This window comes from Pseudomonas sp. rhizo66, assembly GCF_031931925.1.
Lineage (GTDB): Bacteria > Pseudomonadota > Gammaproteobacteria > Pseudomonadales > Pseudomonadaceae > Aquipseudomonas.
Window position 1 is genome coordinate 1 of sequence record NZ_JAUJWZ010000025.1, and the last position, 57119, is coordinate 57119.

At 60.6% G+C, this 57119-nt stretch carries 54 protein-coding genes and 1 pseudogene; 23 read left to right on the forward strand and 32 right to left on the reverse strand.

Annotation, left to right across the window (positions count from 1 at the left end):
• Positions 1 to 83 precede the first annotated feature (83 nt).
• From QZR14_RS28155 to QZR14_RS24780, 4 genes and pseudogenes are all read right to left on the reverse strand, one after another.
• Positions 84 to 965 (reverse strand): methyl-accepting chemotaxis protein, encoded by an 882-nt coding sequence (locus QZR14_RS28155; protein ID WP_442967425.1) that lies wholly within the window; start codon positions 963 to 965, stop codon positions 84 to 86.
• Positions 945 to 2102 (reverse strand): annotated as a pseudogene (locus QZR14_RS28160) (HAMP domain-containing protein); the annotation flags it as partial. The gene QZR14_RS28155 and the pseudogene QZR14_RS28160, both read right to left, overlap by 21 nt.
• A 58-nt stretch (positions 2103 to 2160) precedes the next feature.
• Positions 2161 to 3561, reverse strand: coding sequence for an aminotransferase-like domain-containing protein (locus QZR14_RS24775; RefSeq protein WP_250605955.1), 1401 nt, complete (start codon positions 3559 to 3561; stop codon positions 2161 to 2163).
• Positions 3562 to 3752: 191 nt separating this feature from the next.
• A complete protein-coding gene (locus QZR14_RS24780) occupies positions 3753 to 4514 on the reverse strand; it encodes an SDR family oxidoreductase (protein WP_250605954.1) in 762 nt (253 codons plus the stop codon).
• 95 nt (positions 4515 to 4609) lie between these two features.
• Here QZR14_RS24780 and QZR14_RS24785 point away from each other — a divergent pair, with 95 nt between their 5' ends.
• Together QZR14_RS24785 and QZR14_RS24790 are read left to right on the forward strand one after the other, a co-directional pair.
• Entirely contained in the window at positions 4610 to 4747 is a 138-nt protein-coding gene (locus tag QZR14_RS24785) for a hypothetical protein (protein WP_250605953.1), read from the forward strand.
• Positions 4744 to 5748, forward strand: coding sequence for an NADP-dependent oxidoreductase (locus QZR14_RS24790; protein WP_311997998.1), 1005 nt, complete (start codon positions 4744 to 4746; stop codon positions 5746 to 5748). The genes QZR14_RS24785 and QZR14_RS24790 overlap by 4 nt, the downstream gene beginning before the upstream one ends.
• Positions 5749 to 5833: 85 nt before the next feature.
• On the opposite strand, the gene pyrF is transcribed toward QZR14_RS24790, so the two are convergent.
• Positions 5834 to 6532 (reverse strand): orotidine-5'-phosphate decarboxylase, encoded by a 699-nt coding sequence (gene pyrF / locus QZR14_RS24795; RefSeq protein ID WP_250605951.1) that lies wholly within the window; start codon positions 6530 to 6532, stop codon positions 5834 to 5836.
• A gap of 296 nt (positions 6533 to 6828) precedes the next feature.
• Here pyrF and QZR14_RS24800 point away from each other — a divergent pair, with 296 nt between their 5' ends.
• The 3 genes from QZR14_RS24800 (at position 6829) to xopAW (ending at position 9423) form a co-directional block, all read left to right on the forward strand.
• A complete protein-coding gene (locus tag QZR14_RS24800) occupies positions 6829 to 7578 on the forward strand; it encodes a response regulator (RefSeq protein ID WP_442967424.1) in 750 nt (249 codons plus the stop codon).
• Positions 7578 to 8627 (forward strand): sensor histidine kinase, encoded by a 1050-nt coding sequence (locus QZR14_RS24805; protein ID WP_250605950.1) that lies wholly within the window; start codon positions 7578 to 7580, stop codon positions 8625 to 8627. The genes QZR14_RS24800 and QZR14_RS24805 overlap by 1 nt, the downstream gene beginning before the upstream one ends.
• A gap of 145 nt (positions 8628 to 8772) precedes the next feature.
• Entirely contained in the window at positions 8773 to 9423 is a 651-nt protein-coding gene (gene xopAW, locus QZR14_RS24810; protein WP_311998000.1) for a XopAW family type III secretion system calcium-binding effector, read from the forward strand.
• 545 nt (positions 9424 to 9968) lie between these two features.
• On the opposite strand, the gene QZR14_RS24815 is transcribed toward xopAW, so the two are convergent.
• The 9 genes from QZR14_RS24815 to QZR14_RS24855 all read right to left on the reverse strand — a co-directional run bounded on the left by QZR14_RS24815 (position 9969) and on the right by QZR14_RS24855 (position 18137).
• Complete coding sequence (locus QZR14_RS24815) at positions 9969 to 11021, reverse strand: AI-2E family transporter (protein ID WP_250605948.1); 1053 nt, start codon at positions 11019 to 11021, stop codon at positions 9969 to 9971.
• A gap of 69 nt (positions 11022 to 11090) precedes the next feature.
• Positions 11091 to 11897, reverse strand: a complete 807-nt coding sequence (locus QZR14_RS24820) for a DUF4892 domain-containing protein (protein WP_250605947.1) — start codon at positions 11895 to 11897, stop codon at positions 11091 to 11093.
• Between the two features lie 115 nt (positions 11898 to 12012).
• Positions 12013 to 12867, reverse strand: a complete 855-nt coding sequence (locus QZR14_RS24825; RefSeq protein WP_110718714.1) for an alpha/beta hydrolase — start codon at positions 12865 to 12867, stop codon at positions 12013 to 12015.
• Complete coding sequence (locus QZR14_RS24830) at positions 12864 to 13670, reverse strand: alpha/beta fold hydrolase (protein ID WP_250605945.1); 807 nt, start codon at positions 13668 to 13670, stop codon at positions 12864 to 12866. The genes QZR14_RS24825 and QZR14_RS24830 overlap by 4 nt, the downstream gene beginning before the upstream one ends.
• A 313-nt stretch (positions 13671 to 13983) precedes the next feature.
• Positions 13984 to 14427 carry a hotdog fold thioesterase gene (locus tag QZR14_RS24835; RefSeq protein ID WP_042560476.1) on the reverse strand — a complete coding sequence of 148 codons (444 nt, stop codon included), beginning with the start codon at positions 14425 to 14427 and terminating at the stop codon, positions 13984 to 13986.
• A 31-nt stretch (positions 14428 to 14458) separates the two neighbouring features.
• Positions 14459 to 16114, reverse strand: a complete 1656-nt coding sequence (locus QZR14_RS24840) for an AMP-binding protein (RefSeq protein WP_250605944.1) — start codon at positions 16112 to 16114, stop codon at positions 14459 to 14461.
• A gap of 181 nt (positions 16115 to 16295) precedes the next feature.
• Positions 16296 to 16748, reverse strand: a complete 453-nt coding sequence (gene sixA, locus QZR14_RS24845) for a phosphohistidine phosphatase SixA (protein WP_250605943.1) — start codon at positions 16746 to 16748, stop codon at positions 16296 to 16298.
• Positions 16745 to 17092 carry a DUF4389 domain-containing protein gene (locus QZR14_RS24850; protein ID WP_160059050.1) on the reverse strand — a complete coding sequence of 116 codons (348 nt, stop codon included), beginning with the start codon at positions 17090 to 17092 and terminating at the stop codon, positions 16745 to 16747. The genes sixA and QZR14_RS24850 overlap by 4 nt, the downstream gene beginning before the upstream one ends.
• 19 nt (positions 17093 to 17111) lie before the next feature.
• Complete coding sequence (locus QZR14_RS24855; protein WP_311998001.1) at positions 17112 to 18137, reverse strand: NAD(P)H-dependent glycerol-3-phosphate dehydrogenase; 1026 nt, start codon at positions 18135 to 18137, stop codon at positions 17112 to 17114.
• Between the two features lie 196 nt (positions 18138 to 18333).
• Between QZR14_RS24855 and QZR14_RS24860 the strand changes: the two genes are divergently transcribed.
• The 6 genes from QZR14_RS24860 to QZR14_RS24885 all read left to right on the forward strand — a co-directional run bounded on the left by QZR14_RS24860 (position 18334) and on the right by QZR14_RS24885 (position 25868).
• Positions 18334 to 20457 carry a TonB-dependent receptor plug domain-containing protein gene (locus QZR14_RS24860; RefSeq protein WP_311998002.1) on the forward strand — a complete coding sequence of 708 codons (2124 nt, stop codon included), beginning with the start codon at positions 18334 to 18336 and terminating at the stop codon, positions 20455 to 20457.
• Position 20458: 1 nt separating this feature from the next.
• Complete coding sequence (locus tag QZR14_RS24865; protein ID WP_311998003.1) at positions 20459 to 21391, forward strand: ABC transporter substrate-binding protein; 933 nt, start codon at positions 20459 to 20461, stop codon at positions 21389 to 21391.
• Positions 21388 to 23292 (forward strand): ATP-binding protein, encoded by a 1905-nt coding sequence (locus QZR14_RS24870; RefSeq protein ID WP_311998004.1) that lies wholly within the window; start codon positions 21388 to 21390, stop codon positions 23290 to 23292. Before QZR14_RS24865 ends, QZR14_RS24870 begins: the two co-directional genes overlap by 4 nt.
• 247 nt (positions 23293 to 23539) lie before the next feature.
• Positions 23540 to 24055 carry a 3-hydroxyacyl-[acyl-carrier-protein] dehydratase FabA gene (fabA, locus tag QZR14_RS24875; RefSeq protein ID WP_003227150.1) on the forward strand — a complete coding sequence of 172 codons (516 nt, stop codon included), beginning with the start codon at positions 23540 to 23542 and terminating at the stop codon, positions 24053 to 24055.
• 11 nt (positions 24056 to 24066) lie between these two features.
• Positions 24067 to 25287: a beta-ketoacyl-ACP synthase I gene (gene fabB, locus QZR14_RS24880; protein WP_007968959.1), complete on the forward strand. Its 1221-nt coding sequence runs from the start codon at positions 24067 to 24069 to the stop codon at positions 25285 to 25287.
• A gap of 392 nt (positions 25288 to 25679) precedes the next feature.
• Positions 25680 to 25868, forward strand: coding sequence for a hypothetical protein (locus tag QZR14_RS24885; protein ID WP_007917473.1), 189 nt, complete (start codon positions 25680 to 25682; stop codon positions 25866 to 25868).
• A 70-nt stretch (positions 25869 to 25938) separates the two neighbouring features.
• On the opposite strand, the gene QZR14_RS24890 is transcribed toward QZR14_RS24885, so the two are convergent.
• The 7 genes from QZR14_RS24890 to QZR14_RS24920 form a co-directional block, all read right to left on the reverse strand.
• Entirely contained in the window at positions 25939 to 26481 is a 543-nt protein-coding gene (locus tag QZR14_RS24890) for a DUF2058 domain-containing protein (protein ID WP_016987455.1), read from the reverse strand.
• Between the two features lie 25 nt (positions 26482 to 26506).
• Positions 26507 to 27340 carry a nucleoside triphosphate pyrophosphohydrolase gene (mazG, locus tag QZR14_RS24895; protein WP_311998019.1) on the reverse strand — a complete coding sequence of 278 codons (834 nt, stop codon included), beginning with the start codon at positions 27338 to 27340 and terminating at the stop codon, positions 26507 to 26509.
• Between the two features lie 132 nt (positions 27341 to 27472).
• Positions 27473 to 29716 carry a GTP diphosphokinase gene (relA, locus tag QZR14_RS24900; RefSeq protein ID WP_250605937.1) on the reverse strand — a complete coding sequence of 748 codons (2244 nt, stop codon included), beginning with the start codon at positions 29714 to 29716 and terminating at the stop codon, positions 27473 to 27475.
• Positions 29717 to 29817: 101 nt separating this feature from the next.
• The gene (gene rlmD, locus QZR14_RS24905) at positions 29818 to 31194 is read right to left on the reverse strand and encodes a 23S rRNA (uracil(1939)-C(5))-methyltransferase RlmD (protein WP_311998005.1); all 1377 of its coding nucleotides are present in this window, start codon (positions 31192 to 31194) and stop codon (positions 29818 to 29820) included.
• A complete protein-coding gene (gene cysM, locus QZR14_RS24910; RefSeq protein WP_026000780.1) occupies positions 31194 to 32096 on the reverse strand; it encodes a cysteine synthase CysM in 903 nt (300 codons plus the stop codon). The genes rlmD and cysM overlap by 1 nt, the downstream gene beginning before the upstream one ends.
• 252 nt (positions 32097 to 32348) lie before the next feature.
• Positions 32349 to 33773: a sensor histidine kinase gene (locus QZR14_RS24915; RefSeq protein WP_311998006.1), complete on the reverse strand. Its 1425-nt coding sequence runs from the start codon at positions 33771 to 33773 to the stop codon at positions 32349 to 32351.
• Positions 33760 to 34482, reverse strand: a complete 723-nt coding sequence (locus QZR14_RS24920; protein ID WP_311998007.1) for a response regulator transcription factor — start codon at positions 34480 to 34482, stop codon at positions 33760 to 33762. The genes QZR14_RS24915 and QZR14_RS24920 overlap by 14 nt, the downstream gene beginning before the upstream one ends.
• Before the next feature lie 219 nt (positions 34483 to 34701).
• On the opposite strand from QZR14_RS24920, the gene QZR14_RS24925 reads away from it, so the two are divergent.
• Together QZR14_RS24925 and QZR14_RS24930 are read left to right on the forward strand one after the other, a co-directional pair.
• Entirely contained in the window at positions 34702 to 37455 is a 2754-nt protein-coding gene (locus tag QZR14_RS24925; protein WP_311998020.1) for a response regulator, read from the forward strand.
• A gap of 81 nt (positions 37456 to 37536) precedes the next feature.
• Complete coding sequence (locus QZR14_RS24930; RefSeq protein ID WP_250605933.1) at positions 37537 to 38526, forward strand: 2-hydroxyacid dehydrogenase; 990 nt, start codon at positions 37537 to 37539, stop codon at positions 38524 to 38526.
• Between the two features lie 12 nt (positions 38527 to 38538).
• On the opposite strand, the gene QZR14_RS24935 is transcribed toward QZR14_RS24930, so the two are convergent.
• On the reverse strand, positions 38539 to 38997 hold the full coding sequence (locus tag QZR14_RS24935; protein WP_311998008.1) for a hypothetical protein: 459 nt from the start codon (positions 38995 to 38997) through the stop codon (positions 38539 to 38541).
• Between the two features lie 133 nt (positions 38998 to 39130).
• On the opposite strand from QZR14_RS24935, the gene QZR14_RS24940 reads away from it, so the two are divergent.
• Entirely contained in the window at positions 39131 to 39565 is a 435-nt protein-coding gene (locus tag QZR14_RS24940) for a hypothetical protein (protein WP_093442198.1), read from the forward strand.
• A complete protein-coding gene (locus QZR14_RS24945; RefSeq protein WP_311998009.1) occupies positions 39565 to 39978 on the forward strand; it encodes an META domain-containing protein in 414 nt (137 codons plus the stop codon). Before QZR14_RS24940 ends, QZR14_RS24945 begins: the two co-directional genes overlap by 1 nt.
• Before the next feature lie 246 nt (positions 39979 to 40224).
• On the opposite strand, the gene QZR14_RS24950 is transcribed toward QZR14_RS24945, so the two are convergent.
• The gene (locus tag QZR14_RS24950) at positions 40225 to 40692 is read right to left on the reverse strand and encodes a TlpA disulfide reductase family protein (protein WP_102901697.1); all 468 of its coding nucleotides are present in this window, start codon (positions 40690 to 40692) and stop codon (positions 40225 to 40227) included.
• A gap of 113 nt (positions 40693 to 40805) precedes the next feature.
• On the opposite strand from QZR14_RS24950, the gene arsC reads away from it, so the two are divergent.
• Genes arsC through QZR14_RS24965 form a run of 3 tightly spaced genes read left to right on the forward strand, consistent with a single transcriptional unit; the run spans position 40806 to position 42179 of the window.
• Positions 40806 to 41159 (forward strand): arsenate reductase (glutaredoxin), encoded by a 354-nt coding sequence (arsC, locus tag QZR14_RS24955; protein ID WP_007968707.1) that lies wholly within the window; start codon positions 40806 to 40808, stop codon positions 41157 to 41159.
• Entirely contained in the window at positions 41156 to 41752 is a 597-nt protein-coding gene (wrbA, locus tag QZR14_RS24960; RefSeq protein ID WP_250605928.1) for an NAD(P)H:quinone oxidoreductase, read from the forward strand. The genes arsC and wrbA overlap by 4 nt, the downstream gene beginning before the upstream one ends.
• Before the next feature lies 1 nt (position 41753).
• Positions 41754 to 42179: a DUF2069 domain-containing protein gene (locus tag QZR14_RS24965; RefSeq protein WP_250605927.1), complete on the forward strand. Its 426-nt coding sequence runs from the start codon at positions 41754 to 41756 to the stop codon at positions 42177 to 42179.
• Between the two features lie 114 nt (positions 42180 to 42293).
• On the opposite strand, the gene QZR14_RS24970 is transcribed toward QZR14_RS24965, so the two are convergent.
• Positions 42294 to 42968 (reverse strand): DNA-3-methyladenine glycosylase I, encoded by a 675-nt coding sequence (locus QZR14_RS24970; protein WP_250605926.1) that lies wholly within the window; start codon positions 42966 to 42968, stop codon positions 42294 to 42296.
• Between the two features lie 134 nt (positions 42969 to 43102).
• On the reverse strand, positions 43103 to 43927 hold the full coding sequence (gene ttcA, locus QZR14_RS24975) for a tRNA 2-thiocytidine(32) synthetase TtcA (RefSeq protein ID WP_123453360.1): 825 nt from the start codon (positions 43925 to 43927) through the stop codon (positions 43103 to 43105).
• A 397-nt stretch (positions 43928 to 44324) separates the two neighbouring features.
• Between ttcA and QZR14_RS24980 the strand changes: the two genes are divergently transcribed.
• Positions 44325 to 44927, forward strand: coding sequence for a Yip1 family protein (locus tag QZR14_RS24980; RefSeq protein ID WP_016773629.1), 603 nt, complete (start codon positions 44325 to 44327; stop codon positions 44925 to 44927).
• 140 nt (positions 44928 to 45067) lie between these two features.
• A complete protein-coding gene (locus QZR14_RS24985) occupies positions 45068 to 45562 on the forward strand; it encodes a SprT family zinc-dependent metalloprotease (protein WP_250605925.1) in 495 nt (164 codons plus the stop codon).
• A 110-nt stretch (positions 45563 to 45672) separates the two neighbouring features.
• Here the strand turns inward: QZR14_RS24985 and QZR14_RS24990 are convergent, their stop codons facing one another.
• Positions 45673 to 46854, reverse strand: a complete 1182-nt coding sequence (locus tag QZR14_RS24990) for a CaiB/BaiF CoA transferase family protein (RefSeq protein WP_311998010.1) — start codon at positions 46852 to 46854, stop codon at positions 45673 to 45675.
• A 145-nt stretch (positions 46855 to 46999) separates the two neighbouring features.
• On the reverse strand, positions 47000 to 48334 hold the full coding sequence (locus QZR14_RS24995; RefSeq protein WP_130929328.1) for a dicarboxylate/amino acid:cation symporter: 1335 nt from the start codon (positions 48332 to 48334) through the stop codon (positions 47000 to 47002).
• Between the two features lie 351 nt (positions 48335 to 48685).
• Here QZR14_RS24995 and QZR14_RS25000 point away from each other — a divergent pair, with 351 nt between their 5' ends.
• Positions 48686 to 49684, forward strand: a complete 999-nt coding sequence (locus tag QZR14_RS25000) for an AraC family transcriptional regulator (protein ID WP_311998011.1) — start codon at positions 48686 to 48688, stop codon at positions 49682 to 49684.
• A gap of 336 nt (positions 49685 to 50020) precedes the next feature.
• On the opposite strand, the gene QZR14_RS25005 is transcribed toward QZR14_RS25000, so the two are convergent.
• The 3 genes from QZR14_RS25005 to QZR14_RS25015 all read right to left on the reverse strand — a co-directional run bounded on the left by QZR14_RS25005 (position 50021) and on the right by QZR14_RS25015 (position 52793).
• A complete protein-coding gene (locus tag QZR14_RS25005) occupies positions 50021 to 51367 on the reverse strand; it encodes an ATP-binding protein (RefSeq protein WP_311998012.1) in 1347 nt (448 codons plus the stop codon).
• On the reverse strand, positions 51364 to 52041 hold the full coding sequence (locus tag QZR14_RS25010) for a response regulator transcription factor (protein WP_093442145.1): 678 nt from the start codon (positions 52039 to 52041) through the stop codon (positions 51364 to 51366). The genes QZR14_RS25005 and QZR14_RS25010 overlap by 4 nt, the downstream gene beginning before the upstream one ends.
• Before the next feature lie 149 nt (positions 52042 to 52190).
• Entirely contained in the window at positions 52191 to 52793 is a 603-nt protein-coding gene (locus QZR14_RS25015) for a porin family protein (RefSeq protein WP_250605922.1), read from the reverse strand.
• 143 nt (positions 52794 to 52936) lie between these two features.
• On the opposite strand from QZR14_RS25015, the gene QZR14_RS25020 reads away from it, so the two are divergent.
• Both QZR14_RS25020 and QZR14_RS25025 read left to right on the forward strand, forming a co-directional pair.
• A complete protein-coding gene (locus QZR14_RS25020) occupies positions 52937 to 53728 on the forward strand; it encodes a dienelactone hydrolase family protein (protein WP_311998013.1) in 792 nt (263 codons plus the stop codon).
• Positions 53729 to 53874: 146 nt separating this feature from the next.
• On the forward strand, positions 53875 to 54600 hold the full coding sequence (locus QZR14_RS25025; protein WP_311998014.1) for a 4'-phosphopantetheinyl transferase family protein: 726 nt from the start codon (positions 53875 to 53877) through the stop codon (positions 54598 to 54600).
• A 140-nt stretch (positions 54601 to 54740) separates the two neighbouring features.
• Here the strand turns inward: QZR14_RS25025 and QZR14_RS25030 are convergent, their stop codons facing one another.
• Positions 54741 to 56351, reverse strand: a complete 1611-nt coding sequence (locus QZR14_RS25030; protein ID WP_123453378.1) for an ATP-binding protein — start codon at positions 56349 to 56351, stop codon at positions 54741 to 54743.
• Positions 56348 to 57070, reverse strand: coding sequence for a response regulator (locus QZR14_RS25035; protein WP_311998015.1), 723 nt, complete (start codon positions 57068 to 57070; stop codon positions 56348 to 56350). Before QZR14_RS25035 ends, QZR14_RS25030 begins: the two co-directional genes overlap by 4 nt.
• Positions 57071 to 57119 lie beyond the last annotated feature (49 nt).

Below are 57119 nucleotides of genomic sequence, written 5' to 3' on the forward strand. Positions count from 1 at the left end.
GCCAGCGGCAGCACCCAAAGCAAAGGATATACACCCAAAACCCCAAGAGCCTGGTCGGCCCAAAGGCCGCCAAGCCCAAAGCGTCAAAGCCGAAAATGCCCAACCATCCCGCGCAACTCACTCCCCAACTGCGCCAGCTCAACACTCGAAGCCGCATTCCCGCGCATCGCGATCGACGACTGATCCGCACTCGCACGAATACTCGTCACACTGCGATTGATCTCCTCCGCCACCGAACTCTGCTCCTCGGCCGCAGCCGCAATCTGCTGATTCATCTGCTGAATCAACGACACCGCCGCCGCAATACTCCCCAGCGCACTCTCGGTCTGCAAGGCATCACTGACCGCCAGCTTCACCAACTCGCCGCTGCTCTGAATCTGCTGCACCGACGAATTCGCCGCCGATCGTAACGCACTCACCAGCCGTTCAATTTCCTCGGTCGATTGCTGCGTGCGCCGCGCCAGCGCGCGCACCTCATCGGCCACCACCGCAAAGCCCCTGCCCTGCTCACCGGCCCGCGCCGCCTCGATCGCGGCGTTCAACGCCAATAGATTGGTCTGCTCGGCGACGCTCTTGATCACCCCCAACACCGTGCCGATATTCTGGATTTCCGCACTGAGGCTTTCGATGCTGGAACTGGCCGACGTCGCCGAATCGGCCAATTGTTCAATACGCGCCATGCTCTGGCGCACCACCTGCTGACCGCTCTCGACCTTGTCATCCGCCGTTTGCGCGGCCAGCGCCGCCTCTTCGGCGTTGCGTGCAACGTCATGCACGGTGGCGGTCATCTGGTTCATTGCCGTGGCGACCTGCTCGGTTTCTTCCTTCTGGCTGCTGACCTCAAGGTTGGTCTGCTCGGTGACCGCCGACAACGATTGCGCCGAGCTGGCCAGTTGTTCGATCCCGGCCTGCAACCCGCTGACAATCGTGCTCAGGCCCGCGCCCATCTGCTGCATCGCCAGCATCAACTGGCCGATCTCGTCACGACGGGTCACCTCCACAGTCGCACTCAAGTCGCCGGCGGCAATCTGCTGGGCGACCTGAATCACACTGCGCAGCGGCGCGACGATAAGTCGAGTGATCAGCCACGCAGCGAGCAATCCGACCAACAATGCCAGCGCCGATGAGCCAATGATCAGCAGCGAGTTTTTCTTCAGTTCTGCCTGCATCGCGCCGTCTTCAGCGACATACGCCTGATTCACCCGCTCGACCACTTCGTTGGCGCGCTGGTGCAATTGTTCGTAGACGGTTTTTTCCTGCGCAAGCAATCCGATGTACTCGGCCAGCTTGTCGTTGAAGCCGGCGATATGCCCGGAGACTTCGTTGAGCACGGTCAGGTAGCCCTCGTCCTTGACCGTGGTTTTCAGTTCTTCGGCCTGTGCCTGAGCCTGCGCGGCCTGTTCGATATTGCCCTTGCCGGCACTGTCGGCATCGCCCTTGCGGCTTTGATCCAGGCGAATCCGTGCTTCATTCATCGCTTGCAGCATCAACCGCGACACCTGGCTGACCTGACTGGCCTGCTCGATGAACTGCGCGCCGTCCTTGCCCTCGGTGTCTTTCAAGGTATAGGCGCCGTCGTCGGCAAGCCCGGCCTGCAACACATCAAGGTTGTTGGCCACACTGGACACCGACCAACTGGCCATTTCCAGCGCGAGGTCCTTGGCCTGAGTCAGCGACACAAACTCATCGAACGCCTTGCGATAAGCGCCGAGCGACTGCTGCACATCATTCATGACCGGTACATTGGCCATCGACTGCGCCTTGAGCTGATCAGCCAGAGCAACCAGTTCATCGACGCCCTTGCGCAGGGCATCGGCGGTCTTCGGATTGCCATGCAGGGCATATTCCTGTTCGAGCAGGCGCACCTTGAGCAAGCCGCTGTTGAGCGAGGACATCTGCTTCAGCCCGTCGAAGCGCTGACTGATGGTTTGCAGAGACCAGACGCCAATGGCCGCCACCAAGGCGGTCAGGAGCAAAACCAGCAAAAAACCGATACCCAGTTTTTTCGCCATACCGAGGTTGGCAAAACGTCTTTGCATGGCCGAAATCATTGCGCGTAGTCCCCTGCCATTGTCAGTAGAGCGAAGAGTCGCAACGGCCATTCACCGGCACAAGTCTCTGGCGTCGGAATAATGGCAAAAAGCTACGCCCGCGTCGTTTTCAGAACGCTTGAGGTCGATCCGAACCGGTGTGACGGAAAAACTGCCGGGCACGTGGATCACAAGCATAGGCGACATTGATGCGCAGCCAGTCGCCCGACTCGCCACTGGGGCTGAACGCGTCAGGCGCTGAGAGCAATACGCCGCAGCGTTGAGCCTGCCGACGCACCCGAACCTGATCGGCCATGCGCGAGCGCGCCCAGATGAACAAGCCACCCGCAGGCTTGCCGAAAACCTCCCAGTCGGCGTCCTCTAACGCCTGCAATGCGGCTGCGCGATCGGCATTCAAGCGTTGACGCTGGCGCTGCACCAGTTTGCGATAAGCGCCGCTGACCATCAGGCTGGCCAGCACCGCTTCGGTAAACCGCGACGCCCCCAGACCGCTGATCATCTTGACCTGCGCCAGCCGTCGGACAATGTCGCTGTCGGCGAAGACGAAGCCGACCCGCAACGAGCTGCTCAGCGTCTTGGAAAAACTGCCCACGTAGATGACTCGCCCCTCATCATCCAGAGCCGCCAGGCGCGTGCCGTTACCGGTGTGCAAGTCTGCGTAGACATCGTCTTCGATCACGCGCAGATCGTACATCTTGCTAAGTTGCAGGAGACGTTGCGCCACACTCGGCGAGAGGCAACTGCCGGTGGGGTTGTGATGATGGCTGTTGATGAACAGTGCGCCGGGGCGAAACTGTTGCAGCAAAGCTTCCAGCGCGTCGATATCCGGACCGTTCGGGGTGCGACGCACCTCGAGCATGCGCACGCCGTGCATCCGCAGGAGATCGAACAGCGGCGCGTACCCGGGCGTTTCGACCACCACGCAGTCTCCGGCCTTGAACAACGTGCGCACGATCAGATCCAGCGCGTGGCTGGCGCCGCAAGTACTGAGCAATTGCGCACTGCGGGCTTCGATACCGACCAGCCTCAGACGTTTGGCGATCTGCTCGCGCAACGCCGGAAGCCCCAAGGGCGTGCTGTAGTTGAACAGGCTGGCCATGTCAGTGCGCGCCACCTCGCGCAGCGCATAGCTGAGGTCGTCGGGCTCGCGCCAGCTTTGCGGCAGACCACCCGCGCCAAGCTTCAAGCCACCGGCGGCTTCGCACACGGCATCGCACCAGGCAAACCGGCCCTCGAATGGCGCCAGTTCATCTTCTGCGCCGAGTGTCGACGGCGAGGCGGCGACAATGAACCCGGCGCCCTGGCATGACCTCAGAACGCCCTGCGACACCAGCCGTTCACACGCCTCGACTACACACGACTGGCTGAGCAGATTGCCCCGGGCGATCTGCCGCACGGAAGGCAAACGGGTGGCCGGCGGTACGCCACTTTGCAGGATCCACTCGGTCAGTCCGTCAACAATCTGCTGCACGACCGGCACCATTGCCTGTCGATCAATTCTCAATTCCATGAGCAAGCAAACTCCTGTCCGTTTTGCTGGCGGCAGTAAATCACAGCCGCGCCGGACAGGCTGTGCGACAACGCCGCTAAAAGCGACCGTTCTAACCCTTTGATACACATTGTTTAAGGGGCTTCACGGAACTGGCCGTTGCCCACATAAAAAACCCGCAACGAATGCGGGCTGTTTTTACTGGGTGTTATTCAGAAAGCCGTGACGCCGCCATCCACTGCCAGCGAGTGGCCGGTGGTGAATGCCGCACCGTCGCTGCACAGGTACAACACGGCACTGGCGATTTCTTCGACCTTGCCAATGCGCCCGACCGGGTGCATGGCGTTGGCGAACTCGCCCTTCTTCGGATCGGCCTCATAGGCGCGGCGGAACATGTCGGTATCGATCACCGCCGGACACACAGCGTTGACGCGGATTTTCTTCTTCGCGTATTCGATAGCCGCCGATTTGGTCAACCCGATCACCGCGTGCTTCGACGCCGCATAGATGCTCATCTTCGGCGCCGCACCCAGCCCTGCCACCGAGGCGGTATTGACGATCGCCCCGCCGCCCTGCGCCAGCAGCAGCGGCAGTTGATACTTCATGCACAGCCAGACGCCTTTGACGTTGACGCCCATGATCGCGTCGAACTCATCCATCGAGCCGTCGGCCAGTTTGCCTTTTTCGATTTCGATGCCGGCATTGTTGAAGGCGTAGTCGAGACGGCCGTAGGTATTGATGACCTCGTCCATCAGATTTTTTACTTCGCTTTCGACGGTGACGTTGCAGCGCACGAAGGTCGCTTCGCCGCCGGCTGTACGAATCAGCGCTACCGTGCCCTCGCCCCCTGCCGCGTCCAGGTCGGCGACCACCACTTTCAGGCCTTCGGCGGCGAACGCCTGCGCGGTCGCACGGCCAATGCCGTTGGCTGCGCCAGTGATTACGGCAACTTGACCGGAAAACGTCATGCTCATTGTTATGTCCTCAAAGGGATAGCTGCAGGTGATTGGCAGCATAGCCATTGGGGTCCGAAGAGCGTCAGCACTATCCAAAGGCTGTTTATGTACCCATGCGTCGCAGTGATAAAACCATCCCGGTGATCATCACTGCACTGGATCGGCGTGCATTCGCCGCATCAGCCAACCTTGCGCCAATGCCGGCGAAGGTCTATCAACAAGGCTTCATTCCGTTCGAGTGCCTGCCATGACCAACCAGACCAATCGCCAGTTCCTGCTCGCCAAACGCCCGGTGGGAGCGGCCAACCGCGAGACCTTCACCTATCAGGAAGTACCGGTCGGCGAACCGGTGGCGGGCCAGATTCTGGTCAAGAACGAATACCTGTCCCTCGACCCGGCGATGCGCGGCTGGATGAACGAAGGCAAGTCCTACATCCCGCCGGTGGGTATCGGTGAAGTCATGCGTGCGCTGGGGGTCGGCAAAGTCATTGCTTCGAACAATCCGGGCTTTGCGGTTGGGGACTACGTCAACGGCGCCATTGGCGTGCAGGATTACTTCCTCGGCGAGCCAAGAGGTTTCTACAAAGTCGATCCGAAACTGGCACCGCTGCCGGTGTATCTGTCAGCGCTCGGCATGACCGGCATGACCGCCTACTTCGCCCTGCTGGATGTCGGCGCACCAAAGTCCGGCGACACCGTTGTGTTGTCCGGTGCGGCGGGCGCGGTGGGCAGCATTGCCGGGCAGATCGCCAAGATCAAAGGCTGCCGCGTGGTTGGCATTGCCGGTGGCGCCGACAAGTGCAAATTCCTCATCGATGAGTTGGGCTTTGACGGTGCCATCGACTACAAATCCGAAGATGTCGTGGCCGGGCTTAAACGCGAGTGCCCGAAAGGCGTCGATGTGTATTTCGACAACGTCGGCGGCGACATCCTCGATGCGGTGCTGAGCCGGTTGAACATGAAGGCGCGTGTGGTGATCTGCGGCGCGATCAGCCAGTACAACAATAAGGAAGCGGTCAAAGGCCCGGCCAACTACCTGTCGCTGTTGGTCAATCGTGCGCGGATGGAAGGCTTTGTAGTGATGGATTACGCCGCGCAATACGCGAGCGCCGCGCAGGAAATGGCCGGCTGGATGGCCAAGGGGCAGCTCAAGAGCAAGGAAGATATCGTCGAAGGCCTGGAAACCTTCCCGGAAACGCTGATGAAATTGTTCAGCGGCGAGAACTTTGGCAAGTTGGTACTGAAAATCTAAAGCAAGATCAAGAGATCGCAGGCTGCGCCAGCTCCTACAGGTGTTCAAATAACCCCTGTAGGAAGCTGCCGAAGGCTGCGATCTTTTAGGCGATTTCGGCTACTACCGACGCCAGCGCCTTGGCCGGATCTGCTGCCTGGCTGATCGGACGGCCAATCACCAGATAATCGGAACCGGCATCCAGCGCCTGACGCGGGGTCAGGATGCGACGCTGATCGTCCTGCGCGCTGCCGGCCGGACGAATGCCCGGGGTCACCAGTTGCAGCGACGGGTGCGCGGTTTTCAGTGCCGTGGCTTCCAGCGCCGAGCACACCAGACCGTCCATGCCAGCCTTGTCGGCGAGTGCAGCCAGACGCAGAACCTGCTCTTGTGGCTCGATATCCAGACCGATACCGGCCAGATCTTCACGTTCCATCGAAGTCAGCACGGTCACGCCGATCAGCAACGGCTGCGGGCCGCTGCGCTTGTCCAGCTCTTCACGGCAGGCGGCCATCATGCGCAGGCCACCGGAGCAATGCACGTTGACCATCCACACGCCCATCTCGGCAGCAGCTTTCACGGCCATCGCGGTGGTGTTGGGAATGTCGTGGAATTTCAGGTCGAGGAATACTTCAAAACCCTTGTCACGCAGGGTGCCGACAATTTCCGCAGCGCAACTGGTGAACAGCTCTTTGCCCACTTTGACCCGGCACAGTTTCGGGTCCAACTGGTCGGCCAGCTTCAGTGCGGCGTCACGGGTAGGGAAATCCAGGGCGACGATGATAGGAGTCTGGCAGGCGGACATGAATGGGCTCTCAGGCAGGTCGAAATCGGCGCGCATTGTAGCGGAACCGGCGGCGGCGCGGCACCCGATGATCGGTAAATCGTCGCCTCGGCCGTGATCAGCATAGCGCTCGCTGCTATTGTGTCGACTCCGATACACAGCCGACACGCCAGCAACAAGCACCCGCGCTAGCCTCGCCAGCCGCAACACGTTCTTACATCAGCACTTCCCGCCTCACGGCCGGACGCCTATGCTGAAACCACCACCTCGCAGCCCATCTTTTGTGGTTGGCGGCCTACTGGCAGATGAACAGCCCCATGCACAACACCCAAATGACCGCGACGGATGAGCCTAAAGACGACAAGCGCTGGAGCATTCGTGCGCTGATCGTCGACGATGACGTGCCGATCCGCGAGCTGATGATCGATTACCTCGCCCGCTTCAACATCCACGCCAGCGGCGTCACCGACGGTGCGGCGATGCGGCAGGCAATGCAGGCCGAACATTTCGACGTCGTCGTGCTGGACCTGATGCTGCCCGGCGAAGACGGCCTGTCGCTGTGTCGCTGGCTGCGCGCCGAATCGGACATCCCGATCCTGATGCTCACCGCCCGCTGCGAACCGACCGATCGCATCATCGGCCTGGAACTGGGTGCCGATGACTACATGGCCAAACCGTTCGAACCGCGCGAACTGGTCGCGCGAATCCAGACCATCCTGCGCCGGGTACGTGATGACCGTACTGAACAGCGGGCCAACATTCGTTTCGACAACTGGCGCCTGAACAGCGTCCTGCGCCAGTTGATCGCCGACGATGGCTTGGTGGTGCCGCTGTCCAACGCCGAATTCCGCTTGCTGTGGGTGTTTATCGAGCGTCCGCGCCGGGTGCTCAGCCGCGAGCAATTGCTCGACGCGGCCCGGGGTCGATCGATCGAAGCGTTCGACCGCAGCATCGACTTGCTGGTCTCGCGTCTGCGGCAGAAACTCGGTGACGACCCGAAAGCCCCACAGTTGATCAAAACCGTGCGCGGTGAGGGTTACCTGTTCGACGCGCGAGACATCGGCTGATGCGGGCGCGCTTCGACACGCTGTTCGGGCGCCTGTTTGGCGTGCTGTTCGTGGCGATCGTCCTGGCGCATCTGCTGGCTTTTGCCTGGTTCCGCCTCTACGGTCCGCCCCCGCCCCCGCCGCCCCCGGAGTTCTCCCAAGGCGCCGAGGGGCAACCGATGGCGCACGATCCGCGTTACCCGCCACGGCCACCGCGCCCATGGTTCGGTGGCCCGGTGGTGCCGCTGACCTTTCAGTTCATCACGTTGATGATCGCCGCGTGGTACGGCGCCAAACTGCTCAGTCGCCCGATCCAGCGCCTGAGCGACGCCGCCGAACGCCTCAGCGAAGACCTCGACAGCCCGCCACTCGACGAGTCCGGCCCACGGGAAGCGCGTCAAGCCGCCTACACCTTCAACCTGATGCAGCAACGCATTCGCGAACAGGTGCAGCAGCGCGCGCGGATGCTCGGTGCCGTGTCCCACGACCTGCGCACACCGTTGTCACGCCTGAAACTGCGTCTGGAAAACATCAGCGATGAAAAGCTGCAAGGCCAGATGCGTCAGGACCTGGACGACATGATCGGCATGCTCGACGCCACCCTCACCTACCTGCACGAACAGCGCACCAGCGAAGCGTTGCAGTTGATGGACGTTCAGGCGTTAGTCGAGTCGCTCTGTGAAAATGCTCAGGATCAAGGCGCCGACGTACAGGTCAGCGGCCATTGCGCACCGTTGCCGGTACAGCCGATGGCGCTGCGTTCGTGCATCAACAACCTCATGGACAATGCCTTGCGTTATGCCGGGCAGGCACGCATCGAATTGCAGGATCAACGCGAGCAACTGCTGATCCGCGTGATCGACCACGGCCCGGGGATTGCCGAGGACAAGCGGGAAGCGGTGTTTGAACCGTTTTATCGTCTGGAAGGCTCGCGCAATCGCAACTCCGGCGGTGTTGGCCTGGGCATGACCATTGCCCGCGAGGCGGCGCAGCGATTGGGTGGCCAGCTCAATCTTGAAGAAACCCCCGGCGGCGGCCTCACCGCCATCATTCGCCTTCCCCGCCTCTGAGAAACACACACTCCTACAAGGTATTTGGTGTTCATTGCATCGTGTGTACCCACCGGTACAAATCCCACATACCCCCGACAACTTGCGCCCTGAGGCTGCATAAGCCGGTGCACCCACCGGCTTTCCATTCCAGGGAGTGAGTCCGATGATCGGTAGCGTCAGCAACTACACGAGCTATACCAGCACCAGCAGTACCTCCACGCAAAACGCCCGCAGCCAGCAACTGCAAAAAGAACTGTTCGCCAAACTCGACAGCAACGGCGACAGCGCGGTGGATCAGGACGAACTGCAAAGCGCCCTGTCGCAGAAGTCCGACGACGGCCTGCTGGTCAACCTGAGTAAACAATTCGGCGATCTGGACAGCGACGCCAGCGGCAGCCTCAGCGCCGAAGAAATGACCGCCATGGCGCCCCCTCCGCCACCGCCACGCGATCAAGCTCCGGACACCGAACTCGCCGACGCCCTGATCAGCGCACTCGACACCGATGGCGACGGCAGCGTAACCGCGACAGAACTCGACAGCGCACTGCAAACCAGCAACAACAGCACCGCAACGACCAGCACCGACACCAGTGCCGCGCTGCTCAAGGTGCTAGACAGCGACAGCAGTGGCGGCGTGAGCAGTGACGAGTTGAAAGCGGCGCTACAGGCAGGCCGGGAACGACCTGACGAAGAACAGACCGCTTCGACCCAGAGCACGACTGAAGCGCTGAACCGCATGATCGCCAATTTGAGCAAACAGTACTCGCTGGAAAAAACTGCGTCAGTGGGCAAATACCTCAACGTCGCCACATAAGTTGCCCTCCTGTAGGAGCTGCCGAAGGCTGCGATCTTTTGATTGTAAAAAATCAACGGCAAAAGATCGCAGCCTTCGGCAGCTCCTACAGAGGATTGTGCAAGGTCAAAGAGCCTGGTCGGCTGTCAGGTCGCCATCGCTGGCAAGCCAACTCCCACAGAAGAGCAAAAGCAAAAACCGCACACACCTCGAATCGCTTTTGCTTCTCACCACTTAACAGGATGAGCGTTAGCTCGGCTGCCGCTCTTGATCTGTACGGCGACGTCGGAAGGCTTCGTTCCGGGATTGATCCGGGCGTGGGAGCGCAGCGACCGTTTGGCGCAGCCAAACACAGCGGGAGTAGGTGCAGCGAAGCAAACCGGAGACGCTGCGCCCGGATCGATCCCGGAGCGAAGGAATCCCGAGCCCCAGCGAGCGGGCCGCACGCAGGAGCAAGCGTTTTTGGTTACTTTTGAGGCGTTCGCGTTTGTCAAAAGTGACCCGTAAGGGCGGAACCTTAAGCAGCCGTTACCGCAGCAATGGATATACACCCAAAACCCAAAAAGCTACCGCCGATCCTCAACCCGAGACTGACTCTTGCTCCAATCCGTCAACAAACTGTAAGCCACCGCCAACAACGTAGGCCCGATAAACAACCCGATAAACCCAAACGCAATCAACCCGCCAAACACCCCAAGCAACACAATCACCAACGGCAAATTCCCCCCGCGACTGATCAGATACGGCTTGAGCACATTGTCCACGCCACTGATGATGAACGTCCCCCAGATCCCGAGAAACACCGCCATCCCGTACTCGCCCTTCCACGCCAGCCAGGCCGTGGCCGGAACCCACACCAACGGCGGCCCCATCGGAATCAGACTCAACAGGAAGGTGACAATCCCGAGCACCAGCGCCCCCGGCACCCCGGCAATCAAAAACCCGATCAACGCCAGAACCGCCTGCGCCGCAGCCGTGCCGATCACGCCGTTGACCACCCGCTGCACCGTGCCGGCCACCAACTCGATGTAATACCCCGCCCGATCACCGATCAGCCGCTCCAGCAGACCGTGCACAAACGCCGCCAGCCGCGGCCCGTCGCGATAGAAAAAGAACACAAAGACGATGCTCAGGGTCAGCTCGAGAATCCCGCCGCCAATCTGCGCGCTGCGCGCCAGCAGCCAGTTACCGACCTGCCCCAGATAGGGCTTGATCGACACCATCAGTGCGGCGCCCTGCTGATCGATGCTGTTCCACAGCCCGACCAGGCGTTCTCCCACAAACGGCAAAGTCCCCAGCCACACCGGCGCCTCCGGCAGACCGTCGACCTGCACATCCTTGATAAACGCCGTGGCATCGCGCACGTGATCCGCCAGGTTGAACCCCAGCCACACCAGCGGCGCTGCCACCAGCAGCATCCAGCCCAACGTCAGAATCGCGGCAGCCAGGGATTCGCGACCATTGAGCCAACGGGTCAACAAACGCATCAGCGGCCAACTGGCAAACGCCAGCACCGCGCCCCAGAACAGCGCCGACCAGAACGGAGCCATCACCCACAGGCTGGCACCAAACAACACCAGCAGCAGGATCTGCACCAGCAGGCGATCGTTATTGAGCATGTAAGGTCTCGAAAAAGTCAGTCAGGCAAAGAGTAGGCGAACACGCGATTCGTGCTCGCCCGAAACAGCTTAACGCAACAGATCGATGCGCAGGCCAGAGCCTTCGACACTGCCGGTTTCCAGGCGTGCCGCGCGCACCCCCTGATTGATCAGCGCCTGTCGCCAGGCCTCGGCTTTCGGCCCGGACACGGTCACACGCAATGTCGTATCGAGGTTAAGGCCACGGGAAATCAGGCGTAGCCAGGTGTCATCCGGGTCATTCACGCGATCTGGGAAATCCAGTTCACCGGTGCTTTTCAACTGCCGCAACAGGGTCGCTGAGGTCGGCAGCAGCTCACCCAACGGTGCAGTCGCCTCGAACTGTTCGACATGCAGGTAGGCTTTGCGATTGCCGCGCGTGATGCTGTAAAGCGCCACCAGCGTGTTGTCGCGCGGTGCGGCCAGCCTCAACAACAGATATGCCTGTTGCTCGTCAGCACCGTACAACTTGGAGTTACCGAACACCTCGTTGGCCCACAGGCTGCTTTCGCCGCAATCACGCGCCTGACACCAGAACAGCAATTGCGCATCCTGCTTTTGCAGCGCTTCGCGAGCGGCGGTAAAGGCTTCGGTGGCGGAGTGTTCGGGCGGCAACTCGTAGGTCACCGAAGTGGTCTGGCCACGGGCGGTGACCTGGCCGTCGAAACGCAACTGTCCGCTGATCTTGCGGATCGAGCCCAGTGGATAGATCCGTTCAAGCTCCACGGGCGGACGGTAATCGACGATTTGCGCATCGGCCAGGCGCGGCACGATCTGCAGATCCTGACTGCCCGGCACGTCGGCGGCGAACGAAACGGTACTGAAACAGCACAGTGCCAACAGACTGAGTGAGCGCATAGTCAGGCTCATCGGATCGGCAATGCTGGATGATTCGAGGTCGCAGCGGTATAGAAATCCATCGTGGTTGTCTCCCATTTCAACCCGCCCAGCCTCGACAGTTGCCCGCAGCAAGTCAAGGAATGGCGAAGAACCGATTGAAACAGTCTGCGACAAGGTCGGCACCGGCCTCGTCGTTCAGGTGCAAATGGTGCCCGCCTGCCAGCTGTTCCCGGCTAAAGGGTAGACGCTCCAGCAGTTCGGGATGTTTGGCCAGCATGCCGTCAGCCGCGACCACCAGGTGCGCCGGGCAACTGACCCGCAGCGCGAACGCCATTGCCTGTTCCTGGGTCAGGCGCAGCGGCGATGGCAGGGTCAGGCGATTGTCAGTGCGCCATGTGTAACCGCCGGGCACCGGCATCAGACCGCGCTGGGCCAACAATTCAGCTGCCTCACGACTGACCGCCACCAACCCCTTCATGCGCGCTTCGATGGCGCGGTCGAGAGTGTTGTAGACCGGTTTGCGCTTTTCGCGTAGATCCAGTTGCGCTTGCAGTGCCATGCCCATGCGCTCGGCCGCGTTTTCGCCTTTGTCTGTAGGCGGAATCACACCGTCGATCAACGCCAGATGGCTGATGCGCTCCGGCAACGACCCCGCCAGCACCAGCGAAACAATCGCGCCCATCGAGTGCCCGAGCAGACCGAAACGCTTCCAGCCCAGCTGTTCGGCAACTTGCAGCACATCATGGGCGTAATCCCACAGCGCATAGCCGGCGCCGTTCGGCCGGTGCCCGGAATGCCCGTGCCCGGCCATGTCCAAAGCGATGATGCGCAGGCCTTTGAGCTTCGGCGCCAATCGGGCAAAGCTGTTGGCGTTGTCGAGCCAGCCATGCAGGGCGATCACCGGCAGACCGTCCTCGGGACCGAACAAATGCGCCGCCAGTTCGATATGCGGCAGGCTCAGGCGCACTTCTTCGAAAGTCGGACTCATGCGCAATCCTTGTCCTGACGGTTTTCCCACCGGGTAAACAGATTCTTCAACAACCGCGCGGTGTCCTGCGGCCGCTCAAGCGGGAACATGTGGCCGCCGGGCATGCTCAGTGCCTCGCCCTGGGCCAGACGCGAAACGAACCGGGTGTGATGGCGCATGACCACGCGACTCTTGTGCCCGCGCACCACCGCCAGCGGCACCTGCAATTTCCGGGTGTGGCCAGGGCTGGTGTGCGGCACGCCGCGATAGATGCTGATCTCGGTGGCCGGGTCGAAACGCAGGCGCAGTTTGTCGCCGACCTGGTGCAAACCGTGCTGCAGGTAGGCATCGAAACATTCCGGATCAAAACCACGGAACAGCGTCTTGCCGGCAAAATAGCGGCGCGCGCTGTCGAGGTCGGCGAACTCTTCACGGCGGCCAAGGGTGCGGCCGGCCGGGGTCAGTTTGTCGATGAAACCAAAACGCTTGGCGGCGCGGATGACCCACTGATCGGTGCGGGTCAGCACTGGCGAATCGAGCATCACCACGCCGCGATACAGCTCAGGGCAACGCAGCGCCGCGTGCAAATGCAGTACGCCGCCGAAGGAATGGCCGACGCCCCACACCGGCTGATCCTGCTGCTGCAAATGGTGGATCAACTCGTCGACGAGGTTGTACCAATTGTCATCCGCCGGGAAGCGCGGGTCATGGGCATGCTGCTCCAGATGCGCGACCCGGTACTCGGGCGCCAGGGCCGCGAACAACTTGCCATAGGTGCCCGAAGGGAAACCGTTGGCGTGGGCGAAAAAGATCGGTTGCGACATGCTGGGCAAATCCATGAGCGGGAAACGTGGCGTTGATTGTCCGCAAGACCGCGTCTTACAGCAATGACCGTAACTGCCAGGAATGATGACAGTCCGGTCAGCGTGATGGTGTGTCAGGGAGATCGCTTGCCCCCCTCACCCCAACCCTCTCCCCCAAAGGGGCGAGGGGGAAAGGGAGCCGTTCTTCATGCTATTCCGAATCTGTATTCGACTCGGTATCTCAGGTCGATGAAGCACGTGAAAACAACCAGGTCGGCCCCCTCTCCCTCTGGGAGAGGGTTGGGGTGAGGGGCTGATCACTGAAGAAACCCACTCAACGCGCCGGCGGCTGTTCACCCAAAGGCACCACCGCCATGGTCAGGCGCGACACACAACTGGCCTTGCCTTCATCGCTGGTCAAGCGAATGTCCCACACATGGGTGGTGCGACCGATATGAATCGGCTTGGCCACCGCCGTCACCCGTCCACTGCGCAAGCCGCGCAAATGGTTGGCGTTGATCTCAAGCCCCACGCAATAAAACTTGCTGGCATCGATGCACAGGTAACTGGCCATCGAACCAACGGTTTCCGCCAGCACCACCGAGGCGCCACCGTGCAGTAAGCCGTAGGGCTGATGGGTGCGATGGTCGATGACCATGCTCGCGGTCAGCGATTCTTCGTCGAACGCTTCGAAGCGGATGTCCAGCACTTCGCCGATGGTGTTTTTCTGGATTGCGTTCAACTGCTCGATGTTCGGAGTGGTACGCCACAAGCTCATCGCAGACTTCCTTTGTTGTTTTGGTGGTCGTTCAATCCTGCCACAGCACCGCTTCGCTGCGCTCGCTCCATTCCTCGAAACGCGCGCCATAGGTGTCTTCGATGACGTTGCGCTTAATCTTCAGGGTCGGCGTAAGAAAGCCGTTTTCCACCGCCCAACTGTCCTTGACCACTACCAACCGGCGCAAGCGTTCATGCTTGTCGAGTACAGCGTTGACCTCTTCCAGCAGTTTCTCAAGGCTCGAATGCAGACTCGCCCGGCCCTCCTCCTGATTGACCGTCGACAGCACGCACAAACCCAACGGGGCACTCAAACCGTCACCGACCACGCACACCTGTTCGATCCGTGAATGTACCGCCAGACGATTTTCGATCGGCGCCGGGGCGACGTATTTGCCTTTGCTGGTCTTGAAGATTTCCTTGAGGCGGCCGGTCAGGCGCAAACGCCCGTCGGCATCCTGCTCGCCCTTGTCACCGGTGCGCAGAAAACCGTCCTCGGTCAACGTTTCAGCGGTTTTCTGCGGCTCCTTGAAATAGCCGAGCATGTTCGCCTGGCTGCGCACCTGCACCTCGCCCGACGCATCGATACGCACTTCGACATCAGGGCACGGCTTGCCGATCCAGCCCTGCCTGTATTGCCCCGGCAGGCAGATGTGCGAGTAACCGCAGCTCTCGGTCATGCCATAAACCTCCAGCACATCGAGGCCAAGTTTCTGATACCAGGCAAGCAACGTTTGCGGCACAGGCGCGGCACCGGACAGCGCCACGCGCAAAGCATCCAGCCCCAGGCCGGCCAGTACTTTGTGACCCACGCGCTTGCCGATGAAGGGCAGACCGAGGAGAAAATCCAGACGTTTCGCCGGGATCTTGCTGTACACGCCCATCTGGAATTTGGTCCAGATCCGCGGCACGCCGAACATCGCGGTCGGCCGCGCTCGCTGCAAGTCAGTGATAAAGGTCTCGAGACTCTCGGCGAAGAACACCGTCTGCCCGGTGTAGATCGACGCCAGCTCCACGAACATGCGCTCGGCGACATGGCACAGCGGCAAGTACGAGAGCAATCGATCATTCTCGTTAAGCCCGAACAGTTGCGTACCGCGCGTGGTGGCGAAGCCGAGATTGGCAAAATTGTGCATCACGCCTTTGGGCAGGCCGGTGGTGCCGGAGGTGTAGATGATCGTCGCCAGTTGCCCGGCGGCCGGGCGCGGATCGTCCTGAATCGGTGAGCTGAGCTGCAAGTCGGCCCAACTGAAATCAAAATCCCCGGGCGGGTGCAGTGGCAGGCTCACGGTCGGCAGATCTGCTGGCACGCCTTTGGACATGCCCGGCCAGTCGTCGAGTTTGCCGATGAAGGCCAGCGCGCTTTCCGAGTGATTGAGCACTTGCGCGACAGAATCGGCAGTGAGGTTGGGATACAACGGAACGGAGACGTGCCCGGCCATCCAGATCGCCAGGTCGGCGATGATCCAGTGCGCGCAGTTTTTCGAGATCAGGGCGATATGGCTGCCCTGCGGCAACTCCCGCGCACGCAACCAATGCGCGGCGCAGCGGGCCTGATGACCGACGTCGGCCCAGCTCAGCGTCTCGACCTGACCGCCACCGATGGGCTGCACCAGAAAGCGCTGGCGCGGGTGCCGGGCCTCGCGTTCATAAAACACGTCCAGCGGCAAACGGAAGGCAGCAGACATGCGACTCGCTCCTGTTTTTTGGGTCTGGAGCAAGCGTAGTCAACCAAGCAAGTGCTTGGTTGGATTTTTTACTAAAAGAAACAAGATCAAAAGATCGTCCGATCGCGGCCCGAGCCTTCGGCAGCTCCTACATTGAAATGCATTCCCCTGTAGGAGCTGCCGAAGGCTGCGATCTTTGCTTTTAAGGGTGTTTAAGGCTGTTGAGGGTCATCGAGCCGATCAGCAGTTCAGGGCTTTCCAGCTCAGCCAGGCCAGCCGTGCTGACCCTCTCCGGCGGATACCCGGCGCCATGCTGCAGATAGCTGAGCAAATTGCCCACCAGCGGGTTGTGGCTGACCAGCAGCACATTGCTCACTGACACCAATTGATCGGTGACCTTGTCCGGGTCGACCTCCGGCGTCAGCCACTCGACCGTGCGAATCTCCGGCTCGAAGCCCAGCGCCTCACGAACAATCTGCGCAGTCTGTTGCGCGCGCAGATAAGGGCTGGCGTAGATTGCCGTCAGCGGCTGGCCGATCAAGCGCGCGGCGCTGCTCAAGGCTTCCCGGCGACCGTGATCGGTCAACTCCCGTTCGGAGTCGGGGCACGAGCCGTAAGGCACGGCCTCACCGTGACGCAATACCCAGAGTTTCATAGCTTGGGTTCCTCATCTCGAACCGGATGCGGCGCCGGCGCGACGGCGTGTGGCGCCTCACCCTCCGGGGTACGCGGCGTTGGCCAGTCGGCGAACGGCCAAGGTTTCTGGTCGCTGTGGAAACTGCCGAAGCGACCGATCTGCGCCAGGAACTGGCTCAGGCTGTCGCCGAAGTTCATCAGGCTGCCGCTCGGCGCGCCGTAAATCAGACGATAGATCAGTTGCACCAGCACCACCGCGCCGAGGATGAACTGCGCCACTTGCCAGACCAGCACGTAGACGATCATCCACAACACGCGCAGAAGGATGGATTCGTACTTGGCTTCGGTTTTCGGATCGTTCATGACTTGCTCCGTGCTGATTTCAGTTGAAACCGCTGGTGGAAATAAAATCGACGTCGGTTTTCGGTTCGGCTCGCATCAGTAGACCGATCACCTGCTCCAGCGTGCGTCCTTCGAACAGGATCGCGTGCAGCCCGGCGACCAGCGGCATGTACACGCCGACTTCCTGGGACTTGGCTTTGAGCACCTTCAAGGTGTTGACCCCTTCCGCCACTTCTCCGAGGCGCGACACCGCTTCGTCGAGGCTCAAGCCCTGACCCAGCGCGAAACCGACTTGATAGTTGCGACTCTTCGGCGACGAACAGGTCACGATCAGGTCGCCGACACCGGCCAGACCGAGGAAGGTCATCGGGTTGGCGCCCTGATTCACGGCAAAGCGGGTCATTTCCGCCAGTGCGCGGGTGATCAGCATGCTTTTGGTGTTCTCGCCCATCTCCAGCGCGACCGCCATGCCAGCGATGATCGCGTAAACGTTTTTCAACGCCCCGCCCAGCTCGACGCCGAAACGGTCAGCGCTGGCGTAAACGCGGAAGGTGCGACCATGCAGCGCGGCCTGCACGGCTTTGCACAGTTCTTCGTCTTCGCTGGCGACCACGGTGGCGGTCAGTGCGTGCTCGGCAATCTCGCGCGCCAGGTTCGGCCCGGACAACACGCCGATGCGCGCCTGTGGGGCGATTTCTTCGAGGATCTGGCTCATCAGTTTGAAGGTCTGGGCTTCGATGCCTTTGGTCAGGCTGACCAGCATCTTGCCGCGCAACCGCTCGGCGTGGGGAGCGAGTACCGTGCGTAACGCGCTGGACGGCAGCGCGACAAAGCACAAATCACAGGCGTCGAGGGTTGCCTGCAGGTCAGTGACGGCAGTCACCCCCGGCAGAATCTTGATGCCTTTGAGGTAACGCGGGTTTTCGCGATTGACCCGGATGGCCTCGGCCTGCTCGGGGTCACGCATCCACTGCCGGACTTGATGGCCGTTCTCGGCCAAAAGATTGGCCACGGCGGTACCAAAACTTCCGCCTCCCAGGACCGCAATCGGGCGCTGTTCAGTCATATGCAATCCGTTAATCCATACCAGTGGCGATGCCGGCATTATACGGGGCGACCCGGTCGCGGCCAGCCCCTGCGTCAATTACCGACACTTGTAGGAAGAAGACCAATAATTCCTAGGAAAATGCCTGCAACGTGACTGGAAAAGTCGCTGCCCTCGGTTAACATGCGCGCCAATTCTTCGCTATCAAGGTTGTGTCGTGTCTTTTGGCTCTGCGTCCCCGCGTTCGTCCGTGTTACTGGCGCTGTTGTTCAGCCCGGTATTAATGGCCGACGACCTGTTCACGGACAACGAAGCACTGCCCCAGGTGCTGACCGCCACGCGCCTGAAGCAGACACCGGCGGAAGTGCCGGGAAGCATGACCGTAATTGACAACGAACTGATCACCGCCAGTGGTGCCCGTGACATCAGCGAACTGCTGCGCCTGGTGCCGGGGATGATGGTCGGCAACATCAGCGGCAATCAGGCGGCGGTCAATTACCACGGCACCAACGCCAGCGAAGCACGGCGCATGCAAGTGCTGATCGACGGCCGCTCGGTCTATCGCGCCGGCCTGTCCACGGTGGACTGGAGCGATATTCCAGTGGCCATGGAAGACATCGAGCGCATCGAAGTCTTTCGCGGCCCGAACACCGTCAGTTACGGCGCCAACGCGTTGATGGCGGTGGTCAACATCATCACTCGAAACCCGGCGGACAGCCATGGCACGCGGCTGAAGTACACCCGAGGTCAGCGCGGCATCAATGATTTTTACGCCAGCCAGGGCACCGGCTGGAATGGCGGTGACTTGCGTCTGTCGTTGTCCGGGCAGGAAGACGACGGCTTCGACAGCGATCGCAGCGGCGCTGATTATCGCGACAGTCGGCGCTTGAACCGCTTCAGTCTCGCGGTCAGCCATACCCTCAGCGATAACCAGAGCCTCGACTGGCAGGTCAACGCGAAGGACGGAACAAACCAGCGGCCGTACACCTATCGTCCGGTCTTCTCCGGGATTACCGCCGCCGGGAACAATTCCGACGTGGTGGCCAAGGATTACGCCGGCTCGGTGCGCTGGAACCTCGACATCAACCCCGAACACAGCCTCTATATACAAGGCTCGGCGCAACACTGGGATCGCCAGCAAACCTGGCGCGCCTGTGATGCCGAGGTGTCGTTCAGCCCTGAGCTGACACAACTGTGGCAACTCAACCCGAATTACACCGAACGCCTGGCGCGCAACATCACCCGGTTCACCGGCCCTGGCGCTGCGCCCGGTACCCCGCAGGAAATGGCCCTGGCCAATCAGGTGCTTGATCAGTGGCGCAATGGCGCCAGCCGAACCCTGTGCGGCGACATCGACCAGAGCGCGCGGGAATCGCGCTACGATCTCGAATTGCAGGACACCCTCAGCCTGTCCGACAGCCTGCGTCTGGTCAGCGGCATGAACTATCGTTACGACCGCGCCGACTCCGAGACCTACTTCAACGGCACGCTGGACGACACCACCTGGCGCGCGTTCGGCCAACTGGAATGGCGCGCCACGGAACACTGGCTGTTGCAGGGCGGAGCGATGTTTGAAGACACACAACTGATCGGCAGCTCGCTGACCCCGCGCTTCGCCGTCAATTACCTGATCAACCCGCGCCACGGCCTGCGCGCGGTGTACTCCGAGGCCATCCGCTCGCCGGACATGTTCGAGAACAATGTGAACTGGAGCTATCAGGTCAGCAAATTGCGACCTACAGCTTACGGCCAGTCGTCGGCGCGTTACTTCGTCAAGACCCGTGGCCCGGGCGATCTCGATCAGGAGCACATGCGCTCGCGGGAACTGGGCTACAACGGCTATTTCGCCGAGCTGGGCCTGGCCCTGGATGTGAAGCTGTTCTACGACGAGATCACCGGGATGATCAGCGAGCCGCTGCGAAACAATCAATACATCGCCAGCAACGCCAACCGCTCGCGGTTTCGCGGCACGGAAACCCAGCTCGACTGGCGCGTGAGCCTCGCCGATCGCCTGCGCTTCACCTACGCCTTTGTCGATGCCGAGGCGAGTAACCCACTGGATCAGCAATTCACTTCGCGCAACAGCGGTTCGGCCGGCTGGTTGCGCGATTGGGGCCACGGCTGGAACAGCGCCCTCTTCTATTACGGCGACAACGCACTCAACGGCTACCGCTTTGAGCGAGTCGACACGCGCATCGCCAAACGCATCCCGCTGGGCAAAGCCCAGTTGCAACTGGCCGGCGTGCTGCAACAGCGCCTCGACCATGAGCCGACTACCTTCGTCGACAACAATTACGACGAGCGTCGGGTGATGTATTTCAGCGCCGATCTGGAGTTCTAGAGTGCGCTACGGGCCGTTACGGAAGCTGCCAACCCTTGGCCACTGGCTGGCCGGGGTTTGCCTGTTTCTGACCGCATGGCTGCATGGCGTGGCGGTGCAGGCGGCCGATATCCTGTTGACCGGCACTGAAGAAAGTCCCGGCGTGCAAGCCTTCGTCCAGGCATTGAGTGAGCTGCGCCCGACCGACAACGTGCGTTTCCAACCGCTGGCCAGTTTGCCGGCACCGGGAAAACTGCCCGCCAGTTTGCGCTTGATTCTGCTCGACCTGCCGAGCCTCGACTGGCGCCTGCAAGAACCCCAAGGACCGGCAACGCTGGTGCTGCGCATCAGTCGTCTGCAAGCGCGCCAGCGCCTGGGCAGCGCGCAACCGGCACACCTGAGTCTGCTGTGGAGTGATCCACCGTTGAGCCGCCAGTTGCAGTTGATCCGACGCATTCTGCCCCAGGCGCGGCGGATCGGCGTGCTCTTCGATCAACACAGCGAATTCCTCCTCAAGGAACTGAATCTCGCTGCCGAACCGCTGAACCTGCAGATCGTCAGCCAGACCTGGGACAACATCCACGACAGCCGCCCCCTGCAAACCGTGCTGAAGAACAGCGACGTGTTACTCGGCCTCGACGACCCTGACCTGTACAACCCGAAAACCGCGAAAAACCTGCTGCTCAGCAGCTATTCACGGCAAGTGGCGCTGGTCGGTCCCAACGTGGCGTTCGTCCGCGCCGGCAGCCTGGCCAGTACCTACAGCGATCAGGACGACTGGCTGGCCGTGCTCGATCATTTGCTCGACCAACCGCCGGCCACTTGGCCACGAACGCTCTACCCCGCACGTTTTAAAGTCTCAAGTAATGCGCAGGTCGCTCGTTCACTGGGTATCGAACCGCTGAATGACGCGTCTGTTGCCAGTGCGCTGGCTGAAGGAGAACGCCACCCATGAGTTTTCGTCGCCGTTGGGACATCAATACCCGCACCCAGCTGATCAGCCTGGGCCCGGCGTTGTTGCTGACCCTGTTGTTGATCAGCTTCTTCACCTTCGTGCGCATTCAGGATTTGCGTCAGGAGTTGAACCACACCGGTCAACTGATCGCCAACCAGTTGGCACCGGCCACCGAATACGGAGTGATTTCCGGCAATAACGAAGTACTGGAAAGCCTGCTCAAAGCCACACTGGCCACGCCTAACGTGCGTTTTCTTGAAGTACAGGACAGTGCCAACCGGATTCTGGTGTACGTCGAACAACCCGCCGCCGCTCACAGTCGCCCGCATCAGGTTGAAGTGTTTCAGGCCCCCGTGCGCTTGCAACGCATCGCCCTGCACAATGATTTCTTTCAGGACGGCAAGGTCAGCAATAGCGGGGCCAGCGAGGACTATCTGGGCCGAGTGATCGTCGGCTTGTCCAACGATGCCTTCAGCCAGCGCCAGCAGGAGATTCTGTTCAAGGCCGCAATTCTCGCGCTGTTCGCCCTGCTCTTCACCTTCGTATTGGCACGACGCCTGGCCGGTAGCCTGTCGCAGCCGATCCGCGATATCGGTGACGCGGTGAAGGCGATTCAGGAGGGCGATTACAAAACGCCGCTGCCGATTGTCGATGACACTGAATTGGGCGCGCTGTCGCAGCACATCAACAACCTCGCCCAGGCGCTGGAACAGGCCAGCCGTGAGCAGCATCAAGCCATGGCGCAACTGATTCAGACCCGCGAAGAGGCGGAAAAGGCCAACAACGCCAAATCCGACTTTCTGGCGATGATGAGCCACGAACTGCGCACGCCCATGAACGGTGTGCTGGGCATGCTGCAACTGCTGGAAACCACCGAGATGACCGAGGAGCAGGTCGAATACGCCGCCCTCGCCTCGGAGTCCACCGAACACCTGTTGAAAGTCATCAACGACATTCTCGATTTCTCGCGCATCGAACGCTCGGAGCTGGAACTGGAGCACATTCCGTTCAACCTCGCCGAACTGATCGGCGCCTGCGCGCAGTCGTTCCAGCACAGTGCGATGCAACGCGGTCTGGCGCTGAATCTGCGGATCCCGGACGACATGCGCGGTTTGCAGGTGCAGGGCGATCCGACGCGGATCCGGCAGATTCTGGTCAACCTGGTCGGCAATGCGCTGAAGTTCACCGAACAGGGCCGGGTCAGCATCGAGGCGCAGTGGCAGTCGCTGGATCACGAACTGCTGTGGTTCACCTGCTCGGTGCGTGACAGCGGCATCGGCATTTCTTCCGAAAGTCTGGAATTGATGTTCAACGCTTTTCAGCAGGCCGACAGTTCGATCTCGCGACGTTACGGCGGCACCGGTCTCGGTTTGCCGATCGCCCGGACGCTGGCCGAACGCATGGGCGGCACCTTGCGTGCGCAGAGCGAGGAAGGTCGTGGCTCGGTCTTCACTCTGGAAATTCCGCTGGCACTCTATAAGCAGGCGCTGCCGCCACTGGCCGCGCCGCGTGCGCTGAATGGCATGGGCCAAGGCGAAGGGCGCAATGTCTTGCTGGTCGAAGACAATCCGGTGAACCAGACGGTTATCGAAGCGATGCTGCGCAGTCTGGGCTTTACTGTCAGTGTTGCCACTGATGGCGCACAGGCTGTGCGCAGTGCCGAGGGCAGCGACTTTGAAGTGATTCTGATGGATTGCCGTTTGCCGATCATCGATGGCTACGAGGCCACCCGGCAGATCCGCCGCCTGCCCGGACGCACTGACGTGCCGATCATCGCGCTGACCGCCAACGCCTTGCAGGGCGATCGTGAAACCTGCCTGTCGGCGGGCATGAACGATTATCTGGCAAAGCCGTTCAAACGTAATGATCTGCAGCAGATTCTGCAGCGCTGGGTGTCGTAGTGTGGGCCTTTTGACCATCTGCGACTGGCGTGAAAAGCGAAAGTGCGGCAGTCTTAGGCACCCGAACAAGCCTCAAAAGGGGCTTGAATAAAAATTTCAGTGCACAAGTGTACATTCATGTCCTTGGTGCTGTGACTTTCACCACAACGCAATAGTCTATGAGTAGGCTGCCGGTTCGAGGCATGAACGCTTCGATCGGTCGGGAAGATTTGCCCCACCTGCCGCATGGGATTATTGAGGAGCTCGCATGACCAAACAAAACGCCTTTACTCGGGAAGATCTGCTGCGCTGCAGTCGCGGTGAGCTGTTCGGCCCAGGTAACGCGCAACTGCCCGCCCCGAACATGCTGATGGTTGATCGCATCACCCTGATCAGCGAAGAAGGCGGCAAGTACGGCAAAGGTGAATTGGTCGCCGAGCTGGATATCAACCCTGACCTGTGGTTCTTCGCGTGCCACTTCGAAGGCGATCCGGTGATGCCGGGCTGCCTGGGTCTGGATGCCATGTGGCAACTCGTCGGTTTCTTCCTGGGCTGGCAAGGCCTGCCGGGCCGTGGCCGTGCACTGGGGTCGGGCGAAGTGAAGTTCTTCGGTCAGGTCCTGCCGACCGCCAAGAAAGTCACCTACAACATTCATATCAAACGCGTCCTCAAGGGCAAGCTGAACCTGGCCATCGCCGATGGTTCGGTGACTGTCGACGGTCGCGAAATCTACACCGCCGAAGGCCTTCGCGTCGGCGTGTTCACCTCCACTGACAACTTCTAAGGGTTATTCGCATGCGCCGCGTCGTTATCACTGGTCTGGGCATTGTTTCGTGCCTGGGCAATGACAAAGAGACCGTCTCCGCTAACCTGCGTGCAAGCCGCCCTGGCATCCGGTTCAACCCGGAATATGCTGAAATGGGTCTGCGTAGCCAGGTTTCCGGCTCCATCGACCTCAACCTTGAAGAACTGATCGATCGCAAGATCTATCGTTTCGTCGGCCACGCAGCGGCTTACGCCTACCTGGCCATGAAAGACGCCATCACTGACTCCGGCCTGACCGAAGAGCAAGTGTCCAACCCGCGTACCGGCCTGATCGCTGGTTCCGGTGGTGCTTCCACGCTGAACCAGATGGAAGCGCTGGACATCCTGCGCGAGAAAGGCGTGAAGCGCGTTGGCCCGTACCGTGTAACGCGGACCATGAGCAGCACCGTTTCCGCTTGCCTGGCCACGCCTTTCAAGATCAAGGGCCTGAACTACTCCATCGCTTCTGCCTGCGCCACCAGTGCTCACTGCATCGGTACCGCCATGGAACAGATCCAGATGGGCAAGCAGGACATCGTCTTCGCCGGTGGCGGTGAAGAAGAGCACTGGAGCCAGTCGTTCCTGTTCGACGCGATGGGCGCTCTGTCCAGCAAGCGTAACGACACCCCGGAACAAGCTTCGCGTGCCTACGACGCTGACCGTGACGGTTTCGTCATTGCTGGCGGTGGCGGTATGGTCGTGGTTGAAGAGCTGGAACACGCTCTGGCCCGTGGCGCAAAAATCTACGCGGAAATCGTTGGCTACGGCGCGACCTCCGACGGCTACGACATGGTTGCCCCAAGTGGCGAAGGCGCGATCCGCTGCATGCAGATGGCGATGTCCACCGTTGATACGCCGATCGACTACCTGAACACCCACGGCACCTCGACTCCGGTCGGCGACGTCGCGGAAATGAAAGGTGTGCGTGAAGTGTTCGGCGACAAGGCACCTGCAATCAGCTCGACCAAGAGCCTGTCCGGTCACTCCCTGGGCGCCGCCGGCGTTCACGAAGCGATCTACTGCATGCTGATGATGGAAGGCAACTTCATTGCCGGCTCCGCCAACATCGACGAGCTGGACCCTGAAGTGGCCGATCTGCCGGTGCTGACCAAGACCCGCGAGAACGCCACCATCAACACCGTGATGAGCAACAGCTTCGGATTCGGCGGCACCAACGCCACGCTGGTCCTGAAGCGCTGGGAAGGCAAGTAATTCCCCGTTGCTGAGCCACACATGAAAACGCCCCGACTGGTTCGGGGCGTTTTTTTTTGCCTGCAGAAAGTAGCGGGAACCCCACCGCCCCCTGTGGGAGCTGGCTTGCCAGCGATGACGTCAGCACAGCAAACATCTATGTCGCCTGACACCCCGCTATCGCTGGCAAGCCAGCTCCCACAGGGTTCTCGGTGTGTTCTGAAAATGAAACTTCTGTCATGAAACTTACCGCCCTGCGACCGAATGTCGCGGATTACGCGGGCTGCAGCACTGTTGCAAAAAACGCAACAACACCTTGCGCAAATCAAGCGTTTACTTAGCAAGCTAACCAAACATATAAAAGAGTCCTGCACACGCCTTGCTGCAGATAACTTGAGATTTGGAGCTAGCAGATGACTGTAAAAGTAACTGAACGCGACGATTCACACATGTCCCACGAAGGCGTAGCCGCCGGTATCCGCATCTGGGATGTGCATCAACAAGACTTGCTGGTCGGCATGTTCCACAATGAGATCGATGCCCATAACTACAAGGCCGAACTGGAAGTGCAAGAACAGCAGCGGGATCTGAAATCCGCCTGATTCAACCACAGCATTGAAAACGACAAACCCCGCCATGAGCGGGGTTTGTCGTTGTTACAGCTTTATCGGTTTACCACATCAGGTCATCAGGGATCTGATACGCCGCGTACGGATCATCCTCGGTGCTGACCTCTTCGGTCTGCACGTTGAGCTGGACGATGCGCTGGGGATCGCGCTCCTGGATCTTCAGGGCCGCTTCACGGGGAATCACTTCGTAGCCGCCGGCATGGTGGACGATCGCCAGCGAACCGCTGCTGAGCTTGTTGCGCATCAGCGTGTTGACCGAGATGCGCTTGACCTTCTTGTCGTCGACGAAGTTGTAGTAGTCCTCGGTGGTCAGCTTGGGCAGACGCGAGACTTCGATCAGTTGCTTGACCTGCGCCGCACGCGCCTTGGCTTCGGCTTTCTCTTTCTGCTGACGGTTCAGCTCCTGGTCGCGCTTGACCTTCTCGGCCATGGCTTCCTGGGCGGCACGCTGCTGCGAGTCGTCCAGCTCGATCTGGCCTTTGTGCGCCAGACGCTGCTGCTTCTGCTTGTCCTTGCTGACCTGTTTGGCCTGCTTTTGGTTGACCAGGCCTGCTTTGAGCAACTGGTCGCGAAGGGAAATACTCATGGTGCTTACTCACTTGGGCAGTGGCTCAGCCGCAGCCGGGCAAATTCTTTTCCTGACGTTTGGCTTCACCCCACAGGGCGTCCAACTCTTCGAGGGTGCAATCTTCTATGGGACGGTGGGTGTCGCGCAATGCCTGTTCGATAAATCGGAAACGTCTTTCGAACTTGCCGTTGGCGCCACGCAATGCCGTTTCCGGGTCGACCTTCAGATGCCGGGCCAGATTGACCACGGAAAACAGCAGGTCGCCGATCTCGTCAGCCACGGCGACGGGATCGTTTTCCGACATGGCTTCGAGGACTTCATCGAGCTCTTCGCGCACCTTGTCGAGCACCGGCAAGGCGTCCGGCCAGTCGAAACCGACCTGCCCTGCGCGCTTCTGCAACTTTGCCGAACGCGACAATGCCGGCAACGTCGCCGGCACGTCATCGAGCAGCGACAGTTGCTCCGGCGCGGCAGACTTCTCCGCGCGCTCCTCGGCTTTGATCTCTTCCCAGCGCTGCTTGACCTGTTCTTCACTCAAGCGCGGCACATCCAGCGGCGCGTAGAGATCGCCGGTGGGAAACACGTGTGGATGACGACGAATCAGCTTGCGGGTGATGCTATCGATTACTCCGGCAAATTCGAAGCGCCCTTCTTCCTTGGCCAACTGGCTGTAATACACCACCTGGAACAGCAGATCTCCCAACTCGCCCTGCAAATGATCGAAGTCGCCACGCTCGATGGCGTCGGCCACTTCGTAAGCTTCTTCGAGGGTGTGCGGAACGATGGTTGCGTAGGTTTGCTTGATGTCCCACGGGCAACCGAACTGCGGATCACGCAGACGGTTCATGAGATGGAGCAGGTCTTCAAGGCTGTACATCATTTATCTCTCACCACAAAACCCATGTGGGAGCGAGCCTGCTCGCGAAAGCGGTGTGTCTGCAACAATGATGTCGACTGACACACCCTCTTCGCGAACAGGCTCGCTCCCACAGTTGATCGGCGTCGATGTTCACGGGGTGCGGTTACGCCGCGTTTCGATGATGTTCGGCAACTGCGAAATCCGCCCCAGCAAGCGACCCAGCGCATCCAGGCCCGGGATCTCGATGGTCAGCGACATCAGCGCGGTGTTGTCTTCCTTGTTCGAACGGGTGTTGACCGCCAGCACGTTGATGCGCTCGTTGAGCAGCACCTGCGAGACGTCGCGCAGCAGCCCGGAACGGTCGTAGGCGCGGATGACGATGTCCACCGGATAGGTGAGCACCGGCACCGGGCCCCAGCTGACCTGGATGATCCGCTCCGGCTCGCGTCCGCCCAGTTGCAGCACCGAGGCGCAGTCCTGACGGTGAATGCTCACGCCACGGCCCTGGGTGATGTAACCGACGATCGCATCGCCCGGCAGCGGCTGGCAGCAGCCGGCCATCTGCGTCATCAGGTTGCCCACGCCCTGAATCTGAATGTCGCCACGCTTGCCCGGTTTGTAACCGGTGGCTTTGCGCGGGATCAGTTCCAGTTGCTCGTTGCCGCGTTCCGGTTCGACCAGTTGCTGCGCGAGGTTGACCAGTTGCGCCAGGCGCAAGTCGCCGGCGCCGAGGGCGGCGAACATGTCCTCGGCGGTTTTCATGTTGGCCTTGTCGGCCAGCTTGTCGAAGTCCACCGCGGGCAGGCCGAGGCGCGTCAGTTCGCGCTCGATCAGGGTTTTACCGGCCGCCACGTTCTGGTCACGCGCCTGCAGTTTGAACCAGTGAACGATCTTCGCCCGCGCCCGCGAGGTGGTGACGTAACCGAGGTTGGAGTTCAGCCAGTCGCGGCTCGGCGTGCCGTGCTTGCTGGTGATGATCTCGACCTGCTCACCGGTCTGCAGGCTGTAGTTGAGCGGCACAATGCGCCCGTTGATCTTCGCGCCACGGCAGTTGTGGCCGATCTCGGTGTGCACGCGATAGGCGAAGTCCAGCGGCGTCGCGCCTTTCGGCAAGTCGATGGCGTGACCGTCAGGAGTGAAGATGTAGACCCGATCCGGCTCGATATCGACACGCAGCTGTTCGGCCAGACCACCGATATCGCCCAGCTCTTCGTGCCACTCAAGAACCTGACGCAGCCAGGAAATTTTCTCTTCGTAGTGGTTCGAACCGGATTTGACGTCGGTACCCTTGTAGCGCCAGTGCGCGCAGACGCCGAGCTCGGCTTCTTCGTGCATCGAGTGCGTACGGATCTGCACCTCAAGCACTTTACCTTCAGGGCCGATCACCGCCGTGTGCAGCGAGCGGTAGCCGTTCTCTTTCGGGTTGGCAATGTAGTCGTCGAATTCTTTCGGGATGTGCCGCCACAAGGTGTGGACGATGCCCAACGCGGTGTAGCAGTCGCGCATTTCCGGCACCAGCACACGCACGGCGCGCACGTCGTAGATCTGGCTGAATTCCAGACCCTTGCGCTGCATTTTGCGCCAGATGGAATAGATGTGTTTGGCCCGGCCGCTGATATCGGCATCGATGCCGGTGGCCTGCAATTCATCCTTGAGCTGGGTCATCACATCGGCGATGAAACGCTCACGGTCCAGCCGTCGCTCGTGGAGCAACTTGGCGATCTGTTTGTATTGATCCGGCTCGAGATAACGGAAGGACAAGTCCTCCAGTTCCCATTTGATATGACCGATGCCGAGGCGGTGCGCGAGCGGCGCGTAAATGTCGAAGACTTCGCGGGCGACACGGTTACGCTTTTCGTCGTCGGCGGTTTTCACCGCACGAATGGCGCAAGTACGTTCGGCCAGTTTGATCAGCGCAACGCGAACGTCATCGACCATCGCCACAAGCATCTTGCGCAGGTTTTCCACCTGCCCTTGCGTGCCCATGACCATCGACTGACGCGGGCTGAGACTGGCGCTGATGGCCGCCATGCGCTGCACGCCGTCGATCAGTTTGGCCACCACCGGGCCGAAGCGCTGGCCGACGGCCGCGAGTTCGATCTGGCCTTCGCGCACGCCGCGATACAGGACCGCTGCGACAAGCGAATCCTGATCGAGCTTGAGGTCGGCGAGAATCTCGGCGATTTCCAGGCCCGTGCTGAAACTGCCGGAGCCTTCGGCCCACAGATTCTTCTTGGCATTGGACTGTTGTTCGGCCTCGCGAGCGAACTCGCAGGCTTCTTTCAAGGCTTCGCGATCCAGTGCCAGATCGACACTGACCGCGTGATCGAGCCAAGCCTCGAGATTGATACTGCCGTCAGTGTTGATCGGCTGGTGTGCTCTCACCTGTACCATCTTGCTTTACCTTCCCTACGACGCAGATTCAATGCGTCAAATCGCTGATCCTTATTGTCCGTTTGCGCTCGCGGGGCTAAAGCGAGCGCTGCGCGGACAGATCAGACGGATTCAGACGAGCCATCCTGGCTCGCTTCAAATAACGCCATGGCCTCGACATGCGCCGTCTGAGGAAACATATCGAGAATCCCGGCACGTTTTAACCGGTAGCCCTGCTTGATCAATTCGACCGTATCGCGCGCCAGAGTTGCCGGGTTGCACGACACATACACCAACCGTTTGGCGCCCAGGGTCGCCAGCTTGCGCACCACCTCGAAAGCACCGTCACGCGGTGGGTCCAAGAGTACCGCAGAAAAGCCGTTTCCGATCCACTGGGCATCGGTCAAAGGCTGGGATAAATCGGCTTGAAAAAACTTTGTGTTATGCAAATTGTTACTGGCGGCGTTGGCTTCGGCGCGATCGACCATGGTCTGCACGCCTTCGACCGCTACCACTTCCCGCACGCTTTTGGCCAGCGGCAAGGCAAAGTTGCCGAGGCCGCAGAACAGATCCAGCACGCGCTCGTCGCTGCCCGGTTTCAACCAGTCCAGCGCTTGCGCAACCATGGCTTCGTTGACGCCGGCGTTGACCTGAATGAAATCACCCGGGCGGTACGCCAGATCGAGATCCCACTGCTCCAGGCGATAGCCCAGCGACTGGGTCGCATCGACCGGTTGCGGCTCGCCTTCGCCATGCAGCCACAATTGCGCTTGATGGAATTGGCAGAAGTCCTTGAGGATCGTCAGATCCGCTTCGGACAACGGCGCCATGTGCCGCAGCAGCACTGCCAGTGATGAGCCGCTGAACAACTCGACATGGCCCAACGCTTGCGGTTTGCTCAAACGACGAAGCATCTCCGGCAAGCGGGTCATGATCGGTTGCAAGGGCTGTACCAGCACCGGGCATTCGTTGATCGCGACGATGTCCTGACTGCCGGCGGCACGGAAACCCACTTCGAGCTTCTTCGCCTTCATGTCCCAGCGCACCGCAATCCGGGCGCGACGGCGATAACCGAATTCGGGACCGGTCAGCGGCGCGGCCCACTCTTGCGGTTCGACACCGGCAACGCGCGACAATTGCTCGGCGAGCATGCGCTGTTTCAGGGCAAGCTGTTCGCTGTGGGGCAAATGCTGGACGCTGCAACCGCCGCAACGGCCGGCGTGCTGACACGGTGCCGGGCGACGCAACTCGCTGGCCTTGAACACCCGCTCGGTGCGCGCCTCGACCACTTTGCCGTGGGCACCGAGCACCCGCGCTTCGACCTCTTCACCGGCAAGGGCGCCGAGGACGAACCAGGTTTTGCCTTCGAAAAACGCGATACCGCGACCGTCATTGGCCAGGCGCTCGATGCTCAAGCGCTGCTTTTTGCCGGTCGGGATTTGCGCGGCCTTGCTCCCGCCCGTGGGTTGGAAGCGCAGGCCTCTCTCATGCTTGGCCATCAGTTGGGCGCGTCGAAAATGCCGGTCGACAAGTAACGGTCGCCACGGTCGCAGATGATCGCGACGATCACCGCGTTTTCAACTTCTTTGGACAGACGCAGCATCGCTGCCACTGCACCGCCCGAGGACACGCCGCAGAAGATGCCTTCTTCGCGGGCCAGACGACGGGTGACGTCCTCGGCCTCGCTTTGCGCCATATCGACGATACGGTCGACGCGGTCAGCCTGATAGATCTTCGGCAGATATTCCTGCGGCCAGCGGCGGATGCCCGGAATGGCCGAGCCTTCCATCGGTTGCAGACCGACGATCTGCACGCTGTCGCTCTGCTCTTTCAAGTAGCGCGACACGCCCATGATGGTACCGGTGGTGCCCATCGAACTGACGAAATGGGTGATGGTGCCCTGGGTCTGACGCCAGATTTCCGGGCCGGTGGTGGTGTAGTGCGCCTCGGGGTTGTCACCGTTGGCGAACTGATCAAGCACCTTGCCACGACCTTCGGCTTCCATCCGCTGCGCAAGATCGCGGGCGCCTTCCATGCCTTCTTCCTGGCTGACCAGAATCAGCTCGGCACCGTAGGCGGTCATCGCCGCTTTACGCTCGGCGCTGGAGTTGTCCGGCATGATCAGGATCATCTTGTAACCCTTGATCGCGGCGGCCATCGCCAAGGCGATCCCGGTGTTGCCCGAGGTCGCTTCGATCAATGTATCGCCAGCGTGGATCTGCCCGCGCAACTCGGCGCGGGTGATCATCGACAACGCCGGACGGTCCTTGACCGAACCCGCCGGGTTATTCCCTTCGAGCTTGAGCAATAGGGTGTTGCTGGTGGCACCGGGCAGGCGCTGCAAACGCACCAGCGGCGTGTTGCCGACGCAATCGGCGATGGTTGGGTACTGCAAGGTCATGGCGTATTCGCAATCCAGACGTGCGGGGGCGCCTATCATACCGGCAAACCTGCGAAGGCCATATCACGCAAAGTGCGGTGCTTATGGTTTATGGGAATAAGCAGCAATAGTCTCACCACTGGTGAGACTTTTACGCTGGGTCATCTTTGTTCGCGGTGATGCGAGTGGCCTCATCGCTGGCAAGCCAGCTCCCACAGTGACCCGTGTTGCTCTATTAATAGTGTCAGCAGTGCTGACACTGTCTTGTATTACTCAAACAATCTGCGGGTGAAACACACTCCCTGTGGGAGCTGGCTTGCCAGCGATAGCGTCAGTCGGCGCAACACCGTCATCCGCCAGCAACCGCAAATTCAACCGCAACCCCGCTCCGCTGTTCTCCGCCCAAATACCCCCGCCCTGACGCTGCACGGCATTGCGCGCGATGCTCAGCCCCAGGCCAAACCCACCATCACCGGGCCGCGAGCCGTCGAGTCGGGTGAACGGTGAGAAGATCCGCTCCAGATCCCCTTCCGCTACACCGCCGCCCTGATCTTCCAGCCACAAATGCCAGTAATCGCCATCGCGCCGGCCATCGAGACGCACAATCCCGCCCGGCGGTGAATGCCGAATGGCGTTGCGCAAAATATTCTCCAGCGCCTGCGCCAACGTATTCAGGTTGCCACGCACCCAGCACGACGCCTCGACCGAACACTGCAATTGCAGACTCGGCCAGCCGCTTTCATAACAGGCGTTATCGGTGAGCATTTCCCACAGGGCTTGAATCTGGATCGCCTCGTCGGGCAATGGCGAGCGGTCAGTATCGAGCCAAGCCAGTTGCAGGGTGTCTTCGACCAGTCTTTGCATACCGTCGACTTCGCGACCGATACGTTCGCGTAGCTGCACCAAATCCTGCTCGCTTTCGCTGGCGACGCGCAGCCGGCTCAGCGGTGTGCGCAATTCATGGGACAGATCGCGGAGCAATTGCTGCTGCAGAGCTACGGTCGATTGCAGGCGCTCAGACATCGAGTCGAATGCCCGCGCCAGTTCGCCGAGTTCATCCGGGCGCTGAGTAATGCCGCTCGACAGGCGCACATTCAATTGGTCGGCGCGCCAGGCGTTGGCCTGTTCGCGCAGGTTGTTCAGGGGCACGACCAGCAAGCGGTACAAACCGACACACAGCAATAACGTGAACAGACCGGGAATCACGCCGTTGGTGATAACGCGCCAGAACAGCCGGTACTTGCCCGGAACAAATCGTTCGGGCAATTCGATCACCAGGCTGCCGGCAGACGGTTCTTTGGGAAAAGGAATGCGCAACCACGGCCGCCCCTGTTTGTGAATCGGCCAGTCGAGGCCGCGCAGGAACGTCAGGCGCTGCAACGCCTGATCAGTGAGCGGATCATTACTCAACGACTGTAAATTGCCACCGATCACCCCGACCCAACTGGCTTCACGCAGCTCCATGCTCTGCAACCAGTCATCGACCCCGCTGCGGCCGCCGTGCTGCCACGCCTGTTCCGCTTGCGCGGCGTAACGCGTCAGGGTGCCGCGCGCTTCATCGGAGAGGAACTGGTTGCGCTCCTCCATATAACGTCCCCACGACCAGCTCAGCCAGATCATCAGCAGACAAAATGCGACCAGCAGAAACGCCAGTTTCCAGAACAGTGAATGCCGCCCCGGCAGTTCAGAGCGTTTCATCAGCGGCGCTCAACACGTAACCCTTGCCCCAGACGGTGCGCACTTCACGCTCGGTGTAATCGATGGCTTTCAGTTTGCGGCGGATCTGGCTGATGTGCATGTCGAGACTGCGGTCGTGGGCCGCGTAGCCGCGCTGCAGAACGTGCTGATAAAGGAAGGCTTTGCTCAGCACTTCCTCATCGTGGCGATTGAGGGTTTCCAGCAAACGGAACTCACTGCGGGTCAGCCCGGCGGCTTGCTCGCGGAACAACACATCGCACTGTTCTTCATCGAATCGCAGCGTACCGGCCGCCACTGGCGCCGCCAGCGATGCCGGGCGCCGATCCAGCGCGACCCGGCGCAGAATCGCTTCGATGCGCACGTGCAACTCGGCCATGCTGAACGGCTTGGGTAAATAGTCATCGGCACCGAGACGGAAACCGCTGATGCGATCCGCCTCGGCGCCGAGGGCCGACATCAGCAGCACTGGCGTCGTGTGGCTCTGGCGCAATTGCGTCAACACCTGCAAACCGTCCAGGCCCGGCAAGAGGATGTCCATCAGCACCACGTCGAACGGCTGGCGCGTGGCGATGTTCAGGCCTTCCTGACCGTTCTGGCACCAGGTCACCTGAAAGCCGCTGCGGCCCAGATGTTCGTGAACATAGGCGCCGAGCACCGGATCGTCTTCGATGGAGAGAATGCGTGGCTGGCCAGCGGAAACAGGAGTCATGAGTATCTGCAAGTAATTCTCAGTTGAGACTGATTATTCAAGATTGCCGGGCATCGGGCAACTCAAGGTTGAGCGAGCTGACCAACGCGCGGCGGCGCCCTGCCCCGACGTGAGCGCATTTTTCCGGAGATTGCCCGCGAGCAAATCGCTACACTGCGCCAATGTCGCGTGCCGGATGCACGCATGAGTCAACAGATCAGCGGGATGCGGGAGATAGGCGTGCTCAAGAAACTGGGAATCAAAGGTCGCGTGTTGTTGCTGACCTTGTTGCCGACCAGCCTGATGGCGCTGGTGCTGGGTGGTTATTTCACCTGGACGCAGCAGGTCGACTTGCAGACCCAATTGATGCAGCGCGGCGAAATGATTGCCGAGCAACTGGCGCCGCTCGTGGCGCCCGCCATGGGCCACGGCAACAGCGAGCTGCTGGAGCGCATTGCCACGCAATCCCTCGAGCAGCCGGATGTGCGCGCGGTAACGTTCCTCGCCCCGGATCGCTCGCCGCTGGCCCACGCCGGACCGACCATGCTCAATCAGGCACCGAGCGGCGACAGCGCGCATTTGCAACGGCGCAGTGGCAATGACGCGACGCGTTACCTGATGCCGGTGTTCGGCAAACACCGCAACCTCGCCGGCGAACTGATCCCGGACGAATCCGACCGACTGCTCGGCTGGGTCGAACTGGAGCTGTCGCACAACGGCATGTTGCTACGCGGTTATCGCAGCCTGTTTGCCAGCCTGCTGCTGATTGCCGCCGGTCTGGCCGGCGCCGCCCTGCTGGCGTTGCGCATGGGCCGCACCATCAACCGCCCGCTGAGCCAGATCAAACAAGCCGTCGCGCAACTCAAGGACGGCCATCTGGAAACGCGTTTGCCACCGCTCGGCAGTCAGGAGCTGGATGAACTGGCCTCCGGCATCAACCGCATGGCCGGCACCCTGCAAAACGCCCGCGAAGAGTTGCAGCACAGTGTCGATCAGGCCACCGAAGACGTCCGCCAGAATCTGGAAACCATCGAAATCCAGAACATCGAACTGGATCTGGCGCGCAAAGAGGCGCTGGAGGCCAGCCGGATCAAATCCGAATTCCTCGCCAACATGAGCCACGAGATCCGCACGCCGCTCAACGGTATTCTCGGCTTCACGCACCTGTTGCAGAAGAGCGAACTGACCCCGCGCCAGCTCGATTATCTGGGCACCATCGAAAAGTCCGCCGACAGCCTCTTGGGGATCATCAACGAGATCCTCGACTTCTCGAAAATCGAGGCCGGCAAACTGGTGCTCGACCATATTCCGTTCAACCTGCGCGACCTGTTGCAGGACACCCTGACCATCCTCGCCCCTGCCGCACATGCCAAGCAATTGGAGCTGGTCAGCCTGGTCTATCGCGACACGCCGCTGTCGCTGGTCGGTGACCCGCTGCGTCTGAAGCAGATCCTCACCAACCTGGTCAGCAATGCGATCAAGTTCACCCGCGAAGGCACCATCGTTGCCCGGGCGATGCTTGAAGATGAACAGGAAGACAGCGTGCAGTTGCGCATCAGCATTCAGGACACCGGCATCGGCCTGTCGAACCAGGACGTGCGCGCGTTGTTCCAGGCCTTCAGTCAGGCCGACAACTCGCTGTCGCGGCAACCGGGTGGCACCGGTCTGGGGCTGGTGATTTCCAAACGCCTGATCGAACAGATGGGCGGCGAAATCGGCGTCGACAGCACACCGGGCGAAGGCTCGGAATTCTGGATCAGCCTGAGCCTGCCGAAAACCCGCGATGACGCCGAAGACTTGCCGGCCGCGCCGTTGCTCGGGCGCCGCGTGGCGGTGCTGGAAAGTCACGAACTGGCGCGTCAGGCCTTGCAACACCAACTGGAAGATTGCGGCCTCGACGTCACGCCGTTCAATACGCTGGAAACCTTGACCAATGGCGTCACCGGCGCGCACCAGACCGATCAGGCGATTGATCTGGCGGTCATCGGCATCACCAGCAACGACATGCTGCCCGAGCGGTTGAATCAGCACATCTGGGACCTCGAACACCTCGGCTGCAAAGTGCTGGTGCTGTGCCCGACCACCGAACAGACGCTGTTCCATCTGTCGGTGCCGAACCCGCACAGTCAACTGCAAGCAAAACCGGCCTGCACGCGCAAATTGCGTCGCGCTCTGGCCGATCTGGTCAACCCGCGTCAGCCGCGCAATGAGCCGGGCGAACCGCTGTCGAGCCGTGCACCGAAAGTGCTGTGCGTCGACGACAACCCGGCCAACCTGCTGCTGGTGCAAACCCTGCTCGAAGACATGGGCGCCAAGGTACTTGCGGTGGAAAGCGGCTACGCGGCGGTCAAAGCCGTGCAGAGCGAGTCTTTCGATCTGGTGCTGATGGACGTGCAGATGCCCGGCATGGACGGCCGCCAGAGCACCGAAACCATTCGCCATTGGGAAAGCGAGCGGCATTGCACGCCGCTGCCGATCGTCGCCCTCACCGCCCACGCCATGGCCAACGAAAAACGCGCCTTGCTGCAAAGCGGCATGGACGACTACCTGACCAAACCGATCAGCGAGCGCCAACTGGCGCAGGTGGTGTTGAAGTGGACCGGCCTGGCCTTGCGCAATCAAGGGCCGGAGCGGATCGGCGACACGGCGCTGGGCAACCATGAACTGCCGGTACTCGATCACGAGGAAGGTTTACGCCTGGCCGCTGGCAAGGCTGATCTGGCGGCAGACATGCTGGCCATGTTGCTCGCCTCACTGGAAGCCGACCGCGAAGCCATCCGCGCGGCGTGCGAAAACCGCGACCAGAACGCATTGATCGAGCGCGTCCATCGTCTGCACGGCGCCACCCGTTACTGCGGCGTTCCGCAATTGCGCGCGGCCTGCCAGCGCAGCGAAACCCTGCTCAAGCAGGACGACCCCAAGGCCGTGGCAGCGCTGGAAGAACTGGAGCGCGCGATCAACCGGCTCGCGGCGCAAGCGAAGATCAGCGCCTGATCCACGGCAATGCCGGCCAGCGCCGGCAGCGCTAAAGTAGGTTCGGTGATTCAATCCGTGTCGATGTTCCAGGAGGATTTCATGCGCACGCTCGTTTTCAGTAGCCAGACCTACGACCGCGACAGCTTCCTCGCCGCCGCTTGCCCGGCGGGTATCGAGCTGCATTTTCAAGCGGCCCGGCTCAGCCTTGATACGGCAGCGCTGGCCGACCAACATGAAGTGGTCTGTGCGTTCATCAATGATGACCTCAGCGCTGCGGTGCTGGAGCGGCTGGCGAAGGGCGGCACGCGCCTGATTGCCCTGCGCTCGGCGGGTTACAACCATGTCGATCTGGCCGCAGCGAAACGTCTCGGACTGGCCGTGGTGCGCGTGCCGGCCTACTCGCCCCATGCGGTGGCCGAACACGCCGTGGCGCTGATCCTGGCTCTCAACCGTCGCCTGCACCGTGCCTATAACCGCACCCGTGAAGGCGATTTCAGCCTGCATGGCCTGACCGGTTTCGATCTGGTCGGCAAAACCGTGGGGATTGTCGGCACCGGACAGATCGGCGCCACGTTCGCGAAAATCATGCACGGCTTCGGCTGTGAGCTGCTGGCTTACGACCCCTTCCCCAACCCCGATGTTCTGGCGTTGGGTGCGCGCTATCTGAGCCTGCCGGAACTACTCGCGCAGTCGCGGATCATCAGCCTGCATTGCCCACTCAACGAGCAGAGCAAACACTTGATCAACCGCGATTCACTGGCGCACATGCAGGCCGGCGCCATGCTCATCAATACCGGACGTGGTGGCCTGGTTGACACACCGGCACTGATCGATGCATTGAAGGACGGCCAGCTCGGTTATCTGGGGCTGGATGTCTATGAAGAAGAGGCACAACTGTTTTTCGAGGATCGCTCCGACCTGCCCTTGCAGGACGATGTGCTGGCGCGATTGCTGACCTTTCCCAACGTGATCATCACCGCGCATCAGGCCTTTCTGACCCGCGAAGCGCTGGGTGCGATTGCCGCAACCACTCTGCACAACATCGCGACCTGGGCGGCGGGAACGCCACAGAACCAGGTCGAGGGCTGAGATTTATTCCGTTTATTTCGGTGAAAGCGAAGACGCCAGAATCAGCAGCGCCAGCCAGCCGAAGCCAAAAAAGCGCTGTTTCATCGAGTGGCCGTAGCGCAGCAGGAACCAGACGAAAACCATCGGCAGCAGGAAGATCATGATCTTCAGCCAGCCTTCCACTGGACGACTGCCGTCGGCATTGGCCTGCTCAGTGGCCGGTTGCTCGGTTGGCTGCTGGCGCCGACGCCGCGCGGCGGCCGGCATGACTTTCGGTAAAGGTTGCGGTTCAGGCGCCGGTGCACTGACTTCGGGCACAGCCTTGTTACGCGGCAGACTGCCAAAAGAAATCGTCGACGGCTGAGCCGGTGCCGCGACTGTCTGCGCCTGGGCGTGAGCGGTTTGCTCCGCCATCGGAGCTCCACAATGAATGCAGGCCGGGGCTTCGGAGCTGATGCTCTTTTTGCATTCATAACATTCGATCAGCGCCATGTTCCGTTCCTTCAGATTCGAGGCCGGCAGTTTGCCATGAGTGTCGCGGCATTTGAACCGGATCGAAGGTCGCACGCGCGCATCATTCTGCAATCAAGCCCGTGCTAGCATGTCGCGCATATTTGGAGGACCCATGGTCGAACACGATTTCCGCTACACCCTGATGAACCCGCAACACACCCTCACCGAATGCCGCGCCCTCGTTCCGGGCCGCTATCAGGTCACCGGCAATGGTGGCTCGATTCGCATCGGTGACGCGCTGTTGGTCACCCTCAAAGGCAGCAAGGACTTGTCCATGCGCCTGACCGTTGAAACCGTCCGCCATCTGATCAACCCGCCGGGCCAATGGACCGCGATGACCACGGGTCCGGTGTTCGGTGAACTGGCGATTCACACCTGGCAGGTCAACTGCGACAGCTGCGCCAAAGAGCTGAGCTTCGAATTCGCCGTGGACGCCAAACTCGGCAAGGCCGCCGAGAAACCGGCGGCCACCGCGCGCATCGCCGAGCTGGGCTGGAAAGCCGTTGGCGACAAGCACCTGTGCCCGAAATGCCAGGAGCCTGCGTGATGAAACGCTTTGCCCTGACCGCCCTGACCGCCATGGTCGGTGTGGGTCTGGTGGGTTGCGCGGCAGAGCCGGTGCAACTGCAACAGAACCGCAGCTACATTCTGGAGTGGATCGGCGAGCGCCCGCTGATGGATTACAGCCATCTGACCGTGACCCTCGGTGATGATGGCCGCGCCTACGGCAATGGCGGTTGCAACCACTGGTTTGCGCCGTACACGCTGGAGGGTGACAAGCTGACCTTCGGCAAGATCGGCAAGACTCGCAAACTCTGCGCACCGGCGCTGATGGAGCAGGAACAACGTTTCCTGCAGGCGCTGGAACACGTCGAGCGCTGGGACATCTCGCCGATCGAGCAGATGCGTTTCTGGCCGGCGCAAGGCAAGCCTTTGCGTTGGTGGCTGGAAGAGGGTTAAAAAGCCCTCACCCTAACCCTCTCCCAGGGGGAGAGGGGACTGATTGGGGGATATTCCAGAGATACACCGACTTGATCCTGCTTTGGTGAATCCATAACCGACTTGCTGGCTTCGCGGAATGCACCGACTTGATGTGGCTTTGGTGAATCCATAATCGACTGGTTTTTTCAGGTCGATGTACTTCGCCAGACACCTCGGTCGGCCCCCTCTCCCTCAGGGAGTGGCTGGGGTGAGGGGCTTTTGACGTTACTGGGTCGCCTGCAACGCCTCAAGCTTGGCCATCACCCCCGCCGCCGTCTGCTCGCCCATCAACTGTTCACGCACCTTGCCCTTGTTGTCGATGATGTAGGTCACCGGCAGCGCCTCACTGCGCGGCAATTCGAACAGTTCAGCCGGATCCTGCGCCAGCACGGTGAACTTGATGCCCAGTTTTTCACTGGCGTCCTTCAGCTCCACGCCTTGCACATTGTCGAAGTTGACCCCGAACACGCCGACGTTCTTGCTCTTCAGCTCATCTGCCAGATGGTTGAGTTCCGGGATCTCGGTCCGGCACGGGCCGCACCATTCGGCCCAGTAGTTGAGCACCACCCATTGCTTGTCGAGACGTTCAGACGCAACTTTCTGACCGTTCTGGTCGATCCCGTAATCATTGCCGCAGCCCCCCAGCATCAACGCCCCGATAATCGTCAATGCCGCTGCCAATCGCCGTGTCATGTCGTGTTCCTTGAGAAAATTTGAAGGCGCCTGCGACCCATTGCCTCCGAAGGTTCTGGATTGCGCGCTGCACAGTTAGAATAGCCGCCACTTTACGCCAGAAGCGACCCGCCATGACCGATCTGACGCTTTATCACAATCCGCGCTGCTCGAAATCCCGCGGCGCGCTGGAGCTTCTTGAAGCCCGCGGCCTGACGCCAAACGTCGTGCGTTACCTGGAAACCCCGCTGAACGCGGCGCAAATCAAGGCCCTGCTCGGCAAACTCGGGATCAGCGCACGCCAATTGCTGCGCACCGGGGAAGATGAATACAAAATGCTTCAGCTGGCTGACGAAAGCCTCAGCGAAGCGCAACTGATCGACGCGATCGCCCAGCACCCGAAACTGATGGAACGACCGATTCTCGAGGTCGGCGACAAAGCCGTGATCGGTCGTCCGCCGGAAAATGTGCTGGAGTTGTTGCCGTGAGCGCGCCGTACATTCTGGTGCTGTATTACAGCCGCAGCGGCTCGACCAACGAGATGGCCCGGCAGATTGCCCGCGGTGTCGAACAGGCCGGTCTCGAAGCGCGCCTGCGCACCGTGCCGGCGATCTCCACCGAGTGCGAAGCCGTGGCCCCGGCCATCCCGGACGAAGGCGCGCTGTACGCGACGCTGGATGATTTGAAGAACTGCGCCGGCCTCGCTCTCGGCAGCCCGACGCGTTTTGGCAACATGGCCGCGCCACTGAAGTACTTCCTCGACGGCACCAGTAACCTGTGGCTGACAGGCGCTCTGGTCGGCAAACCGGCCGGTGTGTTTACCTCAACCGCCAGCCTGCACGGCGGTCAGGAAACCACCCTGCTGTCGATGATGTTGCCGCTGCTGCACCACGGCATGCTCATCACCGGCCTGCCGTACAGCGAGTCGGCGCTGCTGGAAACCCAGGGCGGCGGCACACCTTACGGTGCCAGCCATCACGCTGGGGCTGACGGCAAAAATGGCCTCGATCCGCATGAAGTGGCGTTGTGTCGCGCACTGGGTCTGCGGCTGGCGAAAACCGCTCAGAAACTGGTGGGCTGAGATGGCGAAGAAGCCGAAGATTCTGCCGAGTGTCGAGTGGCTTGAGCCACGGGTGAAGGCGATGCGGGTGCTCAGCCTGCTGAGTTTTTTTGCTTTGGCCGGATTGCTCGCTGTCTACTACCTGGTTTTCGCCGATCTGCACGGTGCACGGCCGTGGGTGATTCTGCTGGTCGAGCTGATCCCGTGGATCGTGCTCGCCCCGGCGATGATCATGGGCAGTGCCCGTGGGCATTCGTGGATGTGTTTTGTGGTGAATCTGTATTTCATCAAAGGCGCACTGGCGGCGTATGACCCGAACCGCCAGTGGTTTGGGGTGTTGGAGATGGTCGCCAGCCTGGCGGTGTTCTGCTCGGCGCTGCTGTATGTGCGGTGGCGGTATCAGTTGAATCGCAAACTGGCTGGCGAAGGCGAGGTCAGCGTCGCCTGACAGACCGCCATCGCTGGCAAGCCAGCTCCCACAGGGTCTGTGTTGAAACACAATATTGTGATCAATACAAAAACCTGTGGGAGCTGGCTTGCCAGCGATTGGGGCGACCCGGTCTTAATGGTTGACGGTGTACGCGAGCATCATCGAAATCTGGCTCATCGGCCGCCCGCCACTCTGTTCGTGCCACTGGTTGAACACATCCTGCACAATCGCCAGATCACGCTGACTGGTTGGCACTTTGTCGACGATCTTCTGCGCATTCAGCGCCGCGACCACGTCGTAGCTCGGCACGAATGTGTCCTTGCCGACCATGCGCAAGAACCGTGGTGCCGAGAGCCCGCCCAGTTGATGGCCGTGCTTTTTCAGGTACGTCCACAGGCCGACGATATCAGTCACCGGCCAGTCGGCGATCAACGCGCCGAAACTGCCCTTCTCTTTCTCGACATCGAGGATGAACTGCGCATTACGCGGCACGCTCTTGAGTTTGCCCAGGTGGCGGATGATCCGCGCATCCTGCATCAGGCGTTCAAGGTGTTCGGCGCTCATCAGCACGACTTTTTCCGGGTCGAACTTGAAGAACACTTCTTCGAAGGCCGGCCATTTGGCGTCGACCAGACTGTGCTTGAGGCCAGCGCGAAATACGCGCAAGGCCATGGTCGAAAGGTAGCGGTCGTCGCTGATCTTGCGCAGTTGTGCGGGAGTCTTGGGAACGGGCAGATGGGCTTCCAGTTCAGCCGCCGAACCGAAGCGGTTCAGACAGTATTCGTGCAGCCACTTGTAATCGCGCATGCCCTCTCCTATTGAATAAAGCGAAGAAACCAATGTGGGAGCGAGCCTGCTCGCGAAGTGGGAGTCTCAGTCAACAAATCAGTTGAATGACACACCGCTTTCGCCAGCAGGCTCGCTCTCACATTTGAAGGTGTTTACAGATTGACGACGTTGACGAAGCGCGAAGCTGCGGTCTCGTCGATCTTCAGGCTGGTGAAGTCGAACAGGTTGCGGTCGGCCAGTTGCGACGGGATCACGTTCTGCAGACTGCGGAAGATGCTTTCGGTACGGCCCGGGGTCTTGCGCTCCCAGTCCTGGAGCATTTCCTTGACCACCTGACGCTGCAGGTTTTCCTGCGAACCGCAGAGGTTGCACGGGATGATCGGGAATGCCTTGAAGTCCGAGTACGCCTGAATGTCTTTCTCGTTGCAGTACGCCAGCGGACGAATCACCACGTTGCGACCGTCATCGGCGCGCAGCTTCGGCGGCATCGCCTTGAGCGAGCCGTTGAAGAACATATTGAGGAAGAACGTCTCGACGATGTCGTCGCGGTGATGACCGAGGGCCATTTTGGTCGCGCCGATTTCGTCGGCAAAGGTGTACAGCGTGCCGCGACGCAGGCGCGAGCACAGCGAGCAGGTGGTCTTGCCTTCCGGGATCAGTTCCTTGACCACCGAATAGGTGTCTTTCTCGACGATGTGGTACTCGACGCCCAGCTCTTTCAGATAGGCCGGCAGCACATGCTCGGGGAAGCCCGGCTGCTTCTGGTCCATGTTCACCGCGACGATCTCGAACTTGATCGGGGCAACCTTTTGCAGGTGCAGCAGCACGTCGAGCATGGTGTAGCTGTCTTTGCCCCCGGACAGGCAGACCATGACCTTGTCGCCGTCTTCAATCATGTTGAAATCGGCGACCGCTTCGCCGGCCAGGCGGCGCAGGCGCTTTTGCAGTTTGTTCTGGTTGACCGTAAGAGTGCCCATGACGCGGAATCCGTGAGGTGTGACGAAAGGCCGGCATTTTACGCAAAAACCCGGCGTGGGCGAAGCATACCGAACGGTCGCATTCTGAAATGCATATTCATGCAGGAGCTGCCGAAGGCTGCGATCTTTTGATTGTGATTTTTTAAAACAAGATCAAAAGATCGCAGCCTTCGGCAGCTCCTACAGGATCGGAAGTCCGATCACTCAAGACTGTACGGCGATTAAGTCTTGTGTTTACAGCGCGATTTGCTCTAAGCCCCTGATACCTGTACGGGTAAGTCCTTTCTATACTGCGACATAAGGTCGCACACAATCTGAAGACCTGTATTTGCTCGGCCACCTTGGCCCGTAGGCGCTCCGCTGGGGGGCGATGGCAATAACAAGAGGAGTGAATGGCATGATCCATCACGTAGTGGGACTTTTTACCCACCCCGATCAGGAATGGAAGGAAATCCGTGGCGACCAAGAGGAAAGCATCAGCCACATGTACCTCACCCATACGCTGATTCTGGCGGCGATCCCCGCTGTCTCGGCGTTTATCGGCACGACTCAGGTCGGCTGGGTGATCGGCAACCGTGCGCCGGTGATGCTGACCTTTGAAAGCGCACTGTGGATGACGATCATGTCCTACCTGGCGATGCTGGGCGGGGTCGCGGTCATGGGTGCTTTCGTGCACTGGATGGCCCGCACCTATGACGCCAACCCGAGCCTGGCACGGTGCGTCGCGTTTGCCACCTACACCGCGACACCGTTGTTTGTCGGTGGACTGGCGGCGCTGTATCCGCATATGTGGCTGGGAATGATCGTCGGCACGGCGGCCATCTGCTACACGGTTTATCTGCTGTACGTGGGGCTGCCGACATTCATGAATATTCCGTCGGATGAAGGTTTCCTGTTTTCCAGCTCGGTGCTGGCGGTGGGTCTGGTGGTGCTGGTGGCCATCATGGCATTCACCGTGATCGTCTGGGGCTTGGGCGTCGGCCCGGTCTATACGAACTGACCCTCCGAGAAAAACAAGATCTGCCAACTCAGGCCGCCGCAAGGCGGCCTTCTCGTTCTCGGCATGACCATTCGGCAGCTTGGCGATTCGCAAGTGCACAGGGTTGCGGCATACTCGACGCCTCTGGAGATCCATCAAGCATGCCCGAGCAACTCAATACCCGCGTCGAAGACTGTTACCAACTCGCTGAATCCTTTTTCAAACGCTCCTTCCCGCGCCCTGTCGTCAGCCTCAAGCTGCGCGGGCAAAAAGCCGGTGTCGCGCATCTGCACGAGAACCTGCTGCGCTTCAACCCGCAGCTGTACCGGGAAAACACCGAACACTTCCTCAAGCAGACCGTGGCCCACGAAGTCGCGCACCTGATCGCCCATCAGTTGTTTGGCGAGCGCATTCAGCCCCACGGCGAGGAATGGCAACTGATCATGCGCGGCGTTTACGAACTGCCGCCGGATCGCTGCCACACCTATGCAATCAAGCGTCGCAGCGCGACCCGCTATATCTACAAATGCCCGTGTGCCGACAGTGATTTCCCGTTTTCGGCGCAGCGCCATAGCCTGGTGCGGCAGGGGCGGCGGTATTTGTGTCGGCGATGCCGCAACACGCTAGTGTTCAGTGGTGAGATGCGGGTGGAATAGCCCGGATTTGCAGTGCCTGTATCGGCCCCTTCGCGAGCAGGCTCGCTCCCACATTTGGAATGCGGCCCACTGTGGGAGCGAGCCTGCTCGCGAAGGGGCTGGTACAGGCACTAGAGAATCACTTTGGAAGCACGCAGTTCGGCAATCCGCTCCGCACTGAACCCCAACTCCGTCAACACCTGATCCGTATGCTGCCCCAACGCCGCGCCAACATGCCGCGGCGCCGGCAACGCCTTGGAAAACTTCAACGGACAGGCCATTTGCGCCTGCGTCGTACCATCCTCACGCGGCACCTGCGTTACCAGTTCCCGCGCCTGCAACTGCGGATGGCGCACCGCCTCGCCCAGACTCAACACCGGCTCGACACACGCATCGATCCCGGCAAACATCTCGCACAGCTCGGCAAAGTCATGTTTTTCGAACTCGACCGTCAGCGCGTATTTCAGTGCCCGCTGCTGTTCAGGCTTGGGCGACAGGCCCTGCGCCGCCAACTCCGGCCGGCCCAGCGCCGCACACAATTGCTGCATGAACCCCGGTTCCAGACTGCCTACCGACATCCAGCGCCCATCGCGAGAGCGGTAGTAGTCGTAAAAACTGCCGCCATTGAGCATCTGCTCTTCCCACGCAGGCTCCTCGCCGCACGCCAGATAGCCGGCACCGGCCATGGCATTCAGGCTGAACGCGCAATCGGTCATGCTCACATCCAGATGCGTGCCCTGCCCGGTCTGCTGACGAGCAATCACCGCCGCGAGCAAGCCGATCACCCCGTGCAATGAACCTCCGGCAACATCCGCCACTTGCATGCCCAGCGGCAGCGGACCGCTGTCGGCGCGGCCGTTGTAGCTGGCCAGTCCCGCCAGCGCCAGGTAGTTGATGTCATGCCCGGCGCGATCCTTGTATGGCCCGGTCTGGCCATAACCGGTGATCGACACGTAAATCAGCTTCGGGTTGATCGCCTTCAGCGCTTCATAACCCAGCCCCAGACGCTCCATCACACCGGGGCGAAACTGCTCGAGAACGATGTCGTAATCGGCCAGCAGTTGCTTGACCACTTCCAGTGCCGCGGGCTGCTTGAGGTCCAGCGCCAGGCTGCGCTTGTTGCGATTGAGGTAGGCGTGACTGGCCGAGACTCCGCCATCATGCGGCGGCAATACCCGCAACAGATCCAGGCGCGTCGGCGACTCGATGCGCAGCACTTCGGCGCCCATGTCCGCCAGCAACAGCGAGGCGAACGGCCCCGGTAACAGTGTCGAGAAATCGAGGATCTTCAGTGAGGCCAGCGGTGCGGACATGGGTGAACTCCTTGGGCGATGCACTCAGCCTAGGCAGCGATACCGCGTACGGCAATCACCGCAAATGTCAGCGGGTGTGACCGTTACGCTCAAATCGCAGGCAAGAAAAAACCCGCCGAAGCGGGTTTTTCCAGGCAAGCAGTGCTTACTTCACATTGCTTGGGGTTGGGCCTTCAGCCACACCCAGGTCATCTTCTTCACGCTCGTCGGAGATACCGCGACCGCCCGAGGCCAGCTCGGTTTGCAGCTGATCGGTATCCAGTTCCTTGACCCACTTGGCAACCACGATGGTGGCTACTGCGTTACCAACCAGGTTGGTCAGTGCACGGGCTTCGGACATGAAACGGTCGATACCAAGGATCAGCGCCAGACCGGCCACCGGCAGGTGACCGACCGCCGACAGGGTCGCTGCCAGCACGATGAAGCCCGAACCGGTCACGCCAGCCGCGCCTTTGGAGGACAGCAGCAATACCAGCAGCAGGGTGATCTGGTGGGTGATGTCCATGTGGGTATCAGTCGCTTGAGCGATGAACACGGCCGCCATGGTCAGGTAGATCGAAGTACCGTCGAGGTTGAACGAGTAACCGGTCGGGATCACCAGACCCACTACCGATTTCTTCGCGCCCAGACGCTCCATCTTGATCAGCATGCGTGGCAGTGCCGATTCCGACGAGGATGTACCCAGTACGATCAACAGTTCTTCACGGATGTAACGCACCAGCTTGAACACGCTGAAACCGTGAGCACGGCAGATCGCACCCAGCACCAGCACAACGAACAGGATGCAGGTGATGTAGAAGCAGATCATCAACTGGCCCAGTTGCACCAGCGAGCCGACGCCGTAGGCACCGATGGTGAAGGCCATCGCGCCGAAAGCACCCAGCGGCGCCAGCTTCATGATCATGTTGATGATGTTGAACATCACGTGGGCGAAGCGATCGATCATGTCCAGCAGCGGACGACCGTACGAACCCAGGCGATGCAGGGCGTAGCCGAAGATCACCGAGAACATCAGCACTTGCAGGATGTCACCGGTGGCGAACGCGCCGACGATGGTGTTCGGGATTACATTGAGGAGGAAACCGACAATGCTCTGGTCTTTACTGGCCGTCACATAAGTGGCGATTTTCGAGGCATCCAGAGTGGTGACGTCGATGTGCATGCCGGCGCCCGGTTGCACAACGTTGACCACGATCAGACCGATCAGCAGGGCAATGGTGGAAACGATTTCGAAGTACAGCAGCGCGTAGCCGCCGGTCTTGCCCACGGATTTCATGTTCTGCATGCCGGCGATGCCGCTGACAACGGTACAGAAGATGATCGGGGCGATGACCATTTTGATCAGTTTGATGAACCCGTCACCCAGCGGCTTGAGGGCCACACCGGTCTGAGGGTAGAAGTGACCAAGCAGGATGCCGATGGCGATGGCAACGATCACCTGGAAATACAGGGATTTGTACAGTGGCTGACGAGTCGTCATTGCAGGTTTCCTCAAGCGTTCCGCGTGACAACATCCATCTGTTGGCCGCGAAACCTTAATTGCGAACCCTCCTGCACTGGAGGGATTTGTTGTTGGAGCAGCATTTTCCATCAGGGCCAAACGCACGCTTCTGTGGCTTGTATCGCAAACCTCGTGCCACTTTGGTGCGATTGCCAGCAAGCCTTTTGATATCAGGGATTACAGGTGTACGAATGTCACCGTCCAGTGACTCAAGTGTGGCGGATTTCCGCCAACTCGCTGCTTCTCGTCCTGCAATTTGGCGGAAATCCGCCTTGTAGGGGTGTCCAGGCGCCGGCTACCATCCGGCGCCTGAGGAAGGATCTGCCGCTTATGCGCGAACGCACCATCGCCAGTCATTTCGCCCGTGCCGCCCTCGGTGGCGCGCGCCGCCTGGGTTTTGATTATTCGCAGCTGCTGTCGCAACTGGGCATCAGCCCGGAATTGCTCGACGAACCCCGCGCACGCATTGCTCCGGAACAATTCACCCGGTTGATCCAAGGCCTGTGGCTGGCGCTGGACGACGAGTACCTGGGTTTCGGCAACGCACCCAGCAAACCCGGCAGTTTCGCCATGATGTGCCATGCCTCGATTCACTGCCGCAATCTGGAGAAAGCGCTGCAACGCGGTTTATTGTTCTATAGCCTATTCCCCGAAGCCCCACGCCTGAGCCTCACCCGCGAAGACGAATGGGTGCGCCTGAGCCTCGACGATTCACAATTGTGGGACCCGGATCACTTTCTCACCGAAAGTTTGCTGGTGATCTGGCATCGCCTCGGCAGTTGGCTGATCGGCCAGCGGATTCGCCTCGAACAAGCGAGCTTCAGCTATCCGCGCCCCGAGCATGGGGCTGAATATGACCTGCTGTTCCCCTGCCTGCTGACCTTCGGCACCGAGCAAAGCAGCCTTTTATTCCACAGCCGCTATCTGTCTATGCCGCTGTTGCAGGACGAACGCACACTCAAACATTTCCTCGAACGTTCCCCCGCCGACCTGCTCTCACGCCCGGACGAAGGCGACAGCCTGAGCAGCCGTTTGCGCCGTTTGCTCAGTCGCGACACGGCACACTGGCCGGATCTGGAAGCGGTGGCGGCGCACTTGCACATCAGCCCGCAAACGCTGCGCCGGCATTTGCGTGAAGAAGGCAGCAGTTTTCAGGAATTGAAGGATCAGTTGCGGCGGGATATCGCCATTTATCATTTGGGCCGGGCGGATCTGTCGTTGCAGCAGATTGCCGAGCAGTTGGGGTTTTCCGAACCGTCGGCGTTTCACCGGGCGTTCAAGAAGTGGACGGGGCTGACGCCGGGGGCTTATCGGGCGCAGGAGCAGTGAGGTACAAAAATCAAAAGCCCCTCACCCTAACCCTCTCCCGGAGGGAGAGGGGACTGATTGGGGGACGCTCAATAAATCCGCCGACCTGCAAGCTCTCTATTGAATTCATATTCGCTGCAAATCGCTCAGGTCGATAATTTTCCAAAGACACTTCGGTCAGTCCCCTCGCTCTGAGCGGGAAGGGACTGATTGGGGGATGCTCGGTAAATCCGCCGACCTGAAACTTCGCTACCGATTCCATAATCGACTGGCTATTTCAGGTCGATGGATAACGCCAGACACCTCGGTCGGCTCCCTCTCCCTCTTGGAGAGGGCTGGGGTGAGGGCAGCTCGCAATCACACCGCCGGAAAATGAATCCTGAACGCCGCCCCACCCATCGGCGAATCCCCCAGAGCGAGTTTGGCGTTGTAGCTTTCAATAATGTCCTTGACCACCGCCAGCCCGATCCCTTGCCCCGGATGCTGGGCATCCAGTCGCTCACCGCGCTCAAGAATCCGCGCACGCTGATCCGGCGGTACGCCCGGGCCGTCATCTTCGACACACAGTTCGATCCCGGCCAGGGTCTCGCACACGCTGATGCGCACTTCGCCCAGGCACAGGCGATAGGCGTTTTCCAGCAGATTGCCCATCATCTCCAGCAACGCCCCCTGCTCGATCGGCACATAACAATGCTCCGGCAGATCGAACACCACCCGCACATGTTTATCACGGTAAACCTTGTCCAGCGTATCGCAGAGGCTTTTGAGCACCGGTTGCAAGCGCACTTGATGTCGCACCAGCCCGCTTTTGCGCAAGCTGGCCCGTTGCAGTTGGTAGCTGATCTGCTGGCTCATGCGTTCGATCTGGCTTTGCAGCACCCAGGCCTGATCGCGTTCTTCGGGACGTTGCGCCATGTCTTCGCTGACGCCTTGCAACACCGCCAACGGCGTTTTCAGGCTGTGCGCCAGGTCATCGAGGGAATCGCGATAGCGGCTGCGCTGTTGACGTTCGCTGTGCAGCAAACGGTTGAGCGAACCGGTCAGACGCAGCAGTTCACGCGGGTGTTGTTCAGTCAGACTCTCACGAGTGCCACCTTCGATTTCATCGAGTTCCTGACTGAGCCGGCGCAGGGCTTTGAGGCCCCAGGTCAGGCCGATCCACAACAGCGCCAGCAGCACGAGTAATGCAGCGCCGAAGCCCAGATAGAGATTTTCACGCAGGCCTTCGAGGGTGGTTTCGTACTCGCGCACTGGTTGCAGGGCGACGATGCTGAACGCCGCGCTTTTGCCGCCGAGCAGTTTGACTTCGACGTCATAGACGAAGAATTCCTGGCCGTTGCTTTCGCGGATCCGCGCAAACTCGTTACCGAGTCCGTCATAGCGCGGCTTGTAGTTGATCTGCTCTTCCTGGGTGGCTTTCGAGCGCCACACCAGATGCCCTTCGCGGTCATAGATGTAGCCGAGCAAACGGAAGTCGGTGAGGTTGAAGCGCTCATCCGGCAGTTGCGTCGGCATCACCAACCGACCGTTTTCGATGCGTGCAGCCGAGATCAGCGTGGTGACATCCGAGGCCAGCCGCTGCTCAATGGAATCCTGCAAGGCCAGGCTGAACGCGCCTTGCATTGCCGGCAGCAAGGCGAGCATGAACAACACCGCCAACGTGGTGGCGGCGAGCATCAAGCGAACGCGAAGGGAACGAATCAAGTGCAGCGCTCATTGAACAGGTAGCCGAGGCCGCGCACGGTGTCGATCGGCTTGAACCCGGCCGGGCCTTCGAGCTTGCGCCGCAGACGACCGACCAGCACTTCGATGACATTTGGATCGCGCTCGTCGTCGTCCGGGTAGAGTTGCTCCATCAAGCGATCCTTGGGCACCACTTGCTGGTGATGGCGCATGAGGTATTCGAGGATGCGGTATTCGTAAGCGGTCAGCGCCAGCGGTTGCTCGTCAAGGCTCGCCTGTTTGCGATTGAGGTCGAGCAGCAGCGGACCGGCGACGATGGTCGACTGGGTGAAACCGCTGGAACGGCGCAGCAAGGCATTCAGGCGCGCGTCGAGCTCTTCGAACTGGAACGGCTTGACCACGTAATCGTCGGCACCGGCGGCAAGGCCTTCGACCTTGTCCTGCCAGTTGCCGCGCGCGGTGAGGATCAGGATCGGGAAGGTCTTGCCGGCCGCGCGCAATTGGCGAATCAGGTCGAGACCGCCCATGCCCGGCAGGCCGAGATCGATCACCGCCAGGTCGAAGTTGAACTGTCCGGTCTGGTACAGCGCCTCTTCGGCATTGGCCACGGATTCGACAACGTGGCCACTTTCCGTCAGGCGGGTTTGCAGGTGATGGCGCAACAGCGCTTCATCTTCGACGACCAACAGTTTCATAACACTCTCCCGGGTAAATCAGAATCTCCAGTCACACACCTGTGGGAGCGAGCCTGCTCGCGAAGGCGATGGCTCAGTCGACCTCTCATCGACTGAACCGGCGCTTTCGCGAGCAGGCTCGCTCCCACATTGAACCTGCTGGCAACGCCTTAGAAATTGTAGTTAGCCGACAGGTAAGTCTGGGCACTGCTGTTCAGATCCAGCGAGCCTTGCTTGCTGCCACCGCTTTCTTTCATTTCGGTGCTGGCGTTGCTCATCAGGTAACGGTAACCGAGTTCGACCGAGGTGTTTTGCGAAACTTGCTGCAATACCCCGAACTGGCCGCCGACGGCGTAACCGATGTCACTGTCGCGGCTGTAGCCTGGCGAATCCTGGGTCAACTTGGTCAGACCGGCCGTGGCACCGCCGAACAGCTTGGTGCTGCCGCCCACCGGGTAGAACAGATCGTAGCTGCCCAGCAGGTTTTCCTGACGCAGTTTAATGCCATTGTGCGAGCCTGACACGTTGTCGTAGGTGGCGTAGTAGCGACCCTGACTGTTTTGCTGACCGAGGCGTACGCCGTAGGTGTTGTTGCCGTCGATGGCGCCGGTGGCGTTCGGGTGGTCGAGGTTATTGTTCAGTGAGTGGGACTTGTCGATCTTGTCGCTGGTCTGGCCGAAGGACAGGCCGGCGAAGTTGGAAGTGGTATCGGCCTGGGCCGCGATACTGGCGCTCATTACGGTCAATGCCAGCAACAGTTTGTTAAAAGTCATGGGTATTTCCTCTTTCACAGTGCTGTTTGGGTATGGCGCAAGGTTACTGACCCTCCCCTGTACCGCCCCTGAACCGTCTCTGAACCTGACCTGAACCAAATGAACTAGGCTGTTTTGACCCTTTACTGTCAGGAGACTCGACCATGCGCCTGTTCCTCGCCCTTACTTTGCTGGCTGTCAGCAGCCTCACTCAGGCTGCGATCAAGACGGAAGAAATCCCCTACCAGAGCGCCGACGGCACGAAACTGATCGGCTACTACGCCTACGACGACGCCGTCCAAGGCAAACGCCCGGGTGTCATCGTGGTGCACGAATGGTGGGGGCTGAACGACTACGCCAAGCGCCGCGCGCGCGATCTCGCCGCACTCGGTTACAGCGCTCTGGCGATCGACATGTACGGCGAAGGCAAGAACACCGAGCACCCGAAAGATGCGATGGCGTTCATGCAGGCAGCGACGCAGGATGCGGCGGCTTCCAGCAAGCGCTTCGAGGCCGGGCTGAATTTGCTGAAGAAGCAGCCGCAGACCGACGTCAACAAAATCGCCGCCATCGGTTACTGCTTCGGCGGTGCGGTGGTGCTGAACGCGGCGCGCCAAGGAGAGCCGCTGGCGGGCGTGGTGAGTTTCCATGGCGCGCTGGCGACCAAAACCCCGGCGACGCCCGGCAGCGTAAAGGCGAAGATTCTGGTCGAGCATGGCGCGCTGGACAGCATGGTCACTGCCGACAACGTCACTGCCTTCAAGTCAGAAATGGACAAGGCCGGGGCTGACTACAAGTTTGTCAGTCTGAAGGGTGCCAAGCATGGTTTCACCAATCCGGATGCCGATCGCTTGAGCCATGGTGAACACGGTGGCCCGGACATCGGGTACAACAAAGCCGCAGACGAAATATCCTGGGCGGACATGAAAGCGTTCTTCCAGAAAATCTTTAGCTAACCGCGCCCCCCCTGCAGGAGCTGCCGAAGGCTGCGATCTTTTGATCTTGATGTTTATAAGAGCAAGGTCAAAAGATCGCAGCCTTCGGCAGCTCCTACACGGGTGGGCACTGGTCAGTGTTGGCGCTAACCGGCAAAATGCCCGCCATGAATCTCACCCCCGCCCTCCCCGCCTGCTGCACCGCGCTCGACAGCCACTGGCCGTTGCCAACGGTATTGCCCGACACCGTGCTGCTCAGCACCCATTTCGACCCGACCCGACTGCTTGGCGATGACTTTCAGCACAGCGCCGTCGTTGCGCCGCCGAGCATTCAGCGCTCGGTGGCCAAACGTCAGGCGGAATTTCTCGCCGGGCGGATTTGCGCCCGCGCGGCGTTACAGCAACTGGAAGGCAGCAGCGTTGTGCCGGCGATCGGTGAAGACCGCGCGCCGATATGGCCCGCGCACATTTGCGGCTCGATCACCCACAGCACCGGACGCGCAGCAGCGATTGTCGCCAACAAGCAACACTGGCGCGGTCTGGGCATGGATCTGGAAAACCTGCTCGACACCGAACGTGCCGAGCGGCTGGCTGGGGAGATTCTGACGCCACCTGAAATGCAACGCATGACGGCCGCCTCGCGGGATCAGTTGGCGCTGTGGGTGACGCTGACGTTTTCGGTGAAGGAAAGTCTGTTCAAAGCGCTGTACCCGATTGTGCAGAAGCGCTTTTATTTCGAGCACGCTGAAGTGCTGGAGTGGACTGAAGCGGGTCAAGTAAGGTTGCGGCTGTTGACGGACTTGTCGGATGAGTGGCGTAACGGCACTGAACTGGAGGCGCAGTTCGGCGTGCACGGTGGGCAGTTGTTGAGTCTGGTCAGCATTCAGGCCTGAAATCTTTAGCGCCTGTCCGGGCCTCATCGCTGGCAAGCCAGCTCCCACAGGTTTCTGTGTGAACCTTGAAACTGTGCTCACCACGGTCACTGTGGGAGCTGGCTTGCCAGCGATGGGGCCAGCACAATCACCGCAAAGAATTACCGGCGTTCCTGATTCCTCGGCCAACTCAGGCTGAAACAGGCCCCGCCCAGACTCTTGCTCTTGCCAATGATCGCCCGGCCGTCGTGCCAGTGAATGATCCGCCGCACAATCGACAAGCCCAGGCCATGCCCGCCCGACGCCCGCGTACGGCTGTCATCGAGGCGCAGAAATGGAGTGAAAATCCGCTCCCACGCCACTTCCGGCACGCCCGGCCCGTCATCCTCGACATCGACGCGGCAGCGCAATTGCCCGACCTGATAACTGACCGTCACCTTCGAACGCGCATGGCGCATCGCGTTGCTCACCAGATTCTGCAGCGCCCGATGCAGATAACGCGGCTCGGCTTCGACCCAGGCATCATCGTTATCCGCCGCAGACAGGCACAAACCACGTTGCACCGTGACTTCGGCGCGCAACGGCGCCAGCTCTTCAATCACCTGATTGACCAGCGCATCCAGATCGATGCGCTGGAAGGTCAGCGCCGGCGAACCCTGCTCCAACCGAGCATAGGTGAGCATTTCATCGACCAGTTTATCGAGGTCTTCGATGTCGTGATCCATGCCTTCGCGGTACTTCTCCAGCGCTTGCGGGGTGGTCGCCGAACCGATCATTTCCAGACCGAAACGCAGACGCGCCACCGGCGTGCGCAATTCGTGGGACACCGCACGCACCAGTTCACGCTGGATCGCCAGCAGTTGCTGCAAGTGCTCGGCCATGCCGTTGAACGCCGACGCCAGACGCCCGACCGAGTCGGCACCGCGCGCCGGCACACGGGTTTCCAGGCTGCCCTTGGCAATCCGCGTGGCCGCCGCTTCGAGGCCGCGTAAACGCCGTTCGAGCTGGCGCACCAACAAATAAACGATGAGGCCGATCAGGGTCAGGCCGAGTGCGGCGATCAGTACCAGCCATTCCGGCGGGTATGGGTTCATCTGATACAGCGGGCCGATTTCCAGCACCCACGGCGTGCCGACCATGCCAGCGAATACGCGGATCGAATCGCCGCCCTTGCCCAGCGCCATCACCGTGTCGCCTTCGGCCACGCGGCGGCTCTGGTCTTCGTCCATGTCGGCGTCATTCACCGTGACCAGCCGCAGATCGAAACCGAAACCCTTCTCTTGCTTTATCTGCGCGAGGCGCTTGGGCTGCTCGGCGACCGGCACGCGCACCAGTTCATCGGCCAGCAGGTAAATGGTTGCGCGGGCCAGTTGCTCGCTGATCTGCTGCACTTCCCCCACCAGCACAAGCTGTTCCTTGTCGCTGACCATCCGGTAAACCTTGGCCGCATGCGGTCCGGTCTGTTCGACCAACGCCTGCCCCCGTTGCACGCGAGTGCGCTGGGTCAGATCGAGATCGGTCTCGGCAAACTTCTTCAGCGCCAGCGGAATCCCCAGCAAACGCTCCCACACCAGCAACGCACGATGGCGCTCGGTTTCATTCATCGGCTGCAAGTTGTCGGCCATCAGCGAGAACGTGCCGTGGGCCAGCCGTTCGCGATACTGCTCGCTGCGCACCTGGTTGAGCAGATTGAGCGCCAGCACGCCGAGCACTGCCACCAGAATCAGCGCTGCGCACATGCCGCCGTAGATGCGCAGGAAGATCGAGTTCACAGCGGCAGGTCTACACAGGCTTCGGGAACAAACAGATAACCTTTGCTGCGAATGGTCTTGATCAGGCGTGGATGGTCGGGGTCGTCGCCGATTTTCGGGCGGATGCGCGAGATGCGTACATCGATCGAGCGATCCTGGCCGTCGTAGCCGATGCCGCGCAGGGCGGTGAAAATTTCTTCCCGGGACAGGATCCGCCCGGCGTTGGACACCAATAGCCAGAGCAGGTCGAATTCGGCGCTGGTCAGCTCGATGCCGTTGTCGCACAGCCACGCTTCACGCAAGGCGTTGTCGACCACCAACGGGCCGAATTGCAGTCGCCGGGATTTTTCGGCGAGCGGTTCAGGTGTGTCGCTACGGCGCAGCAACGCTTGAATGCGCGCCAGCAACAGCCGTGGGCGCACCGGTTTGCACACGTAATCGTCGGCACCGAGGTCAAGGCCCTGAATCTGATCGGCATCGTCAGTGCGTGCGGTGAGCATCAGAATCGGCCCGTCATACTGATCACGCACCTTGCGACAGATGCTCAGGCCATCTTCGCCGGGCAGCATCAAATCGAGGATCACCAGATCCGGCTGCTCCTTGATGATCCGCGCCGCCGCCAGCGCCCCGTTGCCTTCGATGTCTACGCGCAGTCCATTGGCTTGCAGGTAGTCGCGCGTCAGTTCGGCCAGTCGCTGGTCATCCTCGACGATCAATACCTGAAAGGCTTGTTGCTCCACCGGTGACCTCTGCTTTCTATTGTTATTAATAAAGGAAGACGATTGCCCG

Coding starts and splice junctions, on each gene's coding strand:
- QZR14_RS28155 (WP_442967425.1), bottom strand. CDS start 965: ATGCTGGCGATGCAGCAGATGGGCGCGGGCCTGAGCACGATTGTCAGC.
- QZR14_RS24775 (WP_250605955.1), bottom strand. CDS start 3,561: ATGGAATTGAGAATTGATCGACAGGCAATGGTGCCGGTCGTGCAGCAG.
- QZR14_RS24780 (WP_250605954.1), bottom strand. CDS start 4,514: ATGAGCATGACGTTTTCCGGTCAAGTTGCCGTAATCACTGGCGCAGCC.
- QZR14_RS24785 (WP_250605953.1), top strand. CDS start 4,610: ATGCGTCGCAGTGATAAAACCATCCCGGTGATCATCACTGCACTGGAT.
- QZR14_RS24790 (WP_311997998.1), top strand. CDS start 4,744: ATGACCAACCAGACCAATCGCCAGTTCCTGCTCGCCAAACGCCCGGTG.
- pyrF (WP_250605951.1), bottom strand. CDS start 6,532: ATGTCCGCCTGCCAGACTCCTATCATCGTCGCCCTGGATTTCCCTACC.
- QZR14_RS24800 (WP_442967424.1), top strand. CDS start 6,829: ATGCACAACACCCAAATGACCGCGACGGATGAGCCTAAAGACGACAAG.
- QZR14_RS24805 (WP_250605950.1), top strand. CDS start 7,578: ATGCGGGCGCGCTTCGACACGCTGTTCGGGCGCCTGTTTGGCGTGCTG.
- xopAW (WP_311998000.1), top strand. CDS start 8,773: ATGATCGGTAGCGTCAGCAACTACACGAGCTATACCAGCACCAGCAGT.
- QZR14_RS24815 (WP_250605948.1), bottom strand. CDS start 11,021: ATGCTCAATAACGATCGCCTGCTGGTGCAGATCCTGCTGCTGGTGTTG.
- QZR14_RS24820 (WP_250605947.1), bottom strand. CDS start 11,897: ATGCGCTCACTCAGTCTGTTGGCACTGTGCTGTTTCAGTACCGTTTCG.
- QZR14_RS24825 (WP_110718714.1), bottom strand. CDS start 12,867: ATGAGTCCGACTTTCGAAGAAGTGCGCCTGAGCCTGCCGCATATCGAA.
- QZR14_RS24830 (WP_250605945.1), bottom strand. CDS start 13,670: ATGTCGCAACCGATCTTTTTCGCCCACGCCAACGGTTTCCCTTCGGGC.
- QZR14_RS24835 (WP_042560476.1), bottom strand. CDS start 14,427: ATGAGCTTGTGGCGTACCACTCCGAACATCGAGCAGTTGAACGCAATC.
- QZR14_RS24840 (WP_250605944.1), bottom strand. CDS start 16,114: ATGTCTGCTGCCTTCCGTTTGCCGCTGGACGTGTTTTATGAACGCGAG.
- sixA (WP_250605943.1), bottom strand. CDS start 16,748: ATGAAACTCTGGGTATTGCGTCACGGTGAGGCCGTGCCTTACGGCTCG.
- QZR14_RS24850 (WP_160059050.1), bottom strand. CDS start 17,092: ATGAACGATCCGAAAACCGAAGCCAAGTACGAATCCATCCTTCTGCGC.
- QZR14_RS24855 (WP_311998001.1), bottom strand. CDS start 18,137: ATGACTGAACAGCGCCCGATTGCGGTCCTGGGAGGCGGAAGTTTTGGT.
- QZR14_RS24870 (WP_311998004.1), top strand. CDS start 21,388: ATGAGTTTTCGTCGCCGTTGGGACATCAATACCCGCACCCAGCTGATC.
- fabA (WP_003227150.1), top strand. CDS start 23,540: ATGACCAAACAAAACGCCTTTACTCGGGAAGATCTGCTGCGCTGCAGT.
- fabB (WP_007968959.1), top strand. CDS start 24,067: ATGCGCCGCGTCGTTATCACTGGTCTGGGCATTGTTTCGTGCCTGGGC.
- QZR14_RS24885 (WP_007917473.1), top strand. CDS start 25,680: ATGACTGTAAAAGTAACTGAACGCGACGATTCACACATGTCCCACGAA.
- QZR14_RS24890 (WP_016987455.1), bottom strand. CDS start 26,481: ATGAGTATTTCCCTTCGCGACCAGTTGCTCAAAGCAGGCCTGGTCAAC.
- mazG (WP_311998019.1), bottom strand. CDS start 27,340: ATGTACAGCCTTGAAGACCTGCTCCATCTCATGAACCGTCTGCGTGAT.
- relA (WP_250605937.1), bottom strand. CDS start 29,716: ATGGTACAGGTGAGAGCACACCAGCCGATCAACACTGACGGCAGTATC.
- rlmD (WP_311998005.1), bottom strand. CDS start 31,194: ATGGCCAAGCATGAGAGAGGCCTGCGCTTCCAACCCACGGGCGGGAGC.
- cysM (WP_026000780.1), bottom strand. CDS start 32,096: ATGACCTTGCAGTACCCAACCATCGCCGATTGCGTCGGCAACACGCCG.
- QZR14_RS24915 (WP_311998006.1), bottom strand. CDS start 33,773: ATGAAACGCTCTGAACTGCCGGGGCGGCATTCACTGTTCTGGAAACTG.
- QZR14_RS24920 (WP_311998007.1), bottom strand. CDS start 34,482: ATGACTCCTGTTTCCGCTGGCCAGCCACGCATTCTCTCCATCGAAGAC.
- QZR14_RS24930 (WP_250605933.1), top strand. CDS start 37,537: ATGCGCACGCTCGTTTTCAGTAGCCAGACCTACGACCGCGACAGCTTC.
- QZR14_RS24935 (WP_311998008.1), bottom strand. CDS start 38,997: ATGGCGCTGATCGAATGTTATGAATGCAAAAAGAGCATCAGCTCCGAA.
- QZR14_RS24940 (WP_093442198.1), top strand. CDS start 39,131: ATGGTCGAACACGATTTCCGCTACACCCTGATGAACCCGCAACACACC.
- QZR14_RS24945 (WP_311998009.1), top strand. CDS start 39,565: ATGAAACGCTTTGCCCTGACCGCCCTGACCGCCATGGTCGGTGTGGGT.
- QZR14_RS24950 (WP_102901697.1), bottom strand. CDS start 40,692: ATGACACGGCGATTGGCAGCGGCATTGACGATTATCGGGGCGTTGATG.
- arsC (WP_007968707.1), top strand. CDS start 40,806: ATGACCGATCTGACGCTTTATCACAATCCGCGCTGCTCGAAATCCCGC.
- QZR14_RS24965 (WP_250605927.1), top strand. CDS start 41,754: ATGGCGAAGAAGCCGAAGATTCTGCCGAGTGTCGAGTGGCTTGAGCCA.
- QZR14_RS24970 (WP_250605926.1), bottom strand. CDS start 42,968: ATGCGCGATTACAAGTGGCTGCACGAATACTGTCTGAACCGCTTCGGT.
- ttcA (WP_123453360.1), bottom strand. CDS start 43,927: ATGGGCACTCTTACGGTCAACCAGAACAAACTGCAAAAGCGCCTGCGC.
- QZR14_RS24980 (WP_016773629.1), top strand. CDS start 44,325: ATGATCCATCACGTAGTGGGACTTTTTACCCACCCCGATCAGGAATGG.
- QZR14_RS24985 (WP_250605925.1), top strand. CDS start 45,068: ATGCCCGAGCAACTCAATACCCGCGTCGAAGACTGTTACCAACTCGCT.
- QZR14_RS24990 (WP_311998010.1), bottom strand. CDS start 46,854: ATGTCCGCACCGCTGGCCTCACTGAAGATCCTCGATTTCTCGACACTG.
- QZR14_RS24995 (WP_130929328.1), bottom strand. CDS start 48,334: ATGACGACTCGTCAGCCACTGTACAAATCCCTGTATTTCCAGGTGATC.
- QZR14_RS25000 (WP_311998011.1), top strand. CDS start 48,686: ATGCGCGAACGCACCATCGCCAGTCATTTCGCCCGTGCCGCCCTCGGT.
- QZR14_RS25010 (WP_093442145.1), bottom strand. CDS start 52,041: ATGAAACTGTTGGTCGTCGAAGATGAAGCGCTGTTGCGCCATCACCTG.
- QZR14_RS25015 (WP_250605922.1), bottom strand. CDS start 52,793: ATGACTTTTAACAAACTGTTGCTGGCATTGACCGTAATGAGCGCCAGT.
- QZR14_RS25020 (WP_311998013.1), top strand. CDS start 52,937: ATGCGCCTGTTCCTCGCCCTTACTTTGCTGGCTGTCAGCAGCCTCACT.
- QZR14_RS25025 (WP_311998014.1), top strand. CDS start 53,875: ATGAATCTCACCCCCGCCCTCCCCGCCTGCTGCACCGCGCTCGACAGC.